This is a genomic window from Bacteroidales bacterium, from assembly GCA_013141385.1.
Taxonomy (GTDB): Bacteria; Bacteroidota; Bacteroidia; order Bacteroidales; family Tenuifilaceae; genus UBA8529.
Genome location: JABFRB010000014.1, coordinates 57,672 through 115,342, shown reverse-complemented (window position 1 = coordinate 115,342; position 57,671 = coordinate 57,672). Strand labels below are relative to the sequence as shown.

46 protein-coding genes, 5 tRNA genes, 1 other RNA gene and 1 riboswitch (2 of these 53 cut by a window edge) are annotated in these 57,671 nt (G+C 38.3%); of the genes, 9 read left to right on the top strand and 43 right to left on the bottom strand.

Annotation, left to right across the window (positions count from 1 at the left end; genetic code table 11):
- The 7 genes from HOO91_07130 to HOO91_07100 form a co-directional block, all read right to left on the bottom strand.
- Nucleotides 1–91 carry the start of a CoA-acylating methylmalonate-semialdehyde dehydrogenase gene (locus tag HOO91_07130; protein NOU17312.1) on the bottom strand. Its footprint begins 1,367 nt before the window's first position, so the window shows 91 of its 1,458 coding nt (coding positions 1–91); it begins with the start codon at nt 89–91; the stop codon falls past the left edge of the window.
- A gap of 113 nt (nt 92–204) precedes the next feature.
- Nucleotides 205–1,401: a hypothetical protein gene (locus HOO91_07125; protein ID NOU17311.1), complete on the bottom strand. Its 1,197-nt coding sequence runs from the start codon at nt 1,399–1,401 to the stop codon at nt 205–207.
- A gap of 316 nt (nt 1,402–1,717) precedes the next feature.
- Nucleotides 1,718–2,896, bottom strand: a complete 1,179-nt coding sequence (locus HOO91_07120) for a hypothetical protein (protein NOU17310.1) — start codon at nt 2,894–2,896, stop codon at nt 1,718–1,720.
- Nucleotides 2,897–3,002: 106 nt separating this feature from the next.
- Nucleotides 3,003–3,545: a hypothetical protein gene (locus HOO91_07115; GenBank protein ID NOU17309.1), complete on the bottom strand. Its 543-nt coding sequence runs from the start codon at nt 3,543–3,545 to the stop codon at nt 3,003–3,005.
- Nucleotides 3,546–3,559: 14 nt separating this feature from the next.
- On the bottom strand, nt 3,560–4,588 hold the full coding sequence (locus tag HOO91_07110) for an RHS repeat-associated core domain-containing protein (protein NOU17308.1): 1,029 nt from the start codon (nt 4,586–4,588) through the stop codon (nt 3,560–3,562).
- Between the two features lie 269 nt (nt 4,589–4,857).
- Nucleotides 4,858–5,400: a hypothetical protein gene (locus HOO91_07105; protein ID NOU17307.1), complete on the bottom strand. Its 543-nt coding sequence runs from the start codon at nt 5,398–5,400 to the stop codon at nt 4,858–4,860.
- On the bottom strand, nt 5,397–7,727 hold the full coding sequence (locus HOO91_07100) for an RHS repeat-associated core domain-containing protein (GenBank protein ID NOU17306.1): 2,331 nt from the start codon (nt 7,725–7,727) through the stop codon (nt 5,397–5,399). The genes HOO91_07105 and HOO91_07100 overlap by 4 nt, the downstream gene beginning before the upstream one ends.
- Before the next feature lie 108 nt (nt 7,728–7,835).
- Between HOO91_07100 and HOO91_07095 the strand changes: the two genes are divergently transcribed.
- Together HOO91_07095 and HOO91_07090 are read left to right on the top strand one after the other, a co-directional pair.
- Nucleotides 7,836–8,357, top strand: a complete 522-nt coding sequence (locus tag HOO91_07095) for an IS630 family transposase (GenBank protein NOU17305.1) — start codon at nt 7,836–7,838, stop codon at nt 8,355–8,357.
- Nucleotides 8,341–8,877 carry an IS630 family transposase gene (locus HOO91_07090; GenBank protein NOU17304.1) on the top strand — a complete coding sequence of 179 codons (537 nt, stop codon included), beginning with the start codon at nt 8,341–8,343 and terminating at the stop codon, nt 8,875–8,877. Before HOO91_07095 ends, HOO91_07090 begins: the two co-directional genes overlap by 17 nt.
- An 80-nt stretch (nt 8,878–8,957) precedes the next feature.
- Here HOO91_07090 and HOO91_07085 read toward each other — a convergent pair whose 3' ends face one another.
- The 11 genes from HOO91_07085 to HOO91_07035 form a co-directional block, all read right to left on the bottom strand.
- Nucleotides 8,958–9,407, bottom strand: a complete 450-nt coding sequence (locus HOO91_07085) for a hypothetical protein (GenBank protein NOU17303.1) — start codon at nt 9,405–9,407, stop codon at nt 8,958–8,960.
- 16 nt (nt 9,408–9,423) lie between these two features.
- Nucleotides 9,424–15,078 (bottom strand): hypothetical protein, encoded by a 5,655-nt coding sequence (locus HOO91_07080; GenBank protein NOU17302.1) that lies wholly within the window; start codon nt 15,076–15,078, stop codon nt 9,424–9,426.
- Between the two features lie 57 nt (nt 15,079–15,135).
- Nucleotides 15,136–18,630, bottom strand: a complete 3,495-nt coding sequence (locus HOO91_07075; GenBank protein ID NOU17301.1) for an RHS repeat protein — start codon at nt 18,628–18,630, stop codon at nt 15,136–15,138.
- A 471-nt stretch (nt 18,631–19,101) separates the two neighbouring features.
- On the bottom strand, nt 19,102–19,452 hold the full coding sequence (locus HOO91_07070; GenBank protein NOU17300.1) for a DUF3795 domain-containing protein: 351 nt from the start codon (nt 19,450–19,452) through the stop codon (nt 19,102–19,104).
- A gap of 491 nt (nt 19,453–19,943) precedes the next feature.
- Nucleotides 19,944–20,897, bottom strand: a complete 954-nt coding sequence (locus HOO91_07065) for a YafY family transcriptional regulator (protein NOU17299.1) — start codon at nt 20,895–20,897, stop codon at nt 19,944–19,946.
- A gap of 64 nt (nt 20,898–20,961) precedes the next feature.
- Complete coding sequence (locus tag HOO91_07060) at nt 20,962–21,903, bottom strand: molybdenum cofactor synthesis protein (GenBank protein NOU17298.1); 942 nt, start codon at nt 21,901–21,903, stop codon at nt 20,962–20,964.
- Between the two features lie 125 nt (nt 21,904–22,028).
- Nucleotides 22,029–22,475, bottom strand: coding sequence for a transposase (locus tag HOO91_07055; GenBank protein ID NOU17297.1), 447 nt, complete (start codon nt 22,473–22,475; stop codon nt 22,029–22,031).
- 194 nt (nt 22,476–22,669) lie between these two features.
- Nucleotides 22,670–23,119: a cyclic pyranopterin monophosphate synthase MoaC gene (gene moaC / locus HOO91_07050; GenBank protein ID NOU17296.1), complete on the bottom strand. Its 450-nt coding sequence runs from the start codon at nt 23,117–23,119 to the stop codon at nt 22,670–22,672.
- Nucleotides 23,120–23,225: 106 nt separating this feature from the next.
- The gene (locus HOO91_07045) at nt 23,226–24,026 is read right to left on the bottom strand and encodes a radical SAM protein (GenBank protein ID NOU17295.1); all 801 of its coding nucleotides are present in this window, start codon (nt 24,024–24,026) and stop codon (nt 23,226–23,228) included.
- Nucleotides 24,010–25,191, bottom strand: coding sequence for a molybdopterin molybdotransferase MoeA (locus HOO91_07040; protein ID NOU17294.1), 1,182 nt, complete (start codon nt 25,189–25,191; stop codon nt 24,010–24,012). The genes HOO91_07045 and HOO91_07040 overlap by 17 nt, the downstream gene beginning before the upstream one ends.
- A 190-nt stretch (nt 25,192–25,381) precedes the next feature.
- Nucleotides 25,382–26,224 (bottom strand): phage antirepressor protein, encoded by an 843-nt coding sequence (locus HOO91_07035; protein ID NOU17293.1) that lies wholly within the window; start codon nt 26,222–26,224, stop codon nt 25,382–25,384.
- 235 nt (nt 26,225–26,459) lie between these two features.
- Nucleotides 26,460–26,557, top strand: a riboswitch (TPP riboswitch).
- A 125-nt stretch (nt 26,558–26,682) separates the two neighbouring features.
- On the opposite strand from HOO91_07035, the gene HOO91_07030 reads away from it, so the two are divergent.
- Genes HOO91_07030 through HOO91_07020 form a run of 3 tightly spaced genes read left to right on the top strand, consistent with a single transcriptional unit; the run spans nt 26,683 to nt 30,434 of the window.
- Nucleotides 26,683–29,133, top strand: coding sequence for a TonB-dependent receptor (locus HOO91_07030; protein ID NOU17292.1), 2,451 nt, complete (start codon nt 26,683–26,685; stop codon nt 29,131–29,133).
- 29 nt (nt 29,134–29,162) lie between these two features.
- The gene (locus tag HOO91_07025) at nt 29,163–29,741 is read left to right on the top strand and encodes a nicotinamide mononucleotide transporter (protein NOU17291.1); all 579 of its coding nucleotides are present in this window, start codon (nt 29,163–29,165) and stop codon (nt 29,739–29,741) included.
- Nucleotides 29,742–29,765: 24 nt separating this feature from the next.
- Entirely contained in the window at nt 29,766–30,434 is a 669-nt protein-coding gene (locus tag HOO91_07020; protein ID NOU17290.1) for a thiamine diphosphokinase, read from the top strand.
- Nucleotides 30,435–30,515: 81 nt separating this feature from the next.
- On the opposite strand, the gene HOO91_07015 is transcribed toward HOO91_07020, so the two are convergent.
- The 21 genes from HOO91_07015 to HOO91_06915 form a co-directional block, all read right to left on the bottom strand.
- Nucleotides 30,516–30,827, bottom strand: coding sequence for a DUF3467 domain-containing protein (locus HOO91_07015; protein NOU17289.1), 312 nt, complete (start codon nt 30,825–30,827; stop codon nt 30,516–30,518).
- 115 nt (nt 30,828–30,942) lie between these two features.
- Nucleotides 30,943–35,232, bottom strand: a complete 4,290-nt coding sequence (gene rpoC, locus HOO91_07010; GenBank protein NOU17288.1) for a DNA-directed RNA polymerase subunit beta' — start codon at nt 35,230–35,232, stop codon at nt 30,943–30,945.
- Between the two features lie 78 nt (nt 35,233–35,310).
- Nucleotides 35,311–39,120, bottom strand: coding sequence for a DNA-directed RNA polymerase subunit beta (rpoB, locus tag HOO91_07005; GenBank protein ID NOU17287.1), 3,810 nt, complete (start codon nt 39,118–39,120; stop codon nt 35,311–35,313).
- A gap of 100 nt (nt 39,121–39,220) precedes the next feature.
- Complete coding sequence (rplL, locus tag HOO91_07000) at nt 39,221–39,592, bottom strand: 50S ribosomal protein L7/L12 (protein ID NOU17286.1); 372 nt, start codon at nt 39,590–39,592, stop codon at nt 39,221–39,223.
- 35 nt (nt 39,593–39,627) lie between these two features.
- Nucleotides 39,628–40,152: a 50S ribosomal protein L10 gene (locus HOO91_06995; protein NOU17285.1), complete on the bottom strand. Its 525-nt coding sequence runs from the start codon at nt 40,150–40,152 to the stop codon at nt 39,628–39,630.
- Nucleotides 40,153–40,179: 27 nt separating this feature from the next.
- Nucleotides 40,180–40,881, bottom strand: coding sequence for a 50S ribosomal protein L1 (locus HOO91_06990; GenBank protein NOU17284.1), 702 nt, complete (start codon nt 40,879–40,881; stop codon nt 40,180–40,182).
- A 20-nt stretch (nt 40,882–40,901) separates the two neighbouring features.
- Entirely contained in the window at nt 40,902–41,342 is a 441-nt protein-coding gene (gene rplK, locus HOO91_06985) for a 50S ribosomal protein L11 (GenBank protein NOU17283.1), read from the bottom strand.
- Between the two features lie 21 nt (nt 41,343–41,363).
- Nucleotides 41,364–41,912: a transcription termination/antitermination factor NusG gene (gene nusG, locus HOO91_06980; GenBank protein ID NOU17282.1), complete on the bottom strand. Its 549-nt coding sequence runs from the start codon at nt 41,910–41,912 to the stop codon at nt 41,364–41,366.
- 21 nt (nt 41,913–41,933) lie between these two features.
- Nucleotides 41,934–42,125: a preprotein translocase subunit SecE gene (secE, locus tag HOO91_06975; GenBank protein ID NOU17281.1), complete on the bottom strand. Its 192-nt coding sequence runs from the start codon at nt 42,123–42,125 to the stop codon at nt 41,934–41,936.
- A 16-nt stretch (nt 42,126–42,141) separates the two neighbouring features.
- Nucleotides 42,142–42,215 (bottom strand) — tRNA-Trp (locus HOO91_06970).
- 48 nt (nt 42,216–42,263) lie between these two features.
- Nucleotides 42,264–43,451 carry an elongation factor Tu gene (gene tuf, locus HOO91_06965; GenBank protein NOU17280.1) on the bottom strand — a complete coding sequence of 396 codons (1,188 nt, stop codon included), beginning with the start codon at nt 43,449–43,451 and terminating at the stop codon, nt 42,264–42,266.
- Between the two features lie 63 nt (nt 43,452–43,514).
- A tRNA-Thr gene (locus tag HOO91_06960) sits at nt 43,515–43,586 on the bottom strand.
- A gap of 10 nt (nt 43,587–43,596) precedes the next feature.
- Nucleotides 43,597–43,669: transfer RNA gene (locus tag HOO91_06955), tRNA-Gly, on the bottom strand.
- Nucleotides 43,670–43,800: 131 nt separating this feature from the next.
- Nucleotides 43,801–43,883: transfer RNA gene (locus HOO91_06950), tRNA-Tyr, on the bottom strand.
- Between the two features lie 24 nt (nt 43,884–43,907).
- Nucleotides 43,908–43,981: transfer RNA gene (locus HOO91_06945), tRNA-Thr, on the bottom strand.
- Between the two features lie 218 nt (nt 43,982–44,199).
- On the bottom strand, nt 44,200–44,496 hold the full coding sequence (gene raiA / locus HOO91_06940; GenBank protein NOU17279.1) for a ribosome-associated translation inhibitor RaiA: 297 nt from the start codon (nt 44,494–44,496) through the stop codon (nt 44,200–44,202).
- Nucleotides 44,497–44,517: 21 nt separating this feature from the next.
- Nucleotides 44,518–45,402, bottom strand: coding sequence for a tyrosine recombinase XerC (locus HOO91_06935; GenBank protein NOU17278.1), 885 nt, complete (start codon nt 45,400–45,402; stop codon nt 44,518–44,520).
- A gap of 89 nt (nt 45,403–45,491) precedes the next feature.
- Entirely contained in the window at nt 45,492–45,683 is a 192-nt protein-coding gene (locus HOO91_06930; GenBank protein NOU17277.1) for a 30S ribosomal protein S21, read from the bottom strand.
- A gap of 140 nt (nt 45,684–45,823) precedes the next feature.
- Nucleotides 45,824–46,753, bottom strand: coding sequence for a helix-hairpin-helix domain-containing protein (locus HOO91_06925; protein ID NOU17276.1), 930 nt, complete (start codon nt 46,751–46,753; stop codon nt 45,824–45,826).
- Nucleotides 46,754–46,881: 128 nt separating this feature from the next.
- Complete coding sequence (locus HOO91_06920; protein ID NOU17275.1) at nt 46,882–47,940, bottom strand: class I fructose-bisphosphate aldolase; 1,059 nt, start codon at nt 47,938–47,940, stop codon at nt 46,882–46,884.
- Between the two features lie 80 nt (nt 47,941–48,020).
- Nucleotides 48,021–50,423: a BamA/TamA family outer membrane protein gene (locus tag HOO91_06915; protein NOU17274.1), complete on the bottom strand. Its 2,403-nt coding sequence runs from the start codon at nt 50,421–50,423 to the stop codon at nt 48,021–48,023.
- Nucleotides 50,424–50,624: 201 nt separating this feature from the next.
- Between HOO91_06915 and HOO91_06910 the strand changes: the two genes are divergently transcribed.
- A complete protein-coding gene (locus HOO91_06910) occupies nt 50,625–51,389 on the top strand; it encodes an RNA methyltransferase (protein NOU17273.1) in 765 nt (254 codons plus the stop codon).
- Between the two features lie 28 nt (nt 51,390–51,417).
- On the opposite strand, the gene HOO91_06905 is transcribed toward HOO91_06910, so the two are convergent.
- Nucleotides 51,418–52,206 (bottom strand): hypothetical protein, encoded by a 789-nt coding sequence (locus HOO91_06905; protein NOU17272.1) that lies wholly within the window; start codon nt 52,204–52,206, stop codon nt 51,418–51,420.
- 160 nt (nt 52,207–52,366) lie between these two features.
- Here HOO91_06905 and HOO91_06900 point away from each other — a divergent pair, with 160 nt between their 5' ends.
- Nucleotides 52,367–53,038, top strand: a complete 672-nt coding sequence (locus HOO91_06900; protein NOU17271.1) for a hypothetical protein — start codon at nt 52,367–52,369, stop codon at nt 53,036–53,038.
- 274 nt (nt 53,039–53,312) lie between these two features.
- On the opposite strand, the gene pepF is transcribed toward HOO91_06900, so the two are convergent.
- The 3 genes from pepF to ffs form a co-directional block, all read right to left on the bottom strand.
- Nucleotides 53,313–55,205, bottom strand: coding sequence for an oligoendopeptidase F (gene pepF, locus HOO91_06895; GenBank protein ID NOU17270.1), 1,893 nt, complete (start codon nt 55,203–55,205; stop codon nt 53,313–53,315).
- 138 nt (nt 55,206–55,343) lie between these two features.
- Nucleotides 55,344–56,363: a branched-chain amino acid aminotransferase gene (locus tag HOO91_06890; protein NOU17269.1), complete on the bottom strand. Its 1,020-nt coding sequence runs from the start codon at nt 56,361–56,363 to the stop codon at nt 55,344–55,346.
- Nucleotides 56,364–56,640: 277 nt separating this feature from the next.
- Nucleotides 56,641–56,740: signal recognition particle sRNA small type (gene ffs / locus HOO91_06885), an RNA gene on the bottom strand.
- A 99-nt stretch (nt 56,741–56,839) separates the two neighbouring features.
- On the opposite strand from ffs, the gene HOO91_06880 reads away from it, so the two are divergent.
- Complete coding sequence (locus HOO91_06880) at nt 56,840–57,388, top strand: DUF4199 domain-containing protein (GenBank protein NOU17268.1); 549 nt, start codon at nt 56,840–56,842, stop codon at nt 57,386–57,388.
- 3 nt (nt 57,389–57,391) lie between these two features.
- Nucleotides 57,392–57,671, top strand: partial view of a glycosyltransferase family 2 protein gene (locus HOO91_06875; GenBank protein NOU17267.1) — the start only. 677 nt of this gene lie beyond the right edge of the window; 280 of the gene's 957 nt are visible here — the first part of the coding sequence; the start codon lies at nt 57,392–57,394; the stop codon falls past the right edge of the window.

Sequence of the window (57,671 nt, the reverse complement as noted above, 5' to 3'; positions counted from 1 at the left end):
CGTCAACGGGTGAGATTTTATCAAAATATTTCCCGTTTTTACATGGAATCAATTTGCCTCCTATGTAATTCATCACTTCTGGGTATTTCATTTTCGTATTTGCCATAAACTATTTTTATTTGAAAAATTTATTTCTTTTCAAGTCCTGATTTTGTACACACAAGATTTGAGTGCAAAATTTTTTCGTCAGTTTTGATTCAACCCTTATATTTTAAGAGATAAATCATCTAATATAATTGAATTCTTGGAACAAGCAGCATAACAACTACCGCATCCTTCGCAAGCATTCGCATCTATTTTAGGAACTGAGCCTTTAGTGACTGAGATTGCATTGTACATACAGAAAGTTGTACAATCGTAACATTTTGTGCAATTCTCTTCAATAATCTGGGCAGTACGAGTTGTTTTATCAAGTTTATCCCAAGCAACTACTTTCGGGAGCGCACATCCACGAATTTCATCGAGTGTTTTGCCTGTTTCGTTTAGATAAGAAGTGAGATTTTTCTTCATATCATCAATAACTTCCAACCCATAATTCATTGCTTCGGAGCATACCTGTAAATGGTTTGCACCTAACGAGAAATATTCAATCATGGATTCGATTTTTCTGGAAACTCCGCCTGTTGCCGATATTGGATATTTTTTTGGATCTACAGCGTTGGCAATGTTTGCAATAATCAGCCTTCCGAAAGGTCTTATCAAATCGTATGTGATTCCTCCAGCAGTAGTTTTGCCTCCAACATTCAGCTTGGGTTGCATGCTGTATATATCAAACTCGCATAAACCTGCAATGCTGTTTATGGCAGCAAAAGCATCGGCTCCAGATTCAACTAAAAGTTTACATATATGTGATTCGTTTGGATGCACCAGATAGGGAAGTTTTGGCATGATTTTAAGCTCGTTACCAACAACTTTCTTTACTTCGGATGTTATTTCGGCACATAATTCTTCATTTTGCCCAATAACAGATCCTTTTCCGTTATGGTCGCTGTGGGGGCAGGAGAAATTCAATTCCAAGCCTTGAATGCCAGTATTTAGGCAGTTGGAGGCAAGTGTTTTCCAGTCATCAATATTTGAACTTGCAAATAGGGAGACATATATTAACCGATCGGGATACTCTTGTCTTAGCCGTTGGACCCATTCCATCCATTGGCTGACGGAATGTTCAGTACCCATTTCAAAATTCTGAGTTGCTAGTATTCTGTTTTTATATTTAAGATGACCGATGCGTGGTGTTTTGTCACGTAATCCATCAATTACAATGCTCTTTGTGATTATACCAGCCCATCCTAAGTCGAAAGCTTTTTTTATAGTATCGTAATCTTTTGTGGGTGGGGCTGATGCAAGCACAAAAGGATTAATTAAATTGAAGCCTAAGAAATTTACCTTTAACAACTCCATTATGTTTATTTTTTATATTTTGTTAACAAATATATTAAATATAGATTTAATATGTATTTATAATATTTATAAATGTTTTAAATAAGTATATGCTATAATAATATAGCATAATATGTTTTAATTAATTACAGCATACACTAATAACTATGCAACTTTTTGATAAAAGAACGATTGTATTTTATACCGCCGTTGTTCTTTAAATTAAAGTTTCTGTCTTTATTTAATGAAGTTTACTTTGTGCTACCTGTACCTAAGGCAAGACGAGAGGAATGGATGGTGTAACGCATTGTTAACCGATTACTATCGCAAAATGCGATTATTTTGCTTGTGTTAACTCTGGTTTTTGAAAGTGTTTAAGTTTGGTTTCGTTGTAGGTATAGGTGAAATCATTTAATGTACCCCCAGTTTGATTTGTTCTGAGCAGGTGGGTGATATTCCCATTCTTATCATAGGAAATATTTTTCTCCTCGTACGAGGTGCTATCCCCCCAGGTAGTGCTGTATACCTTATGATTTGAGCTGAGCAAACGGCTTAGCTCATCGTAGGAGTAGGAGTAGGCTCGCTTCTTTTTACTCTGTGTTTTCCAAACGGTTGCTGATATGTTTCCATTGTACTGGGCTGTACCCCCGAGGCTTGCATCGGTATCGTTGTACAACAGTTTCATACCAAACAGGTCAGCCCCTAGGTTATCGGGATCATTTATTCTTGTTAACCATCCCCGAATATTGTATTTATAGTCAACCGATTGTATGTTTCCTCCCAACTTCTTCTGCTGAAGCTGCCCCAGTTCGTTGTAGGTCATTTCGGCGATGGCGACTCTGCCGTTGGAAGCATCACCAGTAATTTGCTGCTCCTTTTTGGTTAGTCTTCCAGCATGGTCGTAGATCATGAAGGTATTACGCTCAGTGGTTACGCTGTTGAGGGTTTGGCTCTCCGCAACCTGCTCAACCAAGCCATTAAATCGGTAGCGGGTGGAGGTGGTGAATATCCCCCCGGTAGCCCCATCGTAGAGGGTTCCACGGGTTTGGATTGGTCGGTAGCGGTCATCGTAGTAGGTGGCTGTGGCTAACCATTTTGCGTTGGCCGTATGCTCGTTGCCATCCAGCACTTTTACACGTGTTCCTGTTACCTGCCCTCGTACGGAATCGTGGTAACCGTTGGTGTTCCCATCATTATCGCAGAATGCGATTATTCCGCTTGCTAGGAACCCCAGTGTGCCAAATCCGTTGGCGGTGGTTAGCTGCTGGTAGCCATCGTAGTACGTGATGGTGAGCAGGGATTCTGCGGTAGTGCTGGGGAACGATTGGTTTGTGTAGCCTAGGATTGCTGAGCCTGTCTCTTCGTAGTATTTGTTGTTGCTGTTGCTGTAGAATGTTTCTACTACGGATTGTACCTGCTCACGGGTTAGGCTGGTGGTGTTGGTGTAAACGCCTGTCATCACTGGGCGGTTAAACGCATCGTACTTGGTGAAGAGCCACTTTTTGTTTGGGCGCATGTTGCTCGATTATTTCCTTGTTCAGTGGTAGCTTGCCGTTTAAAATGCAAAAAACCCACCGTTAGGCGGGTTCTCTGTTGATCATTATTGTACCTAAAGTCTTTGTTCATTGAGGCGATAATGGGATGCTATCAAGGCTATTTACCCTCCTTAAATCTTTATAATCATTAGGTATTCCAAATTGCTTTAGTTCATCAAAGTAGGCCAGATCTTCTTTAGAAAAATAATTATAATAACCTGAATGCCTTTTTATTAAATAAGTTAAGTTGTCATTCTTACACATTCTAAGATTGTCTTTTATAATACAATTAAACATTCCAATACATATACTAGAAGACGTCTTGTTTCTATAAAAAATTTTGCATTGTAATCTAATGTCACAAGTTGTACTATCCATTTTTAAATTCTGTAATACTTTAATCTGTTGCTCTACCTCAGAAAGAATTTTTTCATCAACCAATATAGTATCTTTTCTTATTGCAGGTAATATTGCAGGTATTTGGCCACAAACGAATGGTACCTGCGTATTGATATATCCAGTAATATAAGAGATGCTGATATTATCAATATTAGATGCTTTCTCCTTCTTTCTTATACAAGAAACAATAAGAAAAAATGAAAGAACTAATAATATTACTACTCTATTCATATTTGTAGTTTTAATTATTTAATGTTTTGGTTTATATTTTTCAAAAATTTATCAACATCAAATCCTGCTTTCTTCAATGTTTCGTAAATGTTAAGAGATTTGGCTTTATCAACTTTTGTTGAAGTTGGGTTTTCTAAAATAATTCTAGTTCCTCCATGACTTTGTTGCTTTTGCCCAGGTTTATATTCTTTATTGGCTTGAGCCGTTTTAGCTTCAGATCCAGTTATTACTCTTTCTTCTTCTTTATTACCATATTTTTTATCTTCCTGTCTGCCCCGTTCCTTATGGGCTTCAGGGTCTTTAGCATCATCAACAGCATGATCCATCTCGTGTTCAAGAGTAGTTGCAGCCGAACTAATTAATGAACCGTCTTCAGAAAGAGTTCCTTCTAAAGGATTCCAATAGACATTACCGTTATTGTCATAGAAACTTCCAGTTTCAACATTTGATTCTACTACTGAAACCCTTATTTTCGAATTAGACGCTGCTTCTTTTAGGTTATCACCGCCGCCATTTTTTACATCGTAATCATATGCCTTCAACACGCTTTGAACATAGGCATTGCTTGGTGCGGATGACCCGTTTGTACCATTAAATCTAAAAGGTGTTTGTTTGCCATCATCGCCAGGATACCAGATGTAAATATCATTCCCGTCTGGGTCGGTGAACTTGACAGGGTCGTTGATTGCGTAGACGTAAGGGCTCCAAGAGTAGTATTTTTCAGTTTTATTATCAATGACATGCCACCTGCCGATTTGTGGGTCGTAGAACCGAGCCCCGTAATCCAACCAACCCAGTTGAGCTCCACCAATCACATCATCCTGCAGCTCCTTGCCGTTGTAGAGGTACTTATTGCTACTCTCAGGATTGAACGGCACAAACCTACTCCCGAATGGGTAGTAATCTGCTACCTGTAGCGTGTTACCGCTTCCTTCAAACACCACCCGAGTATTACCAAGGTGATCCTTTAGGAAGTACTGGTATTGAAAACCACTGCTGGTTTTTACAACCATCCCTTCATCATGCAGGATGTAGTCTAACACCTTGCTCTCATTATATACCAAAGAACCTGCGTACAGCTGCTTTAGCGTTCCGTTCTGGAATTTAGCCAGTTTAGCACCCGCCGCATTGTAAATGTAAGAAACATTTTCGGAGTTTTTGCTTATCTGTGAGGGTAGATTTAGTTGATTGTAGGCAATGCTAAATCCCTTTAAAACATAGCGATAACCTATCTAACGCAATCAGCCTGACATCATAAAAACAAAAACCCGCCAATCATCAATAGCGGGTTTTCTGTTTTTGTATATCTTACTTACTTTTGATCATCTTCACTATCCAACTCTTTCGTGAAAACAAAGCAAGCACGATAATCATTCCATGAGACATAATAATGATTTTCAAACATAATCTTAATTAAACCATATTTGTCATCTTCACTAATTGAGTAAACAGAACTGAAACGATTTCCTTCTTTGTTTAAATAACTACCAACTAAACCATTTAATCCTTTTTCTTTGTAATAATCAAACACAACAGCTTTAGGATTAATTATTTTGTAAGGGAGTTCTTTTAAATTATTAAAATCAATACTCTTTTTATTATTGATTACCGACTGAATAAAGTTTGTAAAATCATTGTACTCAGAAATATAGTGAGCAGAGAAAACATTCTTAAATAATTCAGTGTTACTTATACATACATTTACCGTTTCGCTTCCATTATTCGCAGGAATTACCAATAGTAAATCAAAGTCTTTGTACTTCTTTGATATGTTGAAAATATATTTCTTATTCTGCGGAATACTACAGTTTTGAAGAAAAAGAATTATGATTATCAAAAATAAACTATTTTTCATTTTTTTTGTTCCTCTAATTTAGATTTATCAATAGGTTCGCCACCATAAGTAGTTCTTCTTTTTAAATGAAAGAAAGATCTTATTCTATTTTCAAAATTAACTGCTCTAATTTCTTTAGGATCTGTATTCGACGATTCAATATCCATTTCACCAGCCATATTTCCTTGATCGTAATCATAAGAATGTTGAAGTTCATGTCCTAATATTGTTTCATTAGTACTAGGAACATCTTTTTCCGTTTCTTCTTTACCAAGAGTTACATCTATACGAGAACCGCAACGTTCGCCTTTGTTAACAGCACTTCTATCATCAGTCTTTGGATGTGCGTTATCCTGACCAAAAGGATTAAATTGAATATAATGTTTCAATTCACTGTTTTCTAACGTAGAAAGAACGTTTTTTACTTTCTTATCATCAACCTTATTAAGATTATTTAGAGTGTTTTGAATCTTTAAAGCGAATGAGTTTTTTCCAGTATATTCCTTTCCATCATTTGTATATAATTTCCCCTTGGAATATTTAACAGTTTCTAATACATTTCCATCATTTTTTATTACTATGCGAATTTCTTTACCATCAGGGTCTATGAATTTCAACGGATTATTTGCAACATAAGCTAATGGAGATATTTGAAAATATTTATCAGCTTTCGGATCTATCACCATCCATCGTCCTATCTGCGGGTCATAGAACCGTGCCCCGTAATCCAACCAACCCAGTTGAGCTCCACCAATCACATCATCTTGCAACTCCTTACCGTTGTAGAGGTACTTATTGCTGCTTTCGGGGCTAAACGGTACAAACCTGCTACCAAATGGGTAGTAATCGGCTATCTGTAATGTGCTACCACTCCCGTTGAATACAACCCGTGTATTACCAAGGTGATCCTTAATAAAATATTGGTATTCGAACCCTCCGCTTTGCTTTACAACCATTCCCTCATCGTGCAGGATGTAGTCTAACACCTTGCTCTCATTATAAACCAAAGAACCTGCGTACAGCTGCTTTAGCGTTCCATTTTGGAGTTTGGCTAATTTAGTACCCGCCGCATTGTAAATGTATGAAACATTTTCGGAACTTTTGCTTACCTGTGAGGGTAAGTTTAGCTGGTTGTAGGTAATGTTGAAACCTTTTAACCCATCGGAGGTCATATTGCCGTTGTGGTCGTAAACGTAGGCTGTGCCGCTGTTGATAGAACTTAGCTGGTTGCCGTTGTAGGTATATGTGAAATCATCGGACACAGTACCGCTAACGTTGGTTCGCACTAGGCGGTTAATATTGCCGTTCAGGTCGTACGCTAGGTTGCGCTCCTCGTATGCACCGCTCTCTGCGAGTGTTCCGCTGATGGTGGTCTTATAGTCGGATTCTATGAGGCGGTTTAGCGCATCATAGGTGTAACCGTAGGCACTCTTAACCTTACCAGTTGTATTCCAAACAGCGGATGAGATATTGCCGTTGTACTGAGGCTGTGAGGTGAATTGCGCCTCGGCGGTGTTGTAGTTCAACATCATGCCAAACAGGTCAACTCCTAGATTATCGGGATCATTTATTCTTGTTAGCCATCCCCTAATATTGTATTTATAGTCGACAGATTGTATGTTTCCACCCAGTTTCTTTTGTTGTAGCTGCCCCAGCTCGTTGTAGGTTAGATCGGAGAGCGTGGTGCGATTCGCCCCGTCGATCTCCTGCTCTACTTTAAGCAATCTGCCAGCATGGTCATAGGTGAGGTACTTCGCCACCGTGGTGGAGGCCCCGTTGAGTTCCTGCCTTAGTTTGGCTTGCTTAACCTTCCCCAAGAAATCGTAGAGGGTGGAGGTGGTCTCCTTCCCACTGTTCGATCCATCGTACAGATCGCCCCGTGACTGGATTGCCCGGTATTTATCATCGTAGTAGTTGGTCGTGGTGAGCCAGATACTGGAGTTTAAAACTTTGGTTCGGCTTCCAGTTACCTGCCCCTTGAGCTCCTCGAAGTACCGAGTATCAGCCCCTTCGCCATCGCTATAGCCAGAGATGTTCATGCCATTGGCATCGTAGAACGGCAGTACACCGGGAAATCCGTAGTTGTCGTAGTATGTGACAGAGAGGTACTCGGTGATCCCATCGGCCGTAATAGGGAAAGACTCATCGGTATACCCTGTTTCCCCTATGTTGTTGCGGGTTACGAAGTACGCTCTGGCGGTAGCGGGTGGAGTCGGGTTGTAAAGGGCATCCACGAATCCCTGCATCTGCGCCTGCGTTGCAGCCGAACTGTGGGTGTAAACACCCGTCATTACTGGGCGGTTGAATACATCGTACTTGGTGAAGAGCCACTCTTTGTTTGGGCGCATGTTCTTCGATTCTTGCTTGTTCGAGGATAATGTTCGGCGGCAGCTTGCCGTTTACATATAATCTAATATATAACAATACAATATTTGTATATTTGCATAAAACCGCTTATGCAAAAATTATCCATTCCAAACATTACCGTTGAAGAGCTCGAAAACATCCTGAACAGCAACCCCGATTATGTTGTAGGGTCAAGGATTATGGCCTTAATTCAAATAAAAAAAGGGTTATCTTCTAGGAAACTTGAGGGGCTTTACTACAAATCCCATTCGCGATTTTGCGTATGGGTAAAAAACTTCAACAAGGATGGCGTAGAAGGGCTCAGGGATAAGCCCAGAAGCGGGCGAAAACCCAAACTGGATCTCGCCCAGCAGGAAGCGTTGAAGTGCGTATTGACAAATAATAGACCGGATGAGTTTGGCTTCAATTCCGCCACCTGGAGCGGCCCCCTGATCGGTGAGTACATCAAGAAAACCTTTGGGGTAGAATACAAGAGGGCCCAGGTATACAACATACTCAAGGCGCTTGGGTTCTCCTTCCAAAAGGCAAGAGGCAGGTACCCTGAAGCGGATCCCATCCAGCAAGCAGCGTTCGTCGAGTCGTTAAAAAAAACTGCTGGAAGAACCCCTTGATACGGTTTTCCTGTTCGAGGACGAGTTCAGCCTGAGCAATACTGCAACCCTTTCCTATACGTGGGGCGTGAAGGGGCAACAGCCCGTGATTGAATGCAAGCAGAGGCAAAGAGAACGGCAGACCACCTTCGGTAGCCTGAATATTGCCTCGGGCCAGATCACGATAAGCTTTGCTGACAAGGGCAATTACCTGACCTTTAGAAAGCACCTCAAGAAACTTCTCAGGGCATACCGAGCGACAGGCAAAATCGTGCTAATTGTTGATAACGTTCGGTACCACCATGCCAAGCTGCTGGGGGCATTCATTGAGAGGAATCCAAAAATTGAAATCATGTACCTGCCTCCTTATTCGCCCAACCTTAATCCCATCGAACGGGTTTGGTGGTACATGCGGAAGAGCATCACGCACAATAGGTATTTAATGACCTTAAAGGAAAGAAAAGCAAGGTTCTGGCAAATGTTCTCGCACTTTACAGTTCCTAATGAAAAAATCTTGACGGTTTGTAATGTTAATTATTAGAAACTATATAAAATAAAAAACCCGCTGGTTAGGCGGGTCTTCGTTTTCATTTCACTCAACCACGGAGGCTTAGTGCGAAGTTACTTCCTCTTAAATATCCATTTTATAGTAGAGTCGGGAGAAATTTTATTAAAATCATCCTTTGAAAATTCAAAAGCAACATTCCATCCTGAAGGTAAAGGCATAACAAAAGCCCATCCTCTTTCTAAACGTAACTCATTATTTGTTAATTTTTTTACTTCTGTTAAAGACATTCCTATCTTGATACTATCCTCAGTAATAAAAACATTATCTTTAGTTTCTATATATTTTACAAGATTATTTTTATCCTTACAAATAGTAAATTTTATTCCTTCGATAACAGTAGTATAACCAACTTCTAATTGAGCTGGGCTAATCATGATAAATGAACCTTTTTTGAAGGTTATAGAGTCTGTAACCTTATCACCAATTTCTACCATAGCCTTTTTTTGTGCATTACAACTATTAAATAAGATAATAGTTAATATTATGCTAATAACCGTTTTCATTGATCACTGGTTTAATTTAGAACCCTATTCCATTTGCAGCATTACCGCCCGAACCAACATTTGTATTATCTTTTGCGGCAGTACTTGGCAATTTAACAATATCTTTTAATTCTTTTTTCTTCTCTTGTTTTCTATAATACGTCTGTTTGGAGTTTTTATCCCAGGCCTTATCTACATTATCTTTGTGATTCTCTGTCTCTAATCCTCCTTGTCCTTCAACTGTTATAGCACCATTTTCTTTATCGACAACAGTTACAGAGTGTTCAGCATTTCCTTCGCCATCACGATAAACAACCTTGTCACCTTCTTTAGTGTCTGATTTGTTAACTGCAACATATCCATCGCCGTTCAAGATTTTATCCACTTGGTCATTATTTATCCATACTTGACCATTTGCAAATGTTACACCATGGCAGTCTGTATCCCAACCTTTGTCTCCAGTTAAATTTTTAAAAGATTCAATTTTAGTTCCATCATCAGCATAAACATAGCCCTGTTGAACAGTAGCAGTGGAGCCAGAAGGATGAGACACTTCTACAGGATTTCCCGTAGGAGTAAATACGACATTACCTTTGCTATCAACTTTTATTCTACCATCAGGATCAAAGTAGACAATTGGATTATTACCAACGTAATTATAGGGTGTAATACTAATATATTTCTCAGCAAGAGGATCAATGCTCATCCACCTGCCGATTTGCGGGTCGTAGAACCGCGCCCCGTAATCAACCCATCCCAGCTCAACACCTCCTAGGCTGATATCCTGCAGTTCCTTGCCGTTGTAGAGGTAGCGGTTATCACCTTGGCTGTTAACCTCCTTTAGGGCAAGCCCGAAGGGGTAGTAGAACGTGCTGGTGTTCACCGTGCCGCTGGCTGCGGTGGCCACGCGGGTACTCCCGAGGTGATCCTTCAAAAAGTACTCGTAGCTGAAAAGGCCATTGGCGTAGACCACCCGCCCTTCGCCCGTGAGCGCATAGTCCAGCTTGGCATCGTTATATATGAAAGCCCCCGAGTAGTAAAGGGTATCTCTTGCGCTGCCGCTCCTGATCATCTGAGCCAGCTTGTTACCGCTGGCATCGTAGATGTAGCTGGCAAAATCGCTCCCCGATTCTACCTGTTTAGGGAGATTCAGCACGTTGTAGGCTACGCTAATCCCCTTGTTGAGGTCGGTGATCATATTCCCGTTGACATCGTACGTGTACTCGATACCAGACTGACTCTTCTCGGTGAAAAGGGTGTTGTCATCGGCGGCATCGTTCACAGCCACTAGGCGGTTGCCCTCGTAGGTGTAGACGAGCGCATCCTTCTCAACCCCAACCTTCTTTCGGGAGAGCGAGAGGATATTTCCGTTAAGGTCATAGTTCCCGATGCTCTCATCGTAATTCCCCTCATTGGTTAGATTCCCTGCTAGCCCTTCGCTGTAATGGCAATTTCGGAGGCGGTTTAAAGCGTCATAGGTAAACGAATAGTTCTGCTGCGCTCCGTTGGCTACAGCTCCCGTACCACCCGGCATACGCCAGCTGATCGAGCTGATATTCCCGTTGAACTGCGGTAGAACCCCCATGCTGCTATCGTTGTAGCGTAAAGATAGTGAAAATTGTCTTACGTTGGACGATGCGCTGCCAATATTATTGATGGTCGTTAGCCACCCGCGTATGTTGTAGGCGTAGTCGAGCTGCTGCGCTCCCCCGCTCAACCTCTTGCTTTTAAGTTGGCCAATCTCGTTGTACTCCTGCTCGGCAAGCGTTTCCACCTTGGTAACGCTACCCTTGCTGATGGTTTGAACGGTCTTTAGGGGTCGCCAAGCATGGTCGTAGGAGTAGAGGTTGTCCATCGTAACGTGCCCGTAGCTCTGGTAGGTCTTTGTTTCGGCTATGGAGTTGTTGAAACTGTAACGGCTGGAGGTATACTCAAGCCCGGAGGGGTAGGTCTCACGTACCGTCTGAATGGTTCGGTAGCGATCATCGTAGTAAATCGCAGAGCGAAGCCAAGTGGCAGCACCATCCTTTAGTACCTTTACCTTGGTTCCAGTAGCCTGACCCAGTACTGCTTGATTGTACTTCACCGACTCGAATAGCCTGTAAGAATCTATCTTCTGGCTATTGTCGAAACTTACTGATGGTTGATCTTTGTAGAGGTAGTCGTCATAGTAGGTTACCGTAAGGTAGCAATCATCCGCCACAATACCGGGGAAGGATCGCTTGGTGTAGCCGTGTAGGGTGCTATTATCACGCACCTCAAAGAGGTTACTCCCCATGTAGCTGTTTGCTAGGGTTTGCATCGCATCAGGGCTGGATGAGTTGGCAAACTCTGCGGTGGCAACGGAGCGGTTCAGTTCATCGTACTTGGTGATTAGCCACTTACCACTCAACCGCATATTCCCGTCTTGAGTGGCTACGAGCCTATCTCGCTTGTCGTAAACCATATACACGGGGTCGGCACCGGGGAGTTGCTTCTCGATCATGCGTTTACGCCCATCGTAGCGGTAGTAGTAGCAGAGGTTTTTAACCACGCTGTTATCCTTGTTGGCGGGGAAGGTAATAATATCAGCTGCTGCTGGGGGGATTACGTAGCGTAGCAGGTTTAGGTCATCGTAAACGTAGTAGGTGCTAACGGAAACCGTTGCGTTAAGGCTATTCTTTACGAAGGTTCTCTTAAGTATCACCTGACCCTGCTTATCCTTGAACTCCTCGGTGGTGTTAAGGCTACCGTCTGTAGTTTGCCAGTTTTCGCTCTTCACTATTGTTTTGTAGAGCTGATTGGCAGGGTAGTAGCGACGGCTACCAGAGAGCTCGCCTGTGCTGTTGGTTAGCAACCCTGTTGTATCGGATGTTAGCTGTAGTACCTCGTACTGCCCGTTTGCGCTGTAAACCATTCGCTGTGTATGCCCGTTGCTTGAGCCTGTTTGGTTGGTGGGTTGCCATGTGGAACCCGGTGCGCCCTGCTCAAGTACACGGTTAATGGGCGATGGTTCAAATACTGCATCGGAATAGGGATTTGGCTCGGCAGTGGGTAAATCGGTTTGGGTGGTGTTCTGGTAGAAGCTAAGATGATCGCTGGTGCTATAGTTTCCGCCGCTACCCAGCGCATTGGGTTTGAATTTACCATCGTATCCGCCCGAGTAGGGGAGGTATTTTAGCTTTTCACGTCCCATGTTATCGTAGGCAATGGGTTGGATTATATCGTTCCCAGAGGGGCTGGTACGGTAGCCGAGTGTTTGTATAGGTCTTCCAAGCCCATCGAAGTAGCTGATGGATTGGGTTACATCCCCAACCTTTAGAGTGGCGATTTTCCCTTGTAGTAGGCTGTCGAGCCTACTGGATTGTAATTTTACCTGTGGTTGAATCTCCTGAACAAAGTTGTACGCATAATCCTTGATTAGCGGTATGTAGGTTATGCTAACCTTATTCGGGTTGCTATTCACGGTTAGGGTTGCGCTGCTTGAGGTAACGCTTGGTAGGCATGTTCCGCTCACCACACAGCGGTACTGATTCCCGTTCTGAGAATAGGTGGTGGTGAAGCTGTGGCTACTCCCTGTTGCGTTGGCAATATCGACCCAAATTCCAGAGCTAACCGTGTAAATCTGCCATTTGTAGGTGATACCCGTACCCGTTGCTGTTATGCTAAAGGTGGCTGTGCTGCCCTCGGCTACCTGAACACTTTGGGGTTGACCGTTGGTTGGAATGGTTGGTGCGCTGTTGATTGTAACGCTCATATCCGTTTGGGCTGTTGAAGCGCAACCGCTGGCGTTGATGTAGTTTACTTTAACATGCCCCGTTCCGGCTGCGCCCCATGTTACCGTAGCTGAGGTGCTGGTGGTTGTTCCCCCAGCGCTTATGGTTCCGCCAGTTACAGCCCAAGAGTAGCTTGTCATGCTAGTTTGGGTTGTGTAGGTGTTGCCCGTGCTGCTTGCGCATGCGCTAGTAGGCCCGCTAATGGTGGGGGTTGGTAATGCGTTAATAGTTACACTTTTATCAACCTGAGATGTGGCTGTACATCCGCTGGCATTGGTATAGTTCACCTTTACATGACCCGTTCCAGCTGCACCCCATGTTATTGTTACCGAACTGCTAGTGGTATTACCCCCGGCAGTTATGGTTCCCCCGGTTACAGTCCAGGAGTAATTTGTCATTCCAGCTTGTGTTGTGTAGATATTGCCAGTACTGCCAGTGCAGGAGCTAGTAGAACCGCTGATTGTAGGGACTGGTAGGGCGTTGATTATTACGCTCATATCCGTTTGGGCTGCGGCTGAACAACCGTTAGCGTTGGTATAGTTCACCTTAACGTGTCCAGTTCCAGCTGCACCCCACGTTATCGTAACCGTGTTACTGGTTGTAGTTCCTCCTGCGGTTATAGTTCCTCCAGTTACAGCCCAGCTATAGGCTGTCATCCCGGTTTGGGTTGTATAAACGTTGCCAGCACTGCCTGAGCAAACGTTAGCCGTGCCGCTGATAGTAGGGGTTGATAATGCGTTAATTGTTACACTTTTATCAACCTGAGATGTGGCAGTACAACCGCTGGCATTGGTGTAGTTTACCTTAACATGACCCGTTCCTGCAGCTCCCCAAGTAATAGTAACCGAATTGCTAGTGGCAGTACCCCCAGCGGTTACGGTTCCGCCTGTTACTGTCCAGCTATAGGCTGTCATTCCTGTTTGGGTTGTATATATATTGCCAGTACTACCTGTGCAAACGCTAGCAGATCCGCTGATGGTGGGAGTGGGTAAGGCATTTACGGTTACCGAACGTATACTGGCTGAACTGTTACCACAGCCATTCCCCGCTGTTACCGATACTGTGGAGGTTCCGGTAGAGGGGAATGTAATATTGGCTCCATTACCAAACGAGGAGGTAATAGTTCCCCCGGTAACACTCCAATTATAGGTTGTTGCACCGGTAACAGGTGAAATACTGTAAGCCGCACTGTTGCCTATGCATAACGAGGTAGAACCGCTGATTGCTCCTGGGGTTTGGGGAATACTAGTTACATAAAGCAAACTGGCTACTTGCGGGCTGATTCCGCAAGCGTTGGTCGCTTTCACGTAGATATTCCCTGATGCTGCTGAGGAGGAGAAGTTTACTGTGATGCTACTTGAACCTGCACCTGATGCTATGGAAGCCCCACTCGGGAGCGTCCACGTGTAACTGGTTACCCCTGCTATAGGGGTGACGTAGTAGGAAATTCCACTGCTCCCTGCACATGGACTGATGGTGCCGTATATTGGTCCAACTGTTGGAACTGGACACGGTGCTTTCTGAGTTACTTTGAGTACTATATTTCCATATTCTTCGTCACCTAGAAAAGTTATGTGCCCTATCCGCTCTATACCTGTGTTGTTTTGAGCCATGACAGAGAGGGTTGAACCATTTCGTGTCAATAATAACCATGCACAGTCAGTTTCGTAACCCCAATTGGTACAGCCATTTGTCGTAGTTACTGTTATCGTTTTGGTTCCAGTATCGTCACAATTAAACGTCATCGCTGGATCTGAAACGTCGATATTGACAACGTAACAAACACCAAAATATGGATTACTACCCTTCGTATTTTCACCAATGAGAGTGGTTTTGTTATAAATTTCATCTGCTAGCGGAATTGAGTACGCTCTATGGTTTAGCAATAGTGTAAGGGCTAATGTGAGTATGTTAAGTATTATATTTTTTATTTTCATAGCGGTAGTGTTAAATTCTTTTGGTTTCGCTTATATACAATATGATTGCTCTACTCTTTAAGGTTGTTTATAGTTGTAATCGTATCTCTTTAGGATGTTACCCTCGTGATCCTTGATTTGGTAAAGCCTTCCAAAACTGTCGTACTCGTAGTAGGTAGTGATACCGTTGGGATCGGTTTGAGAGGTGATGCCTATCATTGGGCTAAAGGTATAGGTGGTAATCATCCTGCCACTGAGAGAGGAGTTAGCCCTTAGGTTTCTGTTGAATAGAGTCCATCGCGAATCTGATGCTCCCGATGAAACAATTACATCGAGAAGTGCATCCAAAGAGGTAAAGCTGGCAGGCAGCGAGTTTTGAATGGCTGTTGCCAGAATATTATAGGAGATATTATCTGCCTTTACTACAGGGAAACGGTAGCCATAACCCCAATAGTATGAGCTAACAACATCATTTTCCTTTGATACCTCAAGTGGATTCCCATGTTCATCGTATTGTTTATATCTGGCACGGTTTTCCAAACTGCTACCTCTTGTTGATGTTTGAATTATCTCAGGGAGGATGAGGGTATCGCCGTTTTGAACCCAATCCTTATAAAGGGTTCGTTGAGTGGATGTTATATTGCCATCAACCATCTGCTCGGTCTGAACGGCTTCTGCTATACGGTGTAGACCGTTTTCTCCACCACCTAACCGTTTAATTAGCTGATTTTGGGTTGAGGTAAATCCTAGGCTGGTTAGGTCATCATCGGGGTAATGAGTTTTGGTTGTTATAGTTTTACCATCGCTACCAGTAGTCTCTGTGCGTGTGAGTTGGATATGAGATGGGTTGTCGTAGAAATAGCGAGTTGTAGTCGTAACGGGGTTCTCACCGTTAATATCGTACTGCTTGGTTGCAGTACTATCGAGGTAGTTCCAGTAGGAGAGATTTTTATATTCTGTTATATCAAGGTTAGAGAGGTTTTGCGGAAGAGTGATTACTGTGTATGGTGCCAGTCCGTAACATGGATGATAAATAAATCGGAATGTATTATTGGCATTTCTGGCTATGCATAGCATGGGTTCTCCTAAATACCAAGAATGAACATGGTCTGTTGAGCAATAAAAATCAATGGTTTTTGAAGTGACATCATCATCCGTACAAGTATAAACTGGATTTGCACCTAAAACCATTTCGAATTTTTTTCTAACCGAAAAACCAGATACCTCACTATAATTTCGTTCATCCGTTTTATAGTGATTATTAGTTTCATTTAAAACAACCAAACCATTGCTGGCATCTTTTTTAAAAACCTTAATGTTTTTCTCTAACCCGTTGTCCCAACCAAAATTTGTCCAAGGGGCACCTTTGATATCTTCACCCCATCTAGAATTTCCAGGACTATCTCGGTGTAAAATGAATTCATGCTCCTCACCTCCATTCTCAAAATTATCTCCACCCTGGCTAAGTGTAACATATGGGTAGTATATATTATTACTTCCTGTGTTGAATAGGTTTGTTAAACTGCTCGAACTAAGAATAACATGTTCAATATCGGCATGCTCCCCCGCAGCTATACATGGAAATCTTTCTATACTATTTGATATGTAATACGCTTTTTGTCCTTCATCGGCACTAAACTGTGTAAGGTTATTCATAGGGCCATAGTAGTAACGGGTAACATTATCAATATTTTGAACAGGATCATGGGCTGTCACCCTTTTTATTCGTATACCCCCTGTTTCGATATTGGCTTGAATGGTGGTTTCAGGTTGATCATAATAGGATAAATGTGCACTTGAGAATACGCACTGATAAGTTGGATGAAGTTTTACTTCATAATCACCAACGGGAACATTTGTTAAAAAGCAGTTATTATGAATGCCCCCTGGTGAAAACAAGTTTCCTTCTTCGCGAGGGATATAAATCCCGCTACTATTTCGAGTGGAAAAGTTTAGAATCTCATTGGTTTGGAGATTTTTAACGGTAAGCGTTGCAGCGGTATGAAATCCGGTATTCAATGTAGTATCGCAGGCTATATTGAAGTTGACAACTACGTTAACTGAAAGTGTTTGGTTGAATCCAACATGTATAGTTTGAACTTGGTCATAGGAAGATCCAAACTCGTCAGGGGTTATTGCTTCTAAATCTATAGATGTTCCATGAGCAGGTATTACCTTGCTACCATAGTATGAGTTCTGTTCGTATTCCAGCAAATTATAACCTTTTGTAGGATAGATCACTTTTCTTAATATCCCATTCATTGAGACAGTACTATTTACTTCCTTATTGGCTCCATCCCGAAGCATGAAGGCAAAATGGTCTGTTATATGAGGAACTAAATGTGTGTTTTGTTGTCCATTGTAGTATCCCCAATGATCCTGACTAAACGAGAGTCGTTTAGGTAAACCCTCAGAATTGATGTAGTCAAACTGATAGTTCTTTGAAGGATCTTTAAAAGTAATCTTACTTAGGAATACTCTATAATTACTAGTTGTAATGTATTGAAAGGAATTTTGTTCAACAATATTATTGTCTTTATCGCTAACTGTTATTGCGTTTATCAGTTTATAACCACCCAAGTCAGGGTCTGGGTGCTGAAACGTTGATTCAAAGTTTAACCTCCCGCTGTAAGGATTGTTACTCTTTATTTCCTTCAAGACTTTACCGCGTATCTGGGAGTGGTTTAATATTGTTGCATAAGTATATCCCCCATAAAATTGCCCACTACACCCTCTTTGTCCATCGGGGAAAATAACATCAAGTGTTTCTGATTGAGAGGAAACATATTCGTAGCCCTGACTATCATACACAAATTCAATTTTATCACCTGTTGGATGCTCAATCCGAGAGAGGTACCATGCTGTAGTTTGCGTTTCAGGTGTTGAATGTCCTGCATTCGAAGTCCTATAAATGGTTTGCTCATCATCCAAAAAATAGTAGTTTATTCCATCGGAGGTAGTAATTCTGAACCCTAATCGTTCTTGCCCTAGATTATCTAATTCAGAATATGGTTCAATTTTTAGATCCTGATAAGGTATTAGTATAATTTTTTTATGATGATCGTAAACGAATTTACCGGAGTGACTCTTAAAGTTGAACATGAAAAGATCAGTTTCTGAATCCAATTCACCATTACTATTACCAATATTATAAAAATATTGAATTGCCATTGGACTTTGAACTCCTGCTGTTGCAATATCCTGCTCTGGGAAATAGGATTGTTCCTGTTCATCGGGCTTTCCTCTAACAATTCTAGTTATTACCCCACCAGCATTTAGGCTCCAACTTTGTCCAACATTAGTTTCGATCTGATCTACCTTTATCCCATTGGAACTATAACTCAAAGAGATTGGGACAGATAAATTTTTTGTTTTATACTCGTAGAGAGGTATGCTAATATTTGGTGTTCCTGTAAACATTCCAATAGGTATCTGCCCATATTTTCCTAGCTCGTAAGCGGTAGGTGAAGGTGGAATGAAATTAGGGACAAAGTCCTTCTCCTGGGCATTAAGGTCAATGTAGAAAGCAAGAGATAGGAAAAAAATCATTAAGGATGGTTTAAATTTACTCATAATATTAGTTTTTAGTATACCTCGTTTTAAGTTTGTGTGCCTTTAAATCGGAATTTAACGGTCTTTTAAGTACAATATTTTTTTATTGTTTTCTATTGGAAACGGAAAATAAGTTGTTTTAATGTGCTTCTATTAGAATTATTACATCAAAAACAAAGCCAATATTAAAATTATATAAAAACGCCAATCTATTGCCTAAATAATCAAGTGTTTCTAAACACTTTGCAAAAATGAATTTATTTTGTTATACTATAGGACTTTAATGGTTTGGATATATATTCAATATCACAGTCTGTCTGACACTTAGGGGGAATTATAAAATGGATTCTTTCCATGATAGCTCATATTTATTTAGAAATCGAAGTGGATGGTATAGAAAAAGAGGATACTCTTCGGTTTTGAAGTATCCTCTTTTATAATGGAAAGAGATTGACTGTAAATTATTGTCAGTTTAGGTTAGAAAGTACAAACCTATTTCCTCTTAACACTTTGAAGTTTATTTTCGGCCATATAGTTTGCAAAACTCTCGTATCCATTGCTTTTAATCATGTTGATACAGGCGGCTCTGTCGGATTTAAAGACAAATGCAAAGATTTTGGATACAAAGTTGTTGAATTTTTTGCAGTCCATCGGGTTGGAGAATTCTTTGCAATCGGCGCAGCTGGCATAACCATGTTCCATATTGCAGGAACGAATTTTACACCATGTTGCTTTTTCGTTGCCAGCGCATCCGGGGCATGAGCCTTTAAGGTATCTATTACAAGAACCACAGTAAAGTCCGCAGTAAGCAATTTGTTTTGTGTCGGTTACAATTTCTTTCATATGTTTGGTTTTTTATGGGTGTTTGAGGGTAAGAAGACGGAAGACCGAAGTCCGAAGACGGGAGAATGAAGACCGAGGTCGAAAGAACGATGACGGAAGTCGGGCATTGGATACAGATATTAAGTTGTTAATTTTTCAGGTTGTGTTTTAGCAAATTGTGTAATAGGTTTTGCCACAAAGTCACGAAGACACGAAGTTCAAGCAAGTTTATTTTTTTGTGCCTTTGAGTCTTAGTGGCGATATTTCTTTATTTTTCCACAACATCTTAAAACAAAACCATTATTCATATTACCTAACGTGAATTCGATCTAAGTATAGCACTAGATTGTTGCTTTGTCATGCTGAACGGAGTGAAGCATCTGTAGATCCTTCGCTTCTCTCAGGATGACACCTTACATAGAGCTGACGTTAGGTTGCTAATTTTTTATTCTAGTTTGAGTTTCTTAGTGCAAATTTAATAAACGGAAGTGACAACCCTATGTCAGTAGGTTTTATAGAAATCGATTTTTGAGAGATTTTATTAGATCGATGAATTTTGTTTTTAACTCATCGGGCGAGATGATTTCTAAACCTTCGGGTAACGATAGAAGCCAGCGTGCGGTATAATCCAGATCGGAGGAGATAAGGTACAACTCATTGTAATCCTCAAATTCAGTTTCGGATATAAAGCCGTAGTAGTATTTGGAGTTTGAAAGATGTGCGGAGGTTTTCTTATCAATTTTTAGAACAATCTCTCTTAAATCAGCCTTTTCATCTAGGGTGCTGAAGAATTGTCGAGCATTTTGGATTTCCCTTTTTGGAGCGATTTCATTGGTTAGGGTTACCCTTTTCATTCTATCGACTCTGAAATCACGAAACTCACTACGTAGCCTACAATAGGCTATTAGATGCCAGTGCATGCTGTAAAAGCACAGGACTATGGGCTCAATATCACGATTTGTAATGGTTTCGTCTTTATGAAGCGAATGGTAATCGATAGTAATAACCTGTTTATTGGCAAGAGCACGTTGAATTTCAGATAGAATATTACTAGCTAAATCGGGTGAAATTAAAGAGGAACTATAAAAAACCTCGATTCCTTTATCTAGTTTTTCTAAGTAGATCTTCTCTTTCTCAGGAAGTATTGCACGAATTTTTTCAAGGGCAGAATTGTATCCTTTCCCGATAGATTGATCGGCCATCTTTTCGATAAGTTTTCCTGCAAGAATGAGCGAACTTGCCTCATCGGGGGTAAACATTACAGGGGGCAGATGAAAACCTTCAACTATAAAATATCCTTTTCCTGCTTCGGCACCTATTGGGATTCCTGCTTCTTGGAGTGTTTGAAGATCTCTATAAATGGTTCTTTTGCTAACATCAAACCGCTCCGATATTTCATTGGCAGTAACCCACTTCTTTGTTTGAAGCAGAATAAGTATTGCCGAAACCCTATCGAAACGATTCATGGGATTATTATACTTTAGTCGTTAATTGTCAACTTTTCACTTTCCGCTTTTCACTTTCCCTTAATTAATGACTATCAATCCCCATTCTCATTAAAAATAGGTGCTTTTGGGTTTTTATAATCTCGGTCATATACTCTTTTACCGCTTTTACACTTCCCGGTAGGGTGTAAACAAATGTGTTTCCCATTAACCCAGCAACACCACGGCTTAGCAATGCATTTGGTTTTTCGGCACCATATTTTACTCTTATCATCTCCATGATACCCGGAATTTCTTTATCCATTACCTGCTTTACTATATCTGGGGTAATATCCCTTGGGCCAATTCCTGTGCCACCTGTTGTTATAAGCAAATCGTAGTTTAAATCTTTTGCTTTTTCGAGGTGAACTCGTAGCATATTCTCATCATCTGGAATTACCCCATAGTCAATGGTATGCTGCCAGCTAATGCTATCGAAAAACTCTTTAACTAGATTAATCACTTCTGGTCCGCTTTTATCCTCATACACACCACGACTTCCCCTATCGCTAAGGGTTAAAACCTGTACTTTGTAGATTTTCGGGTAAAAGGTTAACTCATCGCCCGCTTTCAGTGTTCCGTTTTTTAAAACCCTGCAAAATATACCCTCTTTGGGCATAACGCAGTTGCCAACTTCGCGGTATATTGCACAACCATCGCCATGGCACGATTTACCTATTTGGGTAACTTCAAGTTCAACACCGTTTCCAATAAATAGGTCGCCTGGTTTTGTGTTAACCAGTTCTATACCCTGGGTGGTAATATTTTCTGCAAAATCGCCAAAATTTATTTCACGTTTAGTTGTTGATCTAAACCGATCAATACTTTCCAACCCCAATAGGCTTACCTGACGATGCCATTCACCAGCGTGAGCATCGCCTAAAACGCCAAGTTCGTTTAATGCTATTTTATCTATTGGGGTTTTTATGGTGCCTTTCTTTTCTGATATATTTACTGAAAGGATGGTAATTTTTTGTTCTTCTAGCATGATTTAGTTTTTAGTTTAATTAATACAATTGGCCTAAAGCTAGATTGTAGTTTGTCTTTTTAATCGCCATTAATTCCCGTTGGCTTTAGCCAACGGGTATAATAAACTACAATATGGCTTTAGCCTCATTTCTTAGATGCTTTTACTGTTTCCCAACCATATTTTCTCATAAACTCATCTATTTCCTCGGCAAATGGTTTCATTCGGTGATGCTCATACTGGGTATTGATATAATTTCTGACCGAATCTAAATGGCTTTCGCTGACTCCAACTGCCCAGTAATCATCTTGCCAAGCAAACTTATAAGGTATTAGTTTTTGCTGATTTATCCAGTACGATGATTCACCCTTAATCAGTTGAGCAACATTACTTATTGTTTGATCTTTCCCTACTGAAATTAGGCAATGGACATGTTCTTGATAGCCATTAACACAATCCAACCATATTCCTTTCTTTTCAGCATTATTTCTGATGTGTTGAAAGAGTTGATCTCTGATTAATGAAGAATTTAGGCAGGGCTCTCCATTTTTTGTGGAAAAAACCATGTGTATCCATATTCTAACCCAACTCATGTTTGTATGTTTTAAACTGGGCTATGAGCCCTAATTTTAAGATATATTGTAAAACAAAAAGTTTTAACCGTATCTTGGGAAGCAAATAGGGGCTAAAGCCCTAAATTCAGTTTCATCTTTTGCGACCGTTGGCTAAAGCCGACGGCAATTGAACTTATCATTATAAGTTTACTAAACATGAATATTAATAGTTTTTAAATATCCTTTTTAGTTTTTTCAATAAGTCTAATACTACTTATCTCCATCTCTTTATCAACCGCTTTGCACATATCATAGACTGTTAAAAGAGCAACAGAAACGGCTGTTAACGCCTCCATTTCAACGCCAGTTTGACCAACGCATTTAACAAGGCTTTCAATTTTAACCCCATTATCGGTGAGGGTTGCTTTAACATCAACCTTGGTAAGCATTAGGGTGTGACAAAGTGGAATTAGATGCTGGGTTTGTTTTGCCGCTTGGATTCCGGCAATCTCGCTCAATGTAAGAACATCGCCCTTTTTTATCTGATTCTCCTGAATAAGTTTTACAACTTCATTGTTAAGTCTAATAAAACCAGCTGCCTTTGCCAGACGTTGTTGGTTGGGCTTATTACCAACGTCTACCATGTTGGCCTTACCCTTATCGTCGATATGTGAAAATTCCATTTTACAAGAATTAAAAATTAAAAATTAAAAGTAGAAAGTTCAAAAACAACACAGCAACACGGTAATACGGCAACACAACATAACAGCAATACTGCATCACAAAATTTTAACCTCCAATATTATAAAACTTTCCTTTTTGATTTGTAGTACCGCTTTCAGGTTTTATTCCAATTGCCTTAATAATTGCTTCCTTTGAACCAAGTTCACGAACGCTATAACCGATATCGCTGAAAAGACAAGGCTTAACCAAACCGTTAGCAGTTAATCTTAATCTGTTGCAGCTGGCGCAATTGCCACCTTCGCCGCCCTCAACTTGACCAAAAATCCCCTTTTCAAGATTCATTTTTGGGATAAACCGAACATCAAATCCATTTCTATTTGCAAAATCCTTTAGCTCTTGTGCATCGGGTTCATCGGAGGATTTATCTATCACGCAATTTAGTTTGATAGGGTTGAATCCAACCCTTTTCGCCTCCTCTAAACCTTGTAAAACTTGATTAACATCACCTCCTCTTGTAATCAATTTAAATTTGATGGGGTCAACAGTATCAAGGCTTACGTTGATTCTTCGTAGCCCCGCAGCCCAAAGAGGTTCTGCGAATTGAGACATTAGAATGGCATTTGTTGTCATACTTAAGTCTTCAATCCCTGGGATTTGGGCAATCATCCTTACAAGTTCAACAACCCCTTTTCTAACCAAAGGTTCTCCGCCAGTAATTCGAACCTTGGTTATCCCCAGTGAAACAGCCTCTTTAATGAATGCAACGATCTCATCAAATGATAAAATTTCATTATGTGAGAGAAGGGCAACACCTTCCTCTGGCATACAGTAGGTGCATCTGAGGTTGCATCTGTCGGTGATTGAAACCCTTAAGTAATTTATATTGCGATTATAGTGGTCTAACATCAACTAATTCTCCTTCTTTAATTTCTGCAACACCTAATGGAATCATAATATAACCATCGGCTTTGGCAAGGGCGAATATGTGAGCCGAGCCATGAAATTCAACAGGTATAACCTTCTTATCGTTTGTAATTGCCACTGGGATTAAGCCTTGCCGTTCAACTTTTTTTCGTGAGAAATTAGTAGACATTGGTAATCGGGCAATAAATTCAGTGCTGGTTTTTGCGCCCATTATTTTTTGAATTGCAGGTTTCACCAATATCTCAAACTGCATATATGATGAAACAGGATTTCCAGGCAATCCAAAAATTAGTTTTCCATTCTTGACTCCAAATTTAGTGGGCTTCCCGGGCTGAATGGCAATGCTATCGAATAGGATTTGAATACCCAATTTTTGCATAACCATTGGTACATAGTCATAATCGCCCATTGATACGCCACCAGTAAGGATTACAATATCATTTTTCGATAATGCTTCTGATAATGCTCTATAGGTATCATCTTCAGTATCCTTAATAATTCCAAAATAGTTGGGTTCTGCATTTGCACTAATTACTTGCGTTACGAGTTGATGACCATTGCTATTTCGTATTTGTCCACCTTGGGGCATTATTTCTGGTTCAACGAGTTCATCACCAGTTATAAGTACTGCTACCGAAGGTTTTTGGGTAACAACAGGTTGCGAGCAACCTAGTGCTGCCATAATTGCAATATGCTGATTTGAAATTGTTGTGCCTCTGGGAATTGCTAGGTCTCCAGTTTTAATATCTTCACCAAGAATACAAATATTTGACTTTGGCTTATCGCCATTGAATCTAATTCTATCTTTTGCAACCTCAACAGTATCTTCAACCATAAGAACGCAATCTGCCCCCTTTGGTATCATAGCCCCAGTCATTATCTTGGAGCATTGTCCCACACCAATCGCTTTCTTTGGAACACTTCCTGCTGAAATAATCTCAATTACCTCAAGTTCCTTTCTTGCGTCAATCATTCTACATGCATATCCATCCACAGCAGTTTTATCGAAAGGAGGCATATTCATATCGGAAATGATATCCTCTGCAAGAACTCGCCCTAAAGAGTTCCAAAGGGGAATTTTTTCAGTTTTTGCTGATAGTTTTGTTTCTGATAGGATAATATCAATTGCTTGATTTAACGTAATCATTAGCTCAAGATTTAAGGGTATAAAGTTGCGAATAAAATAGGCAAATGGAAAAGGGTTATGTAAATAAATATATATCCTTTTAAATTAGTGCAAAAGACAAAAGATAAAGATCAAAAGTTAAAAGGCAACATTCATTTTGTTCGGAGTGAATATGTGTTGTTTATGTGTAAAGGGCGACTTAACAAGGTAGCTATTCATTGTCCGATATATGTTTAGTAGTATCTGTATTTGATAAAAAATTTTGATTCGTGATAATACTCCTTCCCAATTCTTTTTCCGTTTCTTTTCGGGCTTTGCCAGCAACACCTCCACCTCGTTTAGCCACTTTCTTGTTTTTGTCGAGTGTATCTGGTTTTTCAATTTGAGATATTTCAGTTGTAACTTTTTCACCAAGCATTGTAAATATTAGTTCCAGATCATTCATGTGATCTCGTAGGTTTTGATTTTTCTTTTTCAACCCCTTAAATTCTTTGTATTCTGATGGAGTTAGACCAAATGTAGCCTTTGTAATCTCAGATGTAAGAATTGCAAAATCACTATCATGCTTAATCCCTCTTTCTTTCCACTCATCTGTGAGATTTTGCCGTATGGCTATTCCTCTCAAACGCTTGTCAATCCAATCCTTCGGATAACCTTTCAGTTCGTAAAATTGCTTCATGCGTTCTTGAGCAAGTTCTGGATTTTCAATCTCAAGTACTCGTTCATATCCTACTTTAGCCAACCATTGTTTAAAGGGCTCAGCTTTAGGCGATGGAATAGATTGAATTATACGAAACAGGGCTTGGGTGTTGGCACAATCGGTCAATCGATTCTTTCCATCAGGAGCTTCAAGTTTCAACTGTCGACAAATTGTCGACAGTTGAAATTCATCCTCTGTTGCCACCCTTGATTTCATCTTAAACCAATAATCGCGGGGATTTACACTTTCTGTTAGTGCTCCCACTACATCTATTACAGAAAAAAACCATTCACCTTCGTACCATAATCTACGAATGTTTTTACTCTCAAAAACTACGATTTTATCCTCCGCCATGGTTTAAATTTATAATGTGAGAATCAAAGCAAACGAAATTACCAAAAATTCCGAATAGAATACTAAGATGCTATAAATTTAAATTATGGAAAGATAAGACAAGAATTATCAATAATTTGATCTTAAAAGTTAGTGTTTGGTTAATTATGAGTAACTATCAAATTGTAAATCAGAACGAATCGATAATAGTTAGTATATTATTTTGTTGAATGATTCTTTTAAATATATCTTTGTACCCGTCTTTTGGGGGTGCCTTAATACAACGGGCTGAGATCATACCCTTTGAACCTGATCCGGTTAGTACCGGCGAAGGGACAAGAGTTTTTAAATGACCTTATTATTCCCCCTTTTCTTGGTTGCTGAGGATATAAGCAAAACGGATAGTGCACACTGTTTATAGCATAATATCATCAGCGAAATTATTTTAGTTTTTAACCAAAAAAAGGAGTTTACTAAAAATGAAAAAATTCGCTTTGATGCTGCTTTTGCAGCTTATGGGTTTGTGGATTTTCGCAAATTCAAATGATTTTGGTGGTTCACTAAAAATTTATGGCAGGATAACAGACGAGAAGGGAAATCCTCTTGTTGGTGCTACCATTGCCATTGAGAATTCTTTGCAGGGCACTACAACTGGACTAAACGGAGGATTTAGTTTAAATAAATTAAAATCTGGTAGGTATATTGTTATTGTATCATTTATTGGTTACGAGAAAAAATCGGAAGAGGTTAACCTTGATAGGGACATGGAGGTTAATATAACCCTTACACCATCGTCAATAATGGGAGAGGAGATTGTTGTTAGTTCTACCAGAGCAACAAGTCGAATGCCGATTGCTCAATCATCGTTGAAGAAAGATGAGATTAAAACAACCAGCGTTGGTTTTGATATTCCATATCTTTTAGAATCAATCCCATCCGTGGTTGCTACATCGGAGGGTGGAACGGGGGTTGGCAATACCGCTTTTAGAATTAGGGGGAGCGATATGAGCCGGATTAACGTTACCGTTAATGGTATTCCTCTAAATGATGCCGAATCGCAGGGCGTTTACTGGGTCGATTTACCCGATTTCACAAGTTCCGTTGATAATATTCAGGTGCAAAGAGGAGTAGGGACATCCACCAATGGTGCGGCCGCTTTTGGGGCATCAATAAATCTTCAGACATCTACCTTAAACCCAGATCCTTTCACAAATATCGAACTTATGACAGGTTCATTCGGAACTTGGAGAACAACAGCAAAGGTTGGTACAGGTTTGATAAGGAATAAATTTAGCTTTGAAGGGAGATTCTCACAGCTAAAATCGGATGGGTATATCGATAGGGGAACCTCTGATGATAGGTCGATGTTTCTAACCGGTGCTTGGCATACTTCGAAGAGTTTACTTCGCTTTAATATTATTCATGGTGAGGAGCACACTGGTATTACATGGGAGGGTAATCCTGGCTATATGTTAGATTTGAATAGAACATACAACCCTGCTGGTGAATATACCGATGCCAATGGTAATACCCAATACTATAAAAATCAGAAGGATAACTACATTCAAACCCATTATCATCTTTTATATAGCTATCAGCTATCAAATTCTCTTAGTTTGTCTTCAGCGTTTTTTTTGACAAAAGGGGCTGGTTACTATGAAGAGTATAAGGTTGATAAGAAGTTCAGCAGTTACGGCGTTGGAACGCCAATCTTTGGTAACGATACCATAAAAAGATCCGATTTTATTACCCAAAAATGGATGGACAATAATTTTTATGGCACAACCATTTCCTTAAACTATCGGAAAGGATCAATTGATGCATCTTTTGGAGGCGGATGGAATCGTTATGATGGTAACCACTTTGGCAGAATTCTATGGTCGAATGTGAATGCAGGAATTCCAAAGGGTAAAGAGTGGTACAGGAATACCAGCGAAAAGACCGATTATAATTTTTATGGGAAAACAACTTGGCAGCTAACCAACCAGATTAGCCTTTATGGTGATTTGCAGTATCGTTCGATAAATTACGATTTAGCCGGTTTGGATGATGATCTGGCGAGTCTGGATCAAAAACATCAGTGGAATTTCTTTAATCCAAAGTTTGGATCATTCTACAAGATATCTTCGAATCAGGAAGTCTATTTCTCTTATGGTGTTGGTCATCGGGAGCCTACGAGGTCAGATATAAAAGATGCGATGAAATATGGCTCAAGCAATACTCCTCAATCTGAACGACTTTTTGATTATGAATTGGGTTATACCTTTAAAGCACCCGTTTTTGCATTGGGCTTAAATCTATACTATATGGATTATAAGGATCAACTTGTATTGACAGGAAAACTAAGTGATGTTGGATACCCATTGATGACAAATGTTGATAAAAGTTACAGAACAGGAGTGGAGATTACTGCTGGATTTAAGCCAGCTACATGGCTACAATGGAATTTGAATGGAACATTTAGTTCTAATAGAATTAAAAGTTTTGTTGAATATGTTGATTTATATGATAATTCAATTGATTTTAACTTTGTTGGTCAGCAGGAAAATCATTTAGGAAATACGCCGATTTCATTCTCTCCATCGGTTATTGGATCAAGCCAAATATGTTTAACACCTGTAAAGAATTTAAATCTTTCTTTGATCACTAAATATGTTGGTGAACAATACTACGATAATACAGGAAGTGCTGCCAGAAGATTAGATGATTATTTAGTGAATAATTTAAAGATTGACTATTCATTAAAAATGAAAAGTATTAAAACGGTCAACCTGCAATTTTTTGTCAATAATCTCTTTAATTTAAAGTACGAAGCTAATGCTTGGGTTTATCGCGCACAATTTGTAAACAACGGCTCTGAATATCGTGAGGATGGATTTTTTCCACAAGCGGGAATCAACTTTATGCTTCGATTAGGTGTTGAGTTTTAAACTTATATTATAAAACTATTAACCAGTCTATGAATTGGTTACTGAATAATTATATCGAGGTACTTGGGGCTGTAACTGGCCTCATCTACCTTTATCTTGAAATCAAGCAGAATATCTGGCTTTGGCCTTTAGGTATTGTAACATCAGCATTCTATGTCTATGTTTTTTTTACATCTAAGTTTTATGCTGATATGGGTTTACAGGTATATTATCTCGTTATCAGCATTTATGGGTGGTGGCATTGGTTGTATGGTGGAGATTCTTTAGGTAAGGAAGAATTACCAATTACTCGGACATCATTAAAAACTTGGGTGATTTTATCTTTAGTTTCAATCGCCTTATTTGGAGTGATGGCTGTAGTTCTAATAAATTTTACAGATTCTCCCGTTCCCTATGGTGATGCGTTTGTCACCGCATTAAGCATTACAGCCACATGGATGCTTGCCCGAAAACTGATAGAACAATGGTGGATTTGGGTTGTAGTAAATATTGTATCTTTAGGACTGTTTATCTGGAAGGAACTATACCCAACATCAATTCTGTTCTTTTTCTACTTTACAATGGCTGTGGTTGGCTATTATCAGTGGAAAAAAGAGATGGAGAAATGAATAATGAAAAGCGATAAATGAAACGTGAAAAATAGTAATAACGAACAGCGAGCAACGATTAACGAGCAACAAGTTGAAAAAGTTGTTGTTGTGGCCAATGGCAAGTTTCCAGATCATGAAATCCCATTGAATGCTCTTGCCAATGCCGATGTTGTTGTTTGCTGTGATGGCGCAGCAGCTAATCTTGATAAGCATGGGATAATTCCAACAGCAATTGTAGGTGATTTGGATTCATTAACTTCGTTTTTAAAAACTAAATATGCTGATAAGCTTCATCATGATCCAGATCAAAACACAAATGATTTAACTAAATCGATTAAGTGGTGCTTAAGTAGAAAATATACTACCATAGATATTGTCGGTGCAACAGGGCTTCGAGAGGATCATACATTAGGAAATATAGGCCTTTTACCACTTTATGCACGAATGGGAGCAAGGGTTAGAATGTTTACTGATAACGGATACATTATACCTCTATTAGAATCACAATCTGTTGACAGTTTCGTCGGGCAACAAGTTTCTATATTTTCGCCGAATAACCTCACAAAAGTTACTTCAATAAACCTCAAATATCCAATTAATAGGAGTATACTAAATGAATATTGGATGGGTACCTTAAACGAAAGTTTAGGAGAAAAATTTACTCTTGAGTTTGAACCTGATCCACTAATTCTTTTTCTAAAATATCTCTAGAAATGGTTTGCATTATGCAAGTCACCATAAAACAAAAATGCCGAAGTAAATTCGGCATTACGTTTATTACAGTATATAGAATTAGGCTTCACCAACCCCGCCAAAATTAATTGGGAATGCAGGAGCACCGCCACCTTCAACTAATTTAATTGGTCCATGTGTTGATTCAAACTTAGAAATATTGTCTTGCAAAGCTAAAAACAAACGCTTAGCATGGTCAGGTGTAAGAATAATTCTTGACTTTACCTGAGCTTTAGGCATTCCAGGCATAATTCGAACAAAATCTACAATAAACTCAGATGCTGAGTGTGTTATTACTGCTAGATTTGAATAAGTTCCTTGAGCAACTTCATCGTTAATCTCAATATTGATTGGGTTATTTTTATCTGTCATGGCTTAATGAATTAATTTGAGTAAAGGTATAAAACTTGATTGTTATTTAAACAACACATTACATAAAAAAAAGAGAGGCTGCTCAAAGCAGCCTCTCTTTCTGATAAATATTAGTTTAATCATCTTCTTCATCAACACCAACTGCAACAGTATGACTAGTTGGAGAAGTCTGTTCATAATCCTCTTTTGAGAAAACAACAAGATTATCGAACTCACGAAGACCAGTACCTGCAGGAATTAAGTGACCGCAGATTACATTCTCCTTCAGACCCTCAAGATTATCAACCTTACCTAAGATTGCAGCCTCGTTTAGAACCTTTGTTGTTTCTTGGAACGATGCAGCAGACATAAAACTATTTGTTTGTAAGGCTGCTCTTGTAATACCCTGCAATACCTGACTTGAGGTTGCAGGAACGGCATCACGAGCGGTGATTAGCTTCAAGTCTTTTCGTTTCAGAACTGAGTTTTCATCACGAAGTTTACGTGCTGTGATAACCATACCAGGACGAACTACCGTTGAATCTCCTGAATCAATAACAATTTTCTTGTCATAGATCCAATCATTCTCATCCATGAAATCCCATTTGTCAACTATCTGACGTTCAAGGAAACGTGTATCGCCTGGGTCCTCAATTTCTACCTTACGCATCATTTGACGAACGATAATTTCAAAATGCTTATCATTAATCTTAACACCCTGCATACGGTAAACCTCTTGAACCTCGTTTACGATATATTCCTGAACCTTTGTTGGACCTTTAATTGCTAGGATATCTGAAGGTGTAATTGCACCGTCTGAAAGTGGAGTACCTGCTTTAACGTAATCGTTCTCCTGAACCAGAATTTGTTTTGAAAGTTGAACAAGATATTTCTTAACTTCTCCAGTCTTTGAAGTAACAATAACCTCTCTATTTCCACGCTTAATTTTCCCAAATGATACTTCACCATCAATTTCGGAAACAACAGCAGGATTAGAAGGATTACGAGCCTCAAATAGTTCGGTTACACGTGGAAGACCACCGGTGATATCACCTGATTTACCCATTGCTCTAGGAATCTTAGAAATAATATCCCCTGCATTAACCTTTTTAGCATCATCAACAACAATGTGTGATGAAACTGGAAGACTATATGAGCGGAAAACATTTCCTTTACTATCTAGAATTTTAATCATTGGGTTCTTGGTCTTATCGCGAGAGTCAATAATAACCTTTTCGCGATAGCCTGTTTGTTCATCAGATTCTTCTCTAAATGTTACATCTTTGATAACAGCATCAAATTCAACAGTACCTTCTGATTCTGAAATAATAACCGCATTCCATGGATCCCATTCGCAAATGAGTTGACCTTTTGTAACGCTTTCATTATTATCAATATATAACTTAGAACCGTATGGAATTGTATGAGTAGAAAGCGTAATACCTGTATTCTTATCAATAATACGCATCTCTGCTAAACGACCAATTACAATGAAGAATTTATTTCCAGAATCATCTGTACGTTCAACGGTCTTTAACTCTTCAATTTCTGCTCTACCGTCGAAACGTGCAATAATTTTTGAATCGGAAATAATATTCGATGCAGTACCCCCAACGTGGAATGTACGTAGAGTAAGCTGTGTTCCAGGTTCACCGATACTTTGTGCAGCGATAACACCTGTTGCTTCACCAATCTGAACCATACGGCCATTGGCAAGGTTACGCCCGTAACACTTAGCGCAAACACCCTTTTTCGATTCGCAGGTTAACACTGAACGAATTTCTACCTGTTCTATTGGAGAATTATCAATTTCTTTTGAAATCTCTTCCGTTAGTTCTTCCCCCGAAGCGATAATTAGCTCACCGGTAAGTGGGTGATAAACATTATGAACAGTTGTACGTCCGAGTATACGCTCGTATAGCGATTCTACAACCTCTTCGTTTTTCTTAATTGCTGTTGCAACCAATCCGCGAAGTGTACCACAGTCATTTTCAGTAATAATAACATCCTGAGAAACGTCAACCAAACGACGGGTTAGATAACCAGCATCAGCAGTTTTCAATGCTGTATCGGCAAGACCTTTACGAGCACCGTGGGTTGAGATAAAGTACTCAAGAACCGATAGACCTTCTTTAAAGTTTGAAAGAATTGGGTTTTCGATAATCTCACTTCCTGTTGATCCTGATTTTTGAGGTTTAGCCATTAGACCACGCATTCCGCAAAGCTGACGAATCTGTTCCTTCGATCCACGGGCACCTGAATCAAGCATCATGTAAACCGAGTTGAAACCTTGATTATCTTCCGATAGTTTCTTAAGCAGAATAAGAGTTAGCTTAGCATTTGTATGTGTCCAGATGTCAATAATTTGATTGTAACGTTCATTGTTGGTGATAAGACCCATGTTGTAGTTGGCCATAACCTCATCAACCTGAACATAGCCTTCTTCAACAAGTTCTGCTTTATCAACTGGGATAATTACATCATCGATATTGAATGAAAGACCACCCTTAAACGCCATAAAATAACCTAAATCTTTGATATCATCTAGGAATTGGGCTGTTTTGGCTGTTCCGGTTTTCTTTAATACTTTACCAATAATATCGCGTAACGATTTCTTTGTTAAGATATCGTTGATGTAGCCAATTTCTTTTGGAACATTCTGGTTGAAAATTATCCTACCGATTGTGGTATCCATAATTTTATAAACCATAACACCATTTTCATCCTCCTTGCCGATGCGAACCTTAACTATAGCATGAAGATCGGCTGCTTTCTCATTGTAAGCAATGATAGCCTCTTCAGGCGAGTAAAAGATTAGCCCTTGACCTTTAGCATCCTTACGAGCTTTCGTGATATAGTACAAACCTAATACCATGTCCTGTGAAGGAACAGTGATAGGTGCACCATTTGCTGGGTTAAGAATGTTGTGCGAACCAAGCATCAAAAGTTGAGCTTCAAGAATTGCCTCGTTTCCAAGTGGGAGGTGAACTGCCATCTGGTCACCGTCAAAGTCTGCGTTGAACGCAGTACATGATAGTGGGTGAAGTTGGATAGCTTTACCTTCAATCAATTTAGGTTGGAATGCCTGAATACCTAAGCGGTGAAGGGTAGGAGCACGGTTTAGCAGAACAGGGTGTCCTTTAAGAACATTCTCAAGAATATCCCAAACTACTGGATCCTTGCGATCTACTATTTTCTTGGCCGATTTTACAGTTTTAACAATACCACGCTCAATAAGTTTACGGATAACAAATGGCTTGTAAAGTTCAGCAGCCATATCCTTTGGTAAACCGCATTCGTGCATCTTTAATTCAGGACCTACGACAATTACCGAACGAGCTGAATAGTCAACACGTTTACCGAGCAAGTTCTGACGGAAACGACCTTGTTTACCTTTTAAACTATCACTTAATGATTTTAGAGGACGGTTAGCATCCGTTTTAACGGCGTTTGCCTTACGTGAGTTATCGAATAAAGAGTCAACAGCTTCCTGAAGCATACGTTTCTCATTTCGGAGAATAACCTCAGGAGCTTTAATCTCGATAAGTCTTTTAAGACGATTGTTACGAATAATAACCCTACGGTATAGGTCATTAAGGTCAGATGTTGCAAAACGGCCTCCATCGAGTGGAACTAATGGACGAAGTTCTGGTGGAATTACAGGAATAACCTTAAGAATCATCCATTCAGGTCTATTTACCTGGGTTGATTCACGGAAAGCTTCAACAACATTAAGCCTCTTAAGTGCTTCATTTTTTCTCTGTTGAGAAGTTTCAGTATTTGCTCTATTACGAAGATCATATGATAGATCATCGAGTTGAAGGCGTGAAAGAAGCGTAAATAATGCCTCAGCGCCCATTCCTGCAATAAATTTATTAGGATCACTATCATCAAGATGTTGATTCTCTTTTGGTAGCGTATCCAAAATGTCTAAATATTCCTCTTCTGTAAGAAAATCTAAGTATTTTACACCATCTACCGCCTTGATACCTGGGTTGATGACAACAAAACGTTCGTAGTAAATAACTACGTCAAGTTTTTTAGTTGGCAATCCAAGAAGGTATCCAATTTTATTAGGCAATGAACGGAAATACCAGATATGAGCCACAGGAACAACTAAGTTAATGTGACCCATCCTTTCGCGACGTACTTTCTTTTCGGTTACTTCAACACCGCAACGGTCGCAAACAATACCCTTATAACGGATACGTTTGTATTTACCGCAATGGCATTCATAGTCCTTTACAGGACCGAATATTCTTTCGCAGAATAGTCCGTCACGTTCAGGTTTATAAGTTCTATAATTGATGGTTTCAGGTTTTAGCACCTCACCACTAGAACGTTCAAGCACCTCTTCAGGAGAAGAGAGGCTGATTGTAATCTTTGTAAAGTTGCTTTTAACCTTATTTTCCCTTCTGAACGACATAATCTCTGTATGTTAATAAGTTAAGTTTTGCAGTTAAAGCCATTTAAACAATGGCAAAATGTTCAGCAAAACATGCTACTATTCAAGGTTAACGCTTAATCCAAGTCCACGTAGTTCGTGTAGGAGCACATTCAACGACTCGGGTATACCGGGTTGAGGCATAGCTTCTCCCTTAACTATAGATTCGTAAGCTTTAGCACGGCCAACTACGTCATCGGACTTAATTGTTAGGATTTCTTGTAGGATATGTGATGCACCAAATGCTTCAAGTGCCCATACCTCCATCTCACCAAAACGTTGACCACCAAATTGAGCCTTACCGCCAAGTGGCTGCTGGGTAATTAGTGAGTAAGGACCAATTGAACGAGCATGCATCTTATCGTCAACCATGTGACCCAGTTTTAGCATGTAAATCATGCCAACGGTTGCAGGTTGATCAAATCGTTCTCCAGTTCCACCATCATATAGATAGGTTTTCCCAAATCTTGGAATACCTGCTTTATCAGTATACTCGCAAATATCATCAAGAGATGCTCCGTCAAAGATATGAGTGCTAAATTTAACACCTAACTCTTTTCCAGCCCATCCTAGAACTGTTTCGTAGATCTGTCCAAGGTTCATACGTGAAGGTACACCAAGTGGGTTGAGCACGATATCTACAGTTGTACCATCCGCTAAGTATGGCATATCTTCATCGCGAACAATCTTAGCAACAATACCTTTGTTACCGTGACGACCAGCCATCTTATCACCAACTTTAACTTTTCTCTTTTTAGCGATATAGACTTTGGCAAGCTGAACAATACCTGCAGGTAGTTCATCACCAATGGTGATATTGAACTTCTTACGTTTATATTCAGCATCATACTCTTTCCACTTGAGTATGTAATTATGGATGACCGCTCTAATTGTATCGTTTTTCTTCTTATCGGTAGTCCACTTGTTGGGATTAACATTCATGTAATCAATGTCAACCAACATCTTATGGGTAAACTTAACACCACGAGGAATAATCTCGGCATCGAAATTATCGTAAACTCCTTGAGATGTCTTACCATTCACAATAAAGAATAGTTTATCGACTAACCTCTCAAATAAATCTTTTGCGATATTTTCGAACTCTTCATCAATTTTAGTGAGAAGGGTTTTTTCAGTGGCTTTACCTTTCTTGGGATCTTTAATTGAGCGTGAAAAAAGCATCTTATCAATTACAACACCAAATAACGATGGTGATGCTTTAAGCGATGCATCTTTTACATCTCCTGCCTTATCTCCAAAGATAGCTCTTAGAAGTTTTTCTTCTGGAGTTGGATCTGACTCGCCTTTTGGAGTAATCTTACCAATAAGAATATCACCTGGGGTAACATTTGCACCGATACGAATCATACCGTTTTCGTCAAGATCCTTTGTTGCCTCTTCCGAAACGTTAGGTATATCAGCAGTTAACTCTTCTAAACCTCTTTTGGTATCTCTTACTTCAAGAATATACTCGTCGATATGAATTGATGTAAATATATCATCACGAACTAGGCGCTCACTAACTACGATAGCATCCTCAAAGTTGTATCCTTTCCAAGGCATGAACGCCACCTTTAGGTTGCGACCAAGAGCAAGTTCACCTTTTTTAGTTGCATAACCTTCTGTAAGAATTTGCCCCTTTTTAACCTCTTGTCCTTTTTCAACCATTGGTTTAAGGTTAATACAGGTACTTTGGTTGGTCTTCTTGAATTTAGGAAGTTTATAGCGTTTAATTTCAGGGTTGAAACTTACAAAACGTTCTTCCTCTGTTCTGTTATATCGAACTACAATTTCCTCAGCATCAACATACTCAACAATACCATCCTCTTCAGCAACAACTTGAACACGGCTATCGCTAATAACTGGACCTTCAAGTCCTGTTCCAACAATTGGATCTTCAGGTTGTAACAATGGTACTGCTTGACGCATCATGTTCGAACCCATAAGTGCACGGTTTGCATCATCGTGCTCAAGGAATGGAATAAGAGATGCAGCAATTGAGGCAATTTGGTTAGGAGCAATATCCATCAGGTCAATATTCTCTTTCTCTGCAAGAGGGAAGTCACCTTCGTAACGAGATTTGATTCTTGGATTTGTAAAATTACCTTGCTCGTCAAGAGTTGCATTTGCCTGAGCAATAATTTTTGCTTCTTCTTCCTCTGCACTTAAATATATTACATCATCTTTTGTTAAGCCAACCTTGCCATTTTCAACCTGACGGTATGGGGTTTCAATAAAACCTAACTGATTAATTTTAGCATAAATACAAAGTGAAGAGATTAGACCAATATTTGGTCCTTCAGGTGTTTCTATTGGACATAAACGTCCATAGTGCGTATAGTGTACGTCACGAACTTCAAAACCCGCACGTTCACGTGATAGACCACCAGGTCCTAATGCTGATAAACGACGTTTGTGAGTCATTTCAGCCAAAGGATTGGTTTGATCCATGAACTGTGAAAGCTGGTTGGTGCCAAAGAAAGAGTTAATTACCGATGAAAGGGTTTTCGAGTTGATAAGGTCTATGGGTGTAAATACCTCATTGTCGCGAACGTTCATCCTCTCACGGATTGTTCTTGCCATACGTGCTAAGCCAACGCTAAATTGACCAGCAAGTTGCTCTCCAACAGTGCGAACACGGCGGTTACTTAAGTGGTCAATATCGTCAACATCAGCTTTTGAATTAATAAGCTCGATCAAATACTTAATAATTTCAATAATATCCTCTCTGGTAAGAACTTTAACTTCCTTTCCTGTGGAAAGGTTAAGCTTTTTATTGATACGATAACGTCCAACTTCACCTAAGTCATAACGTTTATCGGAGAAAAATAGTTTATCAATAACATCGCGAGCGGTAGCTTCGTCGGGTGGTTCTGAGTTGCGTAACTGGCGATAAATATGAATAACAGCTTCTTTTTCAGAGTTACATGGGTCCTTTTGAAGCGTATTATAGATAATGGCGTAATCCGAAATGCTCTGATTTTCTTTGTGTAATAGGATAGACTTAGTTCCAGAATCAACGATATCATCAATATGATCATTTTCTAGAATAGTCTCACGGTCAAGGATAATTTCATTACGTTCAATGGATACAACTTCTCCAGTATCCTCATCAACAAAATCCTCAACCCAAGTTTTAAGAACTCTTGCAGCAAGTCTTTGACCTACAACCTTTTTAAGGTTGGCTTTCGAGACCTTGATCTCGTCAGCTAGGTTGAAAATCTCAAGAATATTCTTATCACTTTCGTAACCAATTGCTCTAAGAAGAGTGGTTACAGGTAGTTTCTTTTTACGATCGATATAGGCATACATCACGTTGTTTATATCGGTGGCAAACTCAATCCACGAACCCTTAAATGGGATAATACGTGCGGAATAGAGTTTTGTCCCATTAGCGTGTACGCTTTGACCGAAGAAAACACCTGGTGAACGGTGAAGCTGAGATACAACTACACGCTCAGCACCGTTAATAACGAATGTTCCCCTTGGGGTCATGTAGGGAATAGTCCCCAAATAAACATCCTGAACAACGGTATCAAAATCTTCGTGTTCGGGATCGGTACAATAGAGTTTTAACTTAGCCTTTAGTGGAACACTAAAAGTTAGGCCGCGCTCAAGACACTCCTCAATAGCATATCGAGGGGGGTCAATATAGTAATCGAGAAACTCGAGTACAAAGTTGTTACGGGTATCTGTAATCGGGAAATTTTCGCCAAAAACCTTGAACAAACCTTCTCTCTTACGATCTTCTGGGGACGTTCCAAGTTGGAAGAATTCCTCAAAGGATTTTAACTGTATCTCGAGAAAGTCGGGATACCTAATAGGTGTTTCGGTTTTAGCGAAGCAAATTCTTTTATTGTCTGGAAACATTTGTGATCGAATTAGTTGAACCGATAAATATAACAATAAAAAGGCTTAGAATCTATTTTAATAGATTCTAAACCTCTAAATACCTAATATCAGGCTTTCGCTATTTAAGTTCAACTTCTGCTCCTGCCTCTTCGAGTTGTGTTTTGAGAGATTGTGCTTCTTCTTTAGAAACGCCTTCTTTTACAGCTTTTGGAGCAGCGTCAACTAAGTCTTTAGCTTCTTTTAAACCAAGACCGGTGAGCTCTTTAACAAGTTTTACAACTTGTAATTTTGTGCCACCTGCTGATTTTAAAATCACATCAAATGTGTTTTTTTCAACAACAGCTGCTTCGCTTGCAGCAGGTGCAGCAACAGCAACAGCCGCAGCTGCAGGCTCAATGCCATATTCGTCTTTCAGAATCTTAGCAAGCTCATTAACTTCCTTCACGGATAGGTTAACTAAATCTTCTGCAAATTTCTTAAGATCTGCCATTTTTACTTTGAGTTTAAATTAATTCCAAACTATAACTATTGTTCTCTTTCTGATAGTGTTTTAACAACACCTGCAAGAATGTTACGACCGGATTGTAATCCAGAAACAACGTTTTTAGCGGGTGATTGCAACAGAGCGATAACGTCAGCAACAAGTTCATTCTTGCTCTTAAGGCTAACGAGTGTGTCTAGTTGATTCTCACCTACATATATTGATTCTTCTACAAAAGCGGCCTTCAGTAAGGGTTTAGGATTCTTCTTACGGAATTCCTTGATAAGTTTTGCCGGAACGTTACCTGTTTCGGTAAACATTACAGATGTAGACCCTTTAATTGAGTCGTAGAGCTGTGTGAAATCTGATTTTCCACTACGCTCCAACGCCTTAATAAAGAGGGTGTTTTTTACCACTACCAATTCTATCTGTTTTTCGAAACATTTCCTACGTAGTTTGCTAGTTACTTCAGCATTCAATTCGGAAATGTCTGCAAGATAAAAATGTGGGTATTGATTTATCTGCTCGGTTAACTTATCGATTAATAAATTTTTATCTTCCCTTCTCATAGTGCTATTGGGTCTGTAATAAGGTTATTAGTTCGTCTCGGAGACTGATTTAGGATCGACTTGTAGTCCAGGGCTCATCGTGCTTGAAATATATACGCTTTTAACGTAAGTTCCTTTAGCTGACGATGGCTTGAGTTTAATAATTGTATTAATAAACTCCTGAGCGTTATCGACTAATTGTTCCGGTGCGAATGAAACCTTCCCGATTGATGAGTGGATAATCCCAAACTTATCAACCTTGAAGTCAATCTTACCCTGTTTTACCTCTTTTACAGCCTTATCCACATCCATGGTAACTGTACCACTTTTGGGGTTTGGCATCAGACCACGTGGTCCTAGAACACGGCCAAGTGCACCCACTTTAGCCATTACGGTTGGCATAGTGATGATAACATCAACATCTGTCCAACCACCTTTTATCTTTTCGATAAAATCATCTAGTCCAACATAATCTGCACCTGCTTGACGAGCAGCTTCTTCTTTATCAGGGGTACACAACACTAATACGCGTGTAACTTTACCTGTACCGTGAGGTAGGGTAACAACACCGCGTACCATTTGGTTCGCTTTTCGAGGGTCAACACCAAGACGTATGTCTAAGTCAACCGAAGCGTCAAACTTTGTAGTTGTAATATCCTTCAAAAGGGTAGCTGCTTCAGCAAGCCGGTACTGCTTATCGGCTTCTAATTTTGACAGAGCAAGCTTCCTGTTCTTAGTCAGTTTAGTCATTGCGCAATAGAGGTTAGAGGTTAATTACCCGGATTATTACCGGTTACAGTTATACCCATACTGCGGGCAGTTCCTGCCACCATTTTCATCGCTGACTCCAAAGTGAAGCAGTTCAGATCGGGCATTTTATCCTTTGCGATTTCCTGTACCTGATCCCAGGTAACAGTGGCAATTTTGATACGATTAGGCTCTGCGGAACCAGACTTCTGTTTCGATACTTCTAACAGTTGAACGGCTACCGGTGGGGTTTTAACAATAAAATCAAATGATTTATCGCCATACACGGTTATAACAACTGGCAATACTTTTCCAGCTGATGTTTGAGTTCTTGCATTGAATTGTTTGCAGAACTCCATGATGTTCACCCCTTTTGAGCCGAGAGCGGGACCTACAGGTGGCGATGGATTAGCCGCACCACCCTTGATCTGGAGTTTTATAAATCCAGTAACTTCCTTAGCCATAATGCTTTAGCTCTTAAGTTTTTATTCCTTTTCTACTTGCATAAAACTTAACTCCAAAGGAGTTTTTCTGCCGAAGATTTTCACCATAACCTTCAGCTTCTTCTTTTCCTCGTTCACTTCTTCGATTACTCCGGAAAATGAGTTAAAAGGACCATCAATAACTTTTACCGTTTCACCGACATAGAATGGAACATTAAGTTCTTCCTCACTACCAGCTAATTCATCAACTTTACCTAGGATACGATTAACTTCCGAGGTACGCAATGGGATAGGATCGTTCGTTTTAGGATCGCCTAAAAAGCCAATAACATGAGGAATATCTTTAAGAATATGAGGTATTTCACCTACCAGATTTGCTTCGATCAGAACATAACCGGGATAGAATATTCTTTCCTTGCTGATCTTTTTACCGTTTCGAATTTGGTAAACCTTTTCAGTAGGAATAAGAACTTGTGTAATAAAGTCGTTTAGTTTTAAACGGTTGATTTCGTTTTCAACATACTCCTTTACCTTCTTTTCTTTCCCACCAATGGCTCGAAGAACATACCATTTCTTTACATTCTCTTCCATTGTAGTTTATTCCTAAAGGATTTAGTAAAGCAATCTGTAAATGAATTGCATCAAATTCTCAAAGGTAATGTCCATTGAGAAAACAACCACTGCGATTAATAGGGAAGCAATCATTGCTATTAATGCGCTCGATTGAAGATCTTTCCACGTTGGCCACGAAACCTTATGAACAAGTTCAGTATACGTTTCGTTTAAATATTCTACTATTTTCATGTGTGGATATTATTTGCACGGGTGGAGAGACTCGAACTCCCAGCCCGCGGTTTTGGAGACCGCTACTCTGCCAAATTGAGCTACACCCGTGTACAAAGATTGATCCCTTATGGGATCAATCTTATTTTATAAGTAATATTACTCAAGAATCTGAATAACCTGACCTGCTCCAACAGTACGTCCACCTTCACGAATAGCGAAACGTAAGCCTTGATTTAGGGCTACTGAATAAATAAGGTTAACAGTAATAGTAACATTATCGCCAGGCATTACCATTTCAACACCTTCTGGAAGTTGAATTTCTCCAGTAATATCAAGAGTACGTAAGTAAAACTGAGGACGATAGTTGTTGTGGAAAGGAGTGTGACGTCCACCTTCTTCTTTTTTCAAAACGTAAACCTCAGCTTTAAATTTGGTATGAGGAGTGATTGAACCTGGTTTAGCAAGAACTTGGCCACGTTTAATTTCATTCTTATCAATACCACGAAGTAAAAGACCAACGTTATCACCAGCTTCACCTCTATCAAGAATCTTACGAAACATTTCAACGCCAGTAACAACAGATTTTCTTTTCTCAGCACCTAAACCTACAATTTCAATTTCTTCACTAGTTAAAATAACGCCAGTCTCAATTCTACCAGTAGCAACTGTTCCACGACCAGTAATTGAGAATACGTCCTCAACTGGCATTAGGAATGGTTTTTCATTTTCACGAGGAGGAATTGGAATCCAAGTATCAACAGCATCCATCAACTCCATTACTTTATCAACCCATACTTGTTCCCCGTTAAGAGCACCAAGTGCAGAACCACGAATAACAGGAGCGTTATCGCCATCGAATTTATAAAAAGTTAAAAGTTCGCGAACTTCCATTTCAACAAGTTCAAGCATCTCAGGATCGTCAACCATATCGCATTTGTTAAGAAAAACAACGATGCGTGGAACGTTTACCTGACGTGCAAGTAGAATGTGTTCACGAGTTTGTGGCATAGGACCATCAGTAGCAGCAACAACGATAATTGCGCCGTCCATCTGAGCAGCACCAGTAACCATATTCTTTACATAGTCAGCGTGACCTGGACAGTCAACGTGAGCATAGTGACGATTTGCAGTTGAATATTCAACGTGTGCAGTATTAATGGTAATACCTCTCTCCTTCTCTTCAGGAGCATTGTCGATAGAATCGAATGAACGATACTCGGAAAGTCCTTTCTCTGCAAGAATTTTAGTAATAGCTGCAGTAAGAGTGGTCTTACCATGATCTACGTGACCAATGGTTCCGACGTTAACGTGTGGTTTCGACCTATCAAATTTTTCTTTTGCCATAACTCCAGATATTAATTTACAATTAGAATTTTTAAAATTTGATATTCGTCATTTATTGTTTTGAGCCAATGATGAGATTTGAACTCATGACCCCTTCCTTACCAAGGAAGTGCTCTACCACTGAGCTACATCGGCTTATAGTTAGAGCGGGAGACGAGACTCGAACCCGCGACCCTCAGCTTGGAAGGCTGATGCTCTACCGACTGAGCTACTCCCGCTTTAACGGTTGATAGTTTAGTGTTTATAGCTGTTGGTAGTTAACAGACAACAATTCAAGTTTGCAATCAATTTCTACTTTCAACTTTATTTGCCAAAAGGCAGATTTCAACGAACAAAACACAACCAATTGTGGGGAGAGCAGGATTCGAACCTACGAAGGCGTACGCCAGCAGATTTACAGTCTGCCCCTGTTGGCCACTTAGGTATCTCCCCAACAAGAAATTTAAAAAAAACAAGAGCCGATGGAGGGATTCGAACCCCCGACCAGCTGATTACAAATCAGCTGCTCTGGCCAACTGAGCTACATCGGCAATCTATAGAGAACTTCAACTTTTCAGGACATATATACCCCTCAAAATCGGAGGGCAAATGTATATATATTTTATTTATACGCAAAATAAATTCAATATTTTTTTTCTTATAAAATTATTAAGCCCTTTTTCCTAGTTTTCAATGAGTCTTTATAAAAAACAATGCTAGGAAAAAAGGCTTGGTAAACTGTTAGTAATATTGCAGTTAATTAAGGTTGTTACTTCTTTAATTTCTCTTTATGCTTTTTAATTTGAATTTTTAGAGCCCCAACGCATTCATCAATGGCTTCTTCAAAAGTTGTACATTGTTTATGAGCAAACAGATCTGCTCCTGGAACATTCAACCTAATTTCCACAATTTTATTTGTTATCTCTTGTGGATTTTCAGCTCGTAGATATACATCAGCGTCAATAATGTTATCAAAATACCGTTCAAGCTTATTAACTTTTTGGTTAATGAAGTCGATCAGCTTCTTATCAGCATTGAACTTGATCGATTGGATTTTTACATTCATATTTAATCCTCCTTTATCAATTTAAGCTCGTGGATGAGCTTGTTTATATACCTTCTTTAATTTTTCAAAAGAACTATGAGTATAGATTTGTGTTGCGCTTAAATTGGCATGTCCAAGAAGTTCTTTTATTGCATTCAATTCAGCGCCGTTATTTAATAGGTGAGTTGCAAAAGTATGTCGAAGAACGTGTGGGCTTTTTTTTTCGAGTGTTGTTACTTTAGATAAATTCGCTTTTACAATTCTGTATACTAGTTTTGGATAAATTGGTTTGCCCTTTTCTGTTAAAAACAAAGATTTTTCAACCTTGTTTAATTTAATTTCATCTCTAAAGGATAAATATTGAGAAATTAATTTTTTTAGTTCAGGATGTATTGGTAATACTCTTTCTTTATTGCCCTTGCCGATTACTTTTATTGATTGGGATGAAAAATCAATTTTGTCGATTGTCATACCAACAACCTCTGATAATCGTATACCGGTATAATAGATCATCCCAAGCACTAGCCTGTCTCTGAACCCGATGAAATCATCGTTGAAATGCTCGGGATCTAAAAGTAAATTCATTTCACTTTCACCCACAAATGAGGGCAAACGTTTCCCTGATTTAGGAGGCGTTATACGAGTAAGGGGGTTGGTTTTCACAACACCCTCGCGAAGCAGATAGCGATAGAATGCTCTTAGTGATGATAGTTTTCGATTTGCTGAACGCGGGCTAATATCCTTTGAGATAATTGAAGATAGCCAATGCCGAACTTGCCTATGGGTAAGTTTCCAAGGATGATTCTTTTCAGGATCTAAACCACAATACAACAAGAATTGCTTCACATCGTCACCATATGACCTAACGGTATGAGCAGAAAAACCTTTTTCGACTTTTAGATATTTTAAGAAAGAAGCCAGCATAATCTTTGAATGCAATATAATGATTTTGCCTTGAAAAGACCAAAAAAAATCAGGCAAAAATGCCTGAGAGTTGCATCCAAAAAAGATGAATATTATTCTTCTTTTTGCTGGATTTTCTGAATATAAATGGCCTTCTTTACAGATTCCCTTTTATTAATTGAGGGTTTTGTAAATGCTTGACGTGAGCGAAGTTCCTTCATAATTCCAGTTTTCTCGAATTTTCTCTTAAACTTCTTTAGCGCTCTTTCAATGTTTTCGCCTTCTTTTATAGGTACTACGATCATATTGTTTGAATTTATGAGCCGCAAAATTACACTTTATCAAATATAAATCAAAAGTAATTAGCATTTTTTTTTACATTCGGTTTGATTAACGGATTTTGTTGGCTTTTCAATAGATAAATAAGTAAAAAAATAAAGTTCTTTTAATAGGTTGTTAAGTAACTTCTGATATTTCTATACTTTTCAGGAGATAATATTTTATTTTCTAATAGTTCGCAGACTTTTTTAATATTACCCACTTTACTTCTATAATAGATGATCGCCTTTGCTTGATATTCTGATATATATGGATGTTTTTTAAGATCTTCAAACGATATAAGGTTAAGGTTAATTAATTTTATTTTAGTTGAATCAACAATGATTTGTGAAGATACTGAAATAACTAACTCAGGTTTAATTCCATAAACCTCTTTGAGTTGGTGAAAGTTTACGTACCCTCCCAATAGATTTCGGTAGGCAATTATTCTTCTTGCAAAAACTTTTCCAACACCCTTTATTTTACCTAATTCAATAGTGTCAGCAGAGTTTAATTCAACAATTATAGGTGTCTTTTCGCTCTTATGTAAGGAATCATTCTTGATTTTTGGTTGTAATTCAAGTGGAAATTTGTTGATTGTTATCCAAGGTTTCAACTTTTTAAAAGTTGATGAGTCTATCACATATATCTTTGAAAAATCTTCTGGGGTATGAAAATTTCCACCTTTAATTCTGTATTTCTCAATTACCTTTACTTGTTTTAGGGATAAACCTAATTGAATCATTTCATCAATAGTTACTGTGTTTGGATCAAATGAAAAATAACCATGGGATGTATTAGTTTTAATTTCTTCGTTTTCGATGGGATAGGTAACCGTTTTAGCAACATCTTCTGGTTTTGCTTTTAGCGTTAAAAAGAAACTATCAACCTGAGTGTAAAATTTCTGATTTTTACTGGGGATTGGATTTACAAAGGATTTATAAAATATGGGCGCAAATAGTAAAATGAGAATAAGAATTATTAGAATAATTATTCCATTCCTCTCTCCTTTTGAAAATGTTAGGTAATCTTTTATTCCTGATGATTTAGGGGACATTTCTGAATGAATTTTCAATAAAATAAGATTTGCTTTGGTATGATTTTTAATTGGATCAATAATTAGTCTAAGTTGCAGAAATAATAATTGAAACAAGACTAGTATTACCCAGTCTTGTTTTTAATTTTCTATGCGATTTCTATCTCTTTGCAAAGATAAACATCCTGAATGGCATTTAATATTTTAATGCCATCATTCATTGGGCGTTGAAAGGCTTTACGACCACTTATTAATCCCATACCTCCAGCTCTTTTATTGATAACTGCTGTTGAAACTGCTTCAACTAAATCACTTGTACCGCTAGAGGCACCCCCCGAATTAATTAATCCCGAACGACCATTGTAGCAGTTAATTACTTGGTATCTGGTTAAATCTATAGGGTGATCAGTGGTTAGTTGGGTATAAACCTTTTCATGAGTTTTACCAAAATTAATGGCTTTATAACCACCATTATTCTCTGGTAATTTTTGCTTAATAATATCAGCCTGAATTGTAACACCCAAATGGTTTGCTTGACCAGTTAAATCAGATGCGGTATGATAATCAATTCCATCCTTTTTAAATCCATTGTTACGAAGGTAACACCATAAAACAGTTGCCATGCCAAGTCTATGTGCATGCTCAAATGCTTCAGCAATCTCAATAATTTGACGTGTAGATTCTTCTGAACCAAAATAAATAGTGGCTCCAACAGCAACGGCACCAAGATTCCAAGCCTCTTCAACCGATCCAAACATTATTTGATCATATTTGGTTGGAAAGGAAAGAAGTTCATTGTGGTTGATTTTAACAATGAAAGGTATTTTATGGGCGTACTTACGAGATACGGATGCAAGTACGCCAAAAGTTGATGCAACAGCATTCGCTCCCCCCTCTATAGCTAGTTTAACGATATTCTCAGGATCGAAGTATATTGGATTTGGTGCAAATGATGCACCTGCCGAATGCTCAATTCCTTGATCCACAGGAAGTATTGATAGATAGCCACTGCCAGCGAGCCTTCCATTATTAAACATAGATTGAAGGCTGCAAATAGTTCTAATTGAGCGGTTTGAATTTGATACCACTCTGTCTAAAAAATCAGATCCTGGGAGATGGAGATGCTGTTTGTCAATGGAGTTGCATTTGTGTTCAAGCAAGTATTTTGATTTGTCTCCCAGTAATTCAACAATCTTATCGTAAGTCATATGTTTAATTTTTAATTTATCCTCAAAACAAACCTACAAAATTATTTTAATGTATAACTAAAAGTTCTAAAAAATTGAATTTAGAAAGGATAACCTATCCCAAAATTGAACGCCCAATCCTGATTAGTAAATCGGTTCTTACGCATAAAAACCCACCTTTGAATATTTGGGTTATTATCAGGGATTGCAGGATCATAAAGCCGTAAACCAAAATCGAATCTTATGGTTAGAAAGCCTAGATTAGCCCTAAATCCGGTGCCAGTTCCAAGCGCAATTTGATTATAAAATTCTTTTGGTTTGAAAATGGCTTTATCATTTTCATCTTTAAATGCCCAAATATTGCCAGCATCAAGAAATAATGCACCTTCCAATTGCCAAAATATTTTATAGCGATACTCAATATTAGCTTCAATTTTTATATCGCCTGTTTGGTTAAAGTAGCTAGAACTTAAGGCTTTAACTGAACCGGGTCCAAGACTTCTGGCACTCCAGGCTCGAATGCTATTTGCTCCACCCGCAAAATACTTTTTGTCGAAGGGTAGGGCTTTTGAGTTTCCGTACGGATATCCAACACCTGCAAATAGCCTGTAAACAAATGTGTTATTATTATCTATAACTTGATGATATGTTATATTGATATCGGATCTCAAATACTGGGAAAAACTTGTATTCAGAATGTGATATGTGCTATCACTAGATTTATTTCCATACTTTGAGTAGATTGCCGAAAGGATATTTCCTGATGATTCTAAGTTAAGTCGAAGATAAGTATAACTCGAACTCTTCTGAAGATTTTGGTTATTATATGTAAAGCTATAGCTTGAAAGAGTAATAATCTGATTTTTATAGCTGTTTTCAAGGAATTTCCCTGCAATTTGCTCTTTTAAAGTGTCACTTAAATTAGTAATATTGATCACACTTAGTTCAATAGGGTTGATTGTATGTGTTAGATACTTAAAATTCTTCCAGTTGTAACCAAAGAGTAAACTCGCAATTGTTCTGGTATAATCGGGTCTTCGCTGAAAATTATAGGATGTAGTTATTTGGGTTCGGGGGCTATACTTTTGAACAAACTCTTTATTTGCAAAGGGGCTTAGAAATTTTGGAGTACTTAGCCCCACAGATCCCCCGAGTTCAATGGAATATTTAAAATCAAAGTTTGTTAAATTACTTGTTTTTTGAACTGTCTCTACTAATCCTCTCAATTTTACATCAAAAATCTCTGCTCCTTTAAAAAGATTTTTATGTTGATAATTTAAATTCCCTTCCGCTCCTAAGGCTCCTGAAGTATTAGTCCCAACAAATTCAACTTGATAACTTTGAAGGGTATGAGATGTTAACTGGATGTAACAATTCAATAGACCGGATGGTGTTGGGTTTTTTTTAATGGTATCGGCAAAAAACAAAAAATCATCTACTTGGTTTTTCTTTGTAGTGTCAGCAATAACCTCGTTAAAAAAAATATTAACCATTCTAAAGAGTCTTAACGAGTTTAGATTGTTTTGTGTTTTTTTTACAATTTCGTCGGAGTAATAATCACCAGGTCTGATTCGGTTAAGCTGATCCACTACTTTAAAATCAATCCCTGGATTAGAAGGGAAAATAAAATTAATACCATTGTAAATTACAGTATCAATTAAATTAGTATTCTGTAAGGAAATTAATTTACGAGCATCATAATTAGGATATAAAAACACCTTACTAACTTTATACTTCAAGAATTTCAGAGCTATTTTATCACCTGTTTCAGAAAATTTAAATCCGTTTTTGATGTTTAAAAGGAGGTTAACCTGATGATTTCCAACAGATGTATCTGCGGTAAAGGTGATGTAATCTTTAGTGAAAAAGTAATAACCAGAGTTTTGTAAAAAGTTTTGGATTCTATTTCTCTCTTCTTGTAATAGATCCATATCAAGTCTTTTCCCTTTACCAACCAATGAATTAAGTGAATCCTTAAGAATTAATTTATAAATAGTTGTATCTTCAATTACATGCTTTATCCTTCCAATTATATAAGGGGTTTTTGCATCTATTGAGTAAATAACATCGGCTTTTTTCCCTTTGAAAATTATTGTATCTTTTACAATAGATTGGTAGTAACCTTTGCTTTGTAAGTATAAGTTGATGTTTTTTAGTCCTTGGGTAGTAAGAAAGGTGTCTAAGATAACAGGCTCCTCTCCAATGGTTTTAAGAGACTTGCTTAACCCCTTATATTTATATGGATTTGCAGAATTATAAACTCGGAGGTGAAAGCGAAAGCCAACTATTCGCTTATTAGGCTTCTGACGTAAGTAAACTTCTAAGTCACCTGCTGGGACATCCTTAGACTCTGTTTTTATTGTTGTTTTATTTAAAAGATATTTTCCTTCAGGTACATTACGTGTAATATTGCATGAGGAGAAAAGAATCACGAATAGGGCTAATGCAGGAAGAGGTCTTTTAAAAAGTCTTTTTCGATTAAATTTTATAAAGCAAAGTCCCATTTTTAAAATCAAAAAATTTGAAATAAAAGCATGTGAAAGATAGAAAAAGGTTTTCAATCTTATGTGTTGTTTTAAGTAAAATAGAAGTCTATTCGTAAACAAAAAACATATGAAAGTCCATTCTGGTATAAAAATATGTCGTATAATCCATTAAAAAAGCTAAGTTTATTTAATTTAGCGATATTATTTTAATTCTTTAATATGTTAAGCAAAAGCACAATCAAGTCCATAAATTCGTTACGGATCAAAAAATACCGCAATGAAAAGGGATTATTCATTGCTGAAGGAGAAAGATTGGTTGAGGATATTCTAAACTCTACACTAAAAGTTGAATCATTATACTACACTCCCGATTGGAGTCCTAATTTGGAAATTTCGTTTCCGAATAAATTTGGTATAACCATTGATGAGATGAAAAAGATTAGCGGATTATCTTCTCCATCGAATGTATTTGCAATAGTAAGTACACCTGATTACAATATTGTAGAAATAGATTTTTCAAATACCCTTTCTCTTGCGCTTGATGGGGTTCAGGATCCAGGAAATTTGGGCACAATAATTCGTTTAGCCGATTGGTTTGGAATTGATACTATTCTTTGTTCAAATGAAACTGTGGATGCATACTCACCTAAAGTAGTTCAATCGTGTATGGGTGCAATTTCAAGAGTGAAAATTATTTATTGTAACCTAATAGAAATATTCGAAGACTTAAAGGGAAAAGTTAATTTCCCAATATTTGGAACCTTTATGACTGGAGGTAGTATTTATTCAGAGATTTTAAGTTCAAAGGGAATTATTGTTATGGGAAATGAAGGTAATGGCATAAGTTCTGATGTTGAAAAACTAATTACTAATAGAATTCACATCCCTAGTTTTGCAACCAATCGTAGTACAGTTGAATCGTTAAATGTAGCTATGGCTACCTCAATAGTTTGTTCTGAGTTTAGAAGGAGGGAGTATGTTTAATAGTTTATATGAAACTATTGTTTGATGATCAATTATCTTTTATGCATCGGACTGAAAATCCAAATTTTTTAACATAAAAATTCTTCTTAAGGCTCGAATTATTGTTGTTAATATATCTAAGATAGGCATATTCTGAATTATATTCTGTTGAACTCCACCAAAAGCCAACGCTTCCGAAATCATAAAAACTACCACTATTCCCAATTCTATAACCTCCAGGAAGGGCAGTGAATCCTGTGCTATTATTTGCACAGATATTTGGATATTTCCAGTTTGACAAACCTACCTCTTTGAGTTTTCCACCGGCAATGTTTTTACCACCCAAAAAATCAACTAAAATAGTCCATTCTATATCAGTAGGCACATGCCAACCCATTGGGCAAAGTTTATGCGAATTACAAACTGCATAAAAATTGTAAATAGCACCATACAAATTCTTATGAATGCTATCGTTGTTATACCAACAATATGAGCCAGTTTTTAAGTTGGTCCAAGTTTTATTATCACAAACTAACTTTATTTCACTACCATCTTGATAATGTGTGACTCTAAGGTTTTCAGCCATCCATAATTGACTTCCAATCAGAACAGTTTTATATAGATTTTTGTCGATATCAGATATTGTATCAGATTGATTATTAGATGTTTTAAATGTTGTCAGATCGTAAATTATGGGAAAATTATTTTTTTTCCTCTTTTTTTTTAAAATATTGGCGGTGCTTAATTCTTTTTCAGTTTGTGATAGGAATTTGCAACTATTATTTTGAGAGAAAAGGATGATAGGTATTAGTGTTAAAAGAAATATTACAGAATACATTCTCATGATATTTTTTATCTCAAATTTAGAAGCCTATATCAGTAATTTATTTAGCCAAGGGATTAAAAATCAAATATATAAATTATAAGTTAATGGTCAGTTTAAATATTTGTAATATTTCTTACTTTTGAATATTATTTAACATTAAATCTAAAAGGTTATGAAAACATTTTATTTAACGATTGGCTTAATCCTATTTGTTTCTATTAGTTCACTAAAAGCACAAGATTCTTGTAAAGTGTTGGTTAAGAATCTACAAGGTGCTTATAATGGAGGATGTAAAAAGGGTCTTGCACATGGTAAGGGGACGGCAAATGGAGTTGATAGTTATGAGGGTTCTTTTAAGAAGGGTTACCCGAATGGTCGTGGTAAATATATTTGGTCAACTGGTGCAGTTTATAATGGTAGTTGGGAAATGGGAGTTAGGAATGGTGAAGGGACGTATGCATTCATCGAAAATGGAAAGGAGATTATTCAAGATGGCATTTGGAAAAATGATAAATATGTGGGCCCAAAACCCATATTGCCCCGAATAATTCAGAAAACAAATATCAATTCTGCAAGTTTTGTTAGAACGGGTGATGGAAATTCAATAACCATTAAAATTACGATGAATGGAGTATCGCAGTCGGTAGAGGATTTTAGTATGTCTGCAAGTTCAGGTACAGAGTTTTCAAATGGTGTATCAATTGGGTTTAGAGGTATTGGTTTTCCGTTTACATGTAAAATAAATTTTAAAAGTTGGAATCAAATGAAGTCTGTCCTTTTTGATCGTAAACTTGAATTTGAAATAACGCAACCGGGTGGCTGGGAATTAAAGATAGAGAACTGATTTTGTTAGATAATATTATCTAAAATCAGCGATTTGTCGATTTTTGTGATTGATAACCAGCAGTATAATCGCTTTTTGTTACTTTCCCAAATAAGCTGTTTTGAGAGTTTAAATGCGCAAGTACACAGATTATGGTGTTGGTTGTTTTATTTGCTTAAGAGATAGGAGATTTGACGAATCAGGTATAAAATTAATTCCTATACAATGATGTGATGAAATAAAATAAAAAAGGGGAAGATTCGCTCTTCCCCTTTAACTATAAGTAATAATAATCTTATAATTTTCCTGCTGCTTTTAATTCTTTTTCAAGTTGATTTACAAGTTTTTCCATCTGGTGAATAACTGCCAAAAATGGTTCTTTTGTTGTAAGATCTACGCCCGCTTTTTGGAGTAAAGTTACTGGATAGTCATTGCTTCCAGATTTTAATAGGTTAAGATACCTATCAAGTGCAGCCTGAGCAGATTTTTTGTCACTTGTTTTTGCAATTTGCTCGTAAAGGCTACTAGAAGCGGAAAAAGAAACGGCGTAGTTGTAAACATAGAAGGAGTAGTTATAGAAATGTGAAATTCTTGGCCATGAATATTTACCATCGATGGATCGTTCAATCATATTTCCATTATACTTAAGATCTGCATCATTATATATTTGGGCAAAGGTCTCGGTATTAAGTGGTTGATCTTTTTCAATCATTTCATGAGTTTTGTACTCAAAATCAGCGAATTGAGCCTGACGGTAGAAGGTTCCAACAATATTATCGATTGCTTGTACTAAAAGTGTGATCTTTTCTTTTGGATCATTTGATTTTTCAAGCATATAATCGAGCAGTATTTTCTCGTTGAATGTTGATGCTACCTCAGCAACCACTGTTGCTGCACTTGAGTATGTCATTGGTTGATTGTTGGTTGCTAATAATCCATGCATGGCATGACCCAACTCATGGGCAAGCGTGAAAACGTTATCGCGCGTTTCGTCCCAGTTCATTAGTAAGTAAGGATGAATTCCGTATACAGTAAGGTTATAGGCACCAGTTCGTTTACCTGGTTTTTCGTAAACATCAATCCATCCACCCTGAAAACTTGTTGCAAGTAGTTTATTGTAATCACTACCCATGGGGATTAAAGCTTCCTTGACAATTCCAACCGCATCTTCCCATTTGTATGATTTAGAGAAATCAACAAGTTCAATATAGTTATCGGTCATGTAATACTTATCAAGTTTTAAGGCTTTTTTACGGAGTTCATAATACTTTTGTAGTGGTTGAGAATTCTCTTCTGCTACTTGAAGTAGATTTAGATAAACATCTTTAGGGATATTGTTCGATTCCAGAACAGCATCAAGACAAGATTTATAACCTTTTAACTTTGCAGATGCCCATCTTTCCTGAAGCATGCCTAAATATATATCAGCATAGGTGTTTTTGTTTTTTAGGTAAGGAACTCTTGTAGCGTCTCCCATTTTCTTTCTATCCTCCTGATTAGGATTTGAATTATAAACTTTGGAGGCCATTGCAGGAGATGCTAATAGTTCTTCACCTGTTGAAAGTAAAACCTTGAGGAATTCAATATCAGCAATCGAAAGCGAACTGTAAATTTTTGAACTAGCATCGAGTGCGCTACTATATTGGGTAATTATATTTTGAGTGGCTTCTGGTAAAATATGTGCTTGTAAACGGTATAAACTTTCTATATCATGTTTATAGACAGCTAACTTAGGCCTATTTTCCATCCATTTGTAAACTTTCTCGGGAGGTATTGATGCAAGTTCTGGTGATACCCAGTTACTGTTCATACCAATTTGCATAAGAACTGTTTGTAGTTCTTGTTCTTTAGAGGAATAAATTGGATTTTTCCCATCAACATCCTTTTGTAGCGATACATAAACATAAAGTTTATTGATTTTTATGGAACTCATTTCGGTGAATTCAAAGTACTCCAACATTTTCTCTGGACTCTCTCCTAGTTTTCCTTTAAATTCCAGATATTTTGGGATTTCTTGTTTTACAATTTCAATATCCTTTGCCCATGCATCCCAACTTGGGTAGATGTCTGTAAAATTCCAATTGTACCTATAGTCAGGTGTTGCTAATTTACTTTGCTTGTCATTTTGAGCGTTCATGCAGATAGTAGCGGTTAGGGTTAACAATATCAATAATGATAATTTCTTCATATGTTTTTAGATTATAATTAATAATATAATTTTTAAATCTGCGAATGTAATGGATTTTAAAAAGCCCAACAAATTAATGATGGGCTTTTAGGTAAGGTTTATGCCTCCAAATTTTGGGAGACATCTACATAAGGTAGGTTAATCAACAAAAGTTGTCCAACCATACTTGTCTTCGACTTCGCCGTATTGGATGCCCACAAGGGTTTCGTAAAGTTTTTTAGAAACAGGACCGGGTTTTCCGTCTTTACAAAACCTGTAAATTTTGCCTGTTTCCAAGTCGTTAATTTCACCTATAGGTGAAATGATTGCAGCCGTTCCGCAAGCTCCCACTTCTTCAAACGATTCAAGTTCATCAACTGCAACTGGTCGTCGTTCAACTTTTAATCCCAAATCTTCTGCAAGCTGTATTATGCTCATGTTGGTGATTGAAGCTAGGATCGAATCTGATTTTGGAGTAATGTATGTATTGTTTTTTATACCAAAAAAGTTGGCTGCCCCGATTTCATCAATATAGTTCTTCTCCTTTGTATCGAGATACATAGGTGAGTTATACCCAGCCTTATGGGCTTTAATAGTACCCCTTAAGCTTGCAGCATAATTTCCGCCAACCTTGAAAGTGCCAGTTCCAAGGGGTGCTGCACGATCGCTATCCCTTATAATCGCAATTTTAACTGGGTTAAAACCTTCCTTGAAGTATGGACCAACAGGAGATACGAATACTACAAACATATACTCACTGGCTGGTCTAACACCCACCTCTGGGCCAGAGCCAAAAAGCATTGGACGTATATAAAGCGATGCACCTGTTCCATAGGGAGGAACAAATTTTTCGTTTAATTTGACAACTTTTAAAATTGCCTCATGGAATATTTCTACAGGAACAGGTTCCATAAGGATACCATTTGCTGAATGTTTTAAGCGTTTTGCATTCTCCTCCCATCTGAAAAGACGAATCTTATTATCCTTCCCACGGTATGCTTTCATCCCTTCGAATGCCTCCTGTCCGTAATGCAAACCTGATGCAGCCATGTGCACAGAAATATACTCGGAATCGGAGATCTCAAGTTTTCCCCAATTTCCATCTTTGAAAGTACAGCGTATATTATAATCGGTTTTTATATAACCGAAGGGGAGGTTTTTCCAATCTAGCTGTTGCATGGTGATTATTTATTAATATATTTTACAATAATTATCTTACAAATTTAGAGTTAAAAGGATAATAAACTATTACTTTTTAGATGTTCTTAATCATAAAAGTTTAAAATTGTAATTAAAAACGAGTAGAAAACAATAAATTGTTATCGAAAAAGAGAGTTGAGGTTAGATCTTAGTAATTTGAAAAAAAGGAGAATGAAAAGTTGTTTTGAAAAATTGCGGATATTTTTCTTTTAAAGTAGGTATCAGTAATGCTGATGTTTAATTTTTTATTAAAAAAAGTGGGTAAGCTACTTATATCGCACCGCTACAACTACTTACCCTTGCTACCTTCCGGTCCTGGGGGGGTTCAGCAGGAGCTGGTCGTATAAGACTTACCCGCCGCAAAGGTAATAAGATTGTAAAATGTTCAATAGTAATTAGCAAATATTTTTAATAATTTCTAATATCTTTGCTAAGAACCTAAAACGTATAACACAATGGAACCGAAAAATAATCCTATGCTTAAAAGTGCAATGAATTCAGGCTTAATTCTTGGAATAGCATTAGTAGTATATGGTTTAATTATTTATATAGTAGGGATGATTAAACCCCCTTTCTGGGTGGGTATAATAAACTATTTACTAATAATTGGTGGCATTATTTATGGCACAAAAAAATTCCGAGATGAAGACCTAGGGGGAGAAATATCCTATTCAAAAGCTCTTGGATTTGGTGTGCTAATTTGTGTGTTTGCTTCAATAATCAGTGGTATTTATACAATACTTCTTACGACTGTTATTGACCCAGAATATATGACAAAATTGATGTCGGCAATGGAGGAGGAGTATGTTAAATCTGGGTTAAGTGAGGATCAAATTGAGGCAGCAATGAAAATAGTTGGAAAAATGCAATCACCAATTTTTATGGCTATTACAACGGTTATCGGATTTGCATTTATGGGTACAATTTTTTCATTGGTAACATCGGCATTTCTGAAAAAGGAAAAATCAATTTTCGAAAACACTTCCGAACAAAAAACTGAATAATTAATGGATATTTCTGTTGTTGTTCCACTTTTAAACGAGGAGGAGTCACTACCAGAGTTAGTTGAATGGATTGATAGGGTGATGGTCTCTAATCATTTTTCCTATGAGTTAATACTAATTGATGATGGGAGTAATGATAGTAGTTGGAGTGTAATTGAGGACTTATCGTTGAAATTTAAGGCTGTTCGCGGTATAAAATTCCGTAGGAATTATGGTAAATCTGCAGCCCTTTATGTAGGATTTGCTGCTACAAAGGGAGATGTAGTTATTACGATGGATGCTG

Excerpts from the sequence above, each read along its gene's own strand:
- HOO91_07015 (NOU17289.1), bottom strand. The coding sequence starts at position 30,827 with ATGACAGATAAAAATAACCCAATCAATATTGAGATTAACGATGAAGTT.
- HOO91_07085 (NOU17303.1), bottom strand. The coding sequence starts at position 9,407 with ATGAAAACGGTTATTAGCATAATATTAACTATTATCTTATTTAATAGT.
- HOO91_06905 (NOU17272.1), bottom strand. The coding sequence starts at position 52,206 with ATGTATTCTGTAATATTTCTTTTAACACTAATACCTATCATCCTTTTC.
- pepF (NOU17270.1), bottom strand. The coding sequence starts at position 55,205 with ATGAAGAAATTATCATTATTGATATTGTTAACCCTAACCGCTACTATC.
- HOO91_07115 (NOU17309.1), bottom strand. The coding sequence starts at position 3,545 with ATGAATAGAGTAGTAATATTATTAGTTCTTTCATTTTTTCTTATTGTT.
- moaC (NOU17296.1), bottom strand. The coding sequence starts at position 23,119 with ATGGAATTTTCACATATCGACGATAAGGGTAAGGCCAACATGGTAGAC.
- HOO91_07025 (NOU17291.1), top strand. The coding sequence starts at position 29,163 with ATGAATTGGTTACTGAATAATTATATCGAGGTACTTGGGGCTGTAACT.
- HOO91_07030 (NOU17292.1), top strand. The coding sequence starts at position 26,683 with ATGAAAAAATTCGCTTTGATGCTGCTTTTGCAGCTTATGGGTTTGTGG.
- HOO91_07065 (NOU17299.1), bottom strand. The coding sequence starts at position 20,897 with ATGAATCGTTTCGATAGGGTTTCGGCAATACTTATTCTGCTTCAAACA.
- HOO91_07045 (NOU17295.1), bottom strand. The coding sequence starts at position 24,026 with ATGTTAGACCACTATAATCGCAATATAAATTACTTAAGGGTTTCAATC.
- HOO91_06995 (NOU17285.1), bottom strand. The coding sequence starts at position 40,152 with ATGAGAAGGGAAGATAAAAATTTATTAATCGATAAGTTAACCGAGCAG.
- HOO91_07080 (NOU17302.1), bottom strand. The coding sequence starts at position 15,078 with ATGAAAATAAAAAATATAATACTTAACATACTCACATTAGCCCTTACA.
- HOO91_06880 (NOU17268.1), top strand. The coding sequence starts at position 56,840 with ATGGAACCGAAAAATAATCCTATGCTTAAAAGTGCAATGAATTCAGGC.
- nusG (NOU17282.1), bottom strand. The coding sequence starts at position 41,912 with ATGGAAGAGAATGTAAAGAAATGGTATGTTCTTCGAGCCATTGGTGGG.
- HOO91_07055 (NOU17297.1), bottom strand. The coding sequence starts at position 22,475 with ATGAGTTGGGTTAGAATATGGATACACATGGTTTTTTCCACAAAAAAT.
- rplL (NOU17286.1), bottom strand. The coding sequence starts at position 39,592 with ATGGCAGATCTTAAGAAATTTGCAGAAGATTTAGTTAACCTATCCGTG.
- secE (NOU17281.1), bottom strand. The coding sequence starts at position 42,125 with ATGAAAATAGTAGAATATTTAAACGAAACGTATACTGAACTTGTTCAT.
- HOO91_06930 (NOU17277.1), bottom strand. The coding sequence starts at position 45,683 with ATGATCGTAGTACCTATAAAAGAAGGCGAAAACATTGAAAGAGCGCTA.
- HOO91_06915 (NOU17274.1), bottom strand. The coding sequence starts at position 50,423 with ATGGGACTTTGCTTTATAAAATTTAATCGAAAAAGACTTTTTAAAAGA.
- HOO91_07070 (NOU17300.1), bottom strand. The coding sequence starts at position 19,452 with ATGAAAGAAATTGTAACCGACACAAAACAAATTGCTTACTGCGGACTT.
- HOO91_07035 (NOU17293.1), bottom strand. The coding sequence starts at position 26,224 with ATGGCGGAGGATAAAATCGTAGTTTTTGAGAGTAAAAACATTCGTAGA.
- rpoC (NOU17288.1), bottom strand. The coding sequence starts at position 35,232 with ATGTCGTTCAGAAGGGAAAATAAGGTTAAAAGCAACTTTACAAAGATT.
- HOO91_06910 (NOU17273.1), top strand. The coding sequence starts at position 50,625 with ATGTTAAGCAAAAGCACAATCAAGTCCATAAATTCGTTACGGATCAAA.
- tuf (NOU17280.1), bottom strand. The coding sequence starts at position 43,451 with ATGGCAAAAGAAAAATTTGATAGGTCGAAACCACACGTTAACGTCGGA.
- HOO91_07040 (NOU17294.1), bottom strand. The coding sequence starts at position 25,191 with ATGATTACGTTAAATCAAGCAATTGATATTATCCTATCAGAAACAAAA.
- HOO91_06990 (NOU17284.1), bottom strand. The coding sequence starts at position 40,881 with ATGACTAAACTGACTAAGAACAGGAAGCTTGCTCTGTCAAAATTAGAA.
- HOO91_07105 (NOU17307.1), bottom strand. The coding sequence starts at position 5,400 with ATGAAAAATAGTTTATTTTTGATAATCATAATTCTTTTTCTTCAAAAC.
- HOO91_07060 (NOU17298.1), bottom strand. The coding sequence starts at position 21,903 with ATGCTAGAAGAACAAAAAATTACCATCCTTTCAGTAAATATATCAGAA.
- rpoB (NOU17287.1), bottom strand. The coding sequence starts at position 39,120 with ATGTTTCCAGACAATAAAAGAATTTGCTTCGCTAAAACCGAAACACCT.
- rplK (NOU17283.1), bottom strand. The coding sequence starts at position 41,342 with ATGGCTAAGGAAGTTACTGGATTTATAAAACTCCAGATCAAGGGTGGT.
- HOO91_07125 (NOU17311.1), bottom strand. The coding sequence starts at position 1,401 with ATGGAGTTGTTAAAGGTAAATTTCTTAGGCTTCAATTTAATTAATCCT.
- HOO91_06920 (NOU17275.1), bottom strand. The coding sequence starts at position 47,940 with ATGACTTACGATAAGATTGTTGAATTACTGGGAGACAAATCAAAATAC.
- raiA (NOU17279.1), bottom strand. The coding sequence starts at position 44,496 with ATGAATGTAAAAATCCAATCGATCAAGTTCAATGCTGATAAGAAGCTG.
- HOO91_07120 (NOU17310.1), bottom strand. The coding sequence starts at position 2,896 with ATGCGCCCAAACAAAAAGTGGCTCTTCACCAAGTACGATGCGTTTAAC.
- HOO91_06890 (NOU17269.1), bottom strand. The coding sequence starts at position 56,363 with ATGCAACAGCTAGATTGGAAAAACCTCCCCTTCGGTTATATAAAAACC.
- HOO91_06900 (NOU17271.1), top strand. The coding sequence starts at position 52,367 with ATGAAAACATTTTATTTAACGATTGGCTTAATCCTATTTGTTTCTATT.
- HOO91_06925 (NOU17276.1), bottom strand. The coding sequence starts at position 46,753 with ATGTCCCCTAAATCATCAGGAATAAAAGATTACCTAACATTTTCAAAA.
- HOO91_07095 (NOU17305.1), top strand. The coding sequence starts at position 7,836 with ATGCAAAAATTATCCATTCCAAACATTACCGTTGAAGAGCTCGAAAAC.
- HOO91_07100 (NOU17306.1), bottom strand. The coding sequence starts at position 7,727 with ATGCGCCCAAACAAAGAGTGGCTCTTCACCAAGTACGATGTATTCAAC.
- HOO91_07075 (NOU17301.1), bottom strand. The coding sequence starts at position 18,630 with ATGAGTAAATTTAAACCATCCTTAATGATTTTTTTCCTATCTCTTGCT.